This window comes from Cytobacillus sp. OWB-43, assembly GCF_034651445.1.
GTDB classification, from domain to species: domain Bacteria; phylum Bacillota; class Bacilli; order Bacillales; family Cytobacillaceae; genus Cytobacillus; species Cytobacillus kochii.
On sequence record NZ_JAYEFF010000007.1, the window covers coordinates 115,344 to 173,014 of the forward strand.

Annotated in this window: 56 protein-coding genes and 3 riboswitches (2 of these 59 cut by a window edge); of the genes, 12 read left to right on the top strand and 44 right to left on the bottom strand. The window is 37.0% G+C overall.

Annotated elements, in window-relative coordinates:
- The 3 genes from U9M49_RS19725 to U9M49_RS19735 form a co-directional block, all read left to right on the top strand.
- A protein-coding gene (locus U9M49_RS19725; protein WP_095372031.1) for an NAD(P)/FAD-dependent oxidoreductase crosses the window boundary here: on the top strand, window positions 1–853 show its 3' portion. The gene continues 215 nt to the left of window position 1, outside the view; 853 of the gene's 1,068 nt are visible here — the last part of the coding sequence; its start codon lies beyond the left edge, outside the window; it ends in the stop codon at window positions 851–853.
- A gap of 533 nt (window positions 854–1,386) precedes the next feature.
- On the top strand, window positions 1,387–2,130 hold the full coding sequence (locus U9M49_RS19730) for a GNAT family N-acetyltransferase (protein ID WP_322910423.1): 744 nt from the start codon (window positions 1,387–1,389) through the stop codon (window positions 2,128–2,130).
- 270 nt (window positions 2,131–2,400) lie between these two features.
- The gene (locus U9M49_RS19735; protein WP_322910424.1) at window positions 2,401–3,573 is read left to right on the top strand and encodes a hypothetical protein; all 1,173 of its coding nucleotides are present in this window, start codon (window positions 2,401–2,403) and stop codon (window positions 3,571–3,573) included.
- Between the two features lie 882 nt (window positions 3,574–4,455).
- Here U9M49_RS19735 and U9M49_RS19740 read toward each other — a convergent pair.
- Entirely contained in the window at window positions 4,456–5,064 is a 609-nt protein-coding gene (locus U9M49_RS19740; protein ID WP_095372027.1) for a DUF3221 domain-containing protein, read from the bottom strand.
- A gap of 356 nt (window positions 5,065–5,420) precedes the next feature.
- Between U9M49_RS19740 and U9M49_RS19745 the strand changes: the two genes are divergently transcribed.
- On the top strand, window positions 5,421–6,947 hold the full coding sequence (locus tag U9M49_RS19745) for an AbgT family transporter (RefSeq protein ID WP_307318358.1): 1,527 nt from the start codon (window positions 5,421–5,423) through the stop codon (window positions 6,945–6,947).
- 70 nt (window positions 6,948–7,017) lie between these two features.
- Here U9M49_RS19745 and U9M49_RS19750 read toward each other — a convergent pair whose 3' ends face one another.
- Window positions 7,018–7,341, bottom strand: coding sequence for a YuzD family protein (locus U9M49_RS19750; RefSeq protein ID WP_095372025.1), 324 nt, complete (start codon window positions 7,339–7,341; stop codon window positions 7,018–7,020).
- A 154-nt stretch (window positions 7,342–7,495) separates the two neighbouring features.
- Here U9M49_RS19750 and U9M49_RS19755 point away from each other — a divergent pair, with 154 nt between their 5' ends.
- Complete coding sequence (locus tag U9M49_RS19755; RefSeq protein ID WP_095372024.1) at window positions 7,496–7,735, top strand: NifU family protein; 240 nt, start codon at window positions 7,496–7,498, stop codon at window positions 7,733–7,735.
- A gap of 25 nt (window positions 7,736–7,760) precedes the next feature.
- On the opposite strand, the gene thrB is transcribed toward U9M49_RS19755, so the two are convergent.
- The 7 genes from thrB to yutH all read right to left on the bottom strand — a co-directional run bounded on the left by thrB (window position 7,761) and on the right by yutH (window position 15,696).
- A complete protein-coding gene (thrB, locus tag U9M49_RS19760) occupies window positions 7,761–8,693 on the bottom strand; it encodes a homoserine kinase (protein WP_322910425.1) in 933 nt (310 codons plus the stop codon).
- Window positions 8,690–9,754 carry a threonine synthase gene (gene thrC / locus U9M49_RS19765; RefSeq protein ID WP_322910426.1) on the bottom strand — a complete coding sequence of 355 codons (1,065 nt, stop codon included), beginning with the start codon at window positions 9,752–9,754 and terminating at the stop codon, window positions 8,690–8,692. The genes thrB and thrC overlap by 4 nt, the downstream gene beginning before the upstream one ends.
- A complete protein-coding gene (locus U9M49_RS19770) occupies window positions 9,751–11,049 on the bottom strand; it encodes a homoserine dehydrogenase (RefSeq protein ID WP_095372021.1) in 1,299 nt (432 codons plus the stop codon). Before U9M49_RS19770 ends, thrC begins: the two co-directional genes overlap by 4 nt.
- 207 nt (window positions 11,050–11,256) lie before the next feature.
- Window positions 11,257–12,588, bottom strand: coding sequence for a PepSY-associated TM helix domain-containing protein (locus tag U9M49_RS19775; protein ID WP_307318366.1), 1,332 nt, complete (start codon window positions 12,586–12,588; stop codon window positions 11,257–11,259).
- A gap of 30 nt (window positions 12,589–12,618) precedes the next feature.
- Entirely contained in the window at window positions 12,619–13,188 is a 570-nt protein-coding gene (locus U9M49_RS19780) for a DeoR family transcriptional regulator (RefSeq protein ID WP_095372019.1), read from the bottom strand.
- 294 nt (window positions 13,189–13,482) lie between these two features.
- Window positions 13,483–14,445, bottom strand: a complete 963-nt coding sequence (locus U9M49_RS19785; RefSeq protein ID WP_322910427.1) for a D-glycerate dehydrogenase — start codon at window positions 14,443–14,445, stop codon at window positions 13,483–13,485.
- A 231-nt stretch (window positions 14,446–14,676) separates the two neighbouring features.
- Window positions 14,677–15,696, bottom strand: coding sequence for a spore coat putative kinase YutH (yutH, locus tag U9M49_RS19790; protein WP_307318367.1), 1,020 nt, complete (start codon window positions 15,694–15,696; stop codon window positions 14,677–14,679).
- A 186-nt stretch (window positions 15,697–15,882) separates the two neighbouring features.
- On the opposite strand from yutH, the gene U9M49_RS19795 reads away from it, so the two are divergent.
- The gene (locus tag U9M49_RS19795) at window positions 15,883–16,383 is read left to right on the top strand and encodes a phosphatidylglycerophosphatase A (RefSeq protein WP_095373610.1); all 501 of its coding nucleotides are present in this window, start codon (window positions 15,883–15,885) and stop codon (window positions 16,381–16,383) included.
- 214 nt (window positions 16,384–16,597) lie between these two features.
- Here the strand turns inward: U9M49_RS19795 and U9M49_RS19800 are convergent, their stop codons facing one another.
- Together U9M49_RS19800 and U9M49_RS19805 are read right to left on the bottom strand one after the other, a co-directional pair.
- Entirely contained in the window at window positions 16,598–17,365 is a 768-nt protein-coding gene (locus U9M49_RS19800; RefSeq protein ID WP_095372017.1) for a TIGR01457 family HAD-type hydrolase, read from the bottom strand.
- An 11-nt stretch (window positions 17,366–17,376) separates the two neighbouring features.
- The gene (locus U9M49_RS19805) at window positions 17,377–17,814 is read right to left on the bottom strand and encodes a DUF86 domain-containing protein (protein WP_095373609.1); all 438 of its coding nucleotides are present in this window, start codon (window positions 17,812–17,814) and stop codon (window positions 17,377–17,379) included.
- 160 nt (window positions 17,815–17,974) lie between these two features.
- Here U9M49_RS19805 and U9M49_RS19810 point away from each other — a divergent pair, with 160 nt between their 5' ends.
- Both U9M49_RS19810 and U9M49_RS19815 read left to right on the top strand, forming a co-directional pair.
- On the top strand, window positions 17,975–18,241 hold the full coding sequence (locus tag U9M49_RS19810; RefSeq protein WP_095372016.1) for a DUF3055 domain-containing protein: 267 nt from the start codon (window positions 17,975–17,977) through the stop codon (window positions 18,239–18,241).
- Between the two features lie 93 nt (window positions 18,242–18,334).
- Window positions 18,335–18,592, top strand: a complete 258-nt coding sequence (locus U9M49_RS19815) for a hypothetical protein (RefSeq protein ID WP_251163570.1) — start codon at window positions 18,335–18,337, stop codon at window positions 18,590–18,592.
- A gap of 44 nt (window positions 18,593–18,636) precedes the next feature.
- Here U9M49_RS19815 and U9M49_RS19820 read toward each other — a convergent pair whose 3' ends face one another.
- Window positions 18,637–18,912: a YutD family protein gene (locus U9M49_RS19820; protein ID WP_095372014.1), complete on the bottom strand. Its 276-nt coding sequence runs from the start codon at window positions 18,910–18,912 to the stop codon at window positions 18,637–18,639.
- 158 nt (window positions 18,913–19,070) lie between these two features.
- Between U9M49_RS19820 and U9M49_RS19825 the strand changes: the two genes are divergently transcribed.
- Complete coding sequence (locus U9M49_RS19825) at window positions 19,071–19,655, top strand: YhcN/YlaJ family sporulation lipoprotein (protein WP_095372013.1); 585 nt, start codon at window positions 19,071–19,073, stop codon at window positions 19,653–19,655.
- Between the two features lie 55 nt (window positions 19,656–19,710).
- On the opposite strand, the gene lipA is transcribed toward U9M49_RS19825, so the two are convergent.
- Window positions 19,711–20,631 (bottom strand): lipoyl synthase, encoded by a 921-nt coding sequence (gene lipA, locus U9M49_RS19830; RefSeq protein WP_095372012.1) that lies wholly within the window; start codon window positions 20,629–20,631, stop codon window positions 19,711–19,713.
- Window positions 20,632–20,882: 251 nt separating this feature from the next.
- Between lipA and U9M49_RS19835 the strand changes: the two genes are divergently transcribed.
- A complete protein-coding gene (locus U9M49_RS19835; protein WP_095373608.1) occupies window positions 20,883–21,815 on the top strand; it encodes a M23 family metallopeptidase in 933 nt (310 codons plus the stop codon).
- Window positions 21,816–21,922: 107 nt separating this feature from the next.
- On the opposite strand, the gene U9M49_RS19840 is transcribed toward U9M49_RS19835, so the two are convergent.
- The 11 genes from U9M49_RS19840 to U9M49_RS19890 all read right to left on the bottom strand — a co-directional run bounded on the left by U9M49_RS19840 (window position 21,923) and on the right by U9M49_RS19890 (window position 34,184).
- Window positions 21,923–22,627: an ABC transporter ATP-binding protein gene (locus U9M49_RS19840; protein WP_322910428.1), complete on the bottom strand. Its 705-nt coding sequence runs from the start codon at window positions 22,625–22,627 to the stop codon at window positions 21,923–21,925.
- Complete coding sequence (locus U9M49_RS19845) at window positions 22,614–23,405, bottom strand: ABC transporter ATP-binding protein (protein WP_095372010.1); 792 nt, start codon at window positions 23,403–23,405, stop codon at window positions 22,614–22,616. Before U9M49_RS19845 ends, U9M49_RS19840 begins: the two co-directional genes overlap by 14 nt.
- Before the next feature lies 1 nt (window position 23,406).
- The gene (locus tag U9M49_RS19850; RefSeq protein ID WP_095372009.1) at window positions 23,407–24,348 is read right to left on the bottom strand and encodes a branched-chain amino acid ABC transporter permease; all 942 of its coding nucleotides are present in this window, start codon (window positions 24,346–24,348) and stop codon (window positions 23,407–23,409) included.
- 5 nt (window positions 24,349–24,353) lie between these two features.
- The gene (locus U9M49_RS19855) at window positions 24,354–25,229 is read right to left on the bottom strand and encodes a branched-chain amino acid ABC transporter permease (RefSeq protein ID WP_095372008.1); all 876 of its coding nucleotides are present in this window, start codon (window positions 25,227–25,229) and stop codon (window positions 24,354–24,356) included.
- 241 nt (window positions 25,230–25,470) lie between these two features.
- Window positions 25,471–26,658, bottom strand: a complete 1,188-nt coding sequence (locus tag U9M49_RS19860; protein WP_095373607.1) for an ABC transporter substrate-binding protein — start codon at window positions 26,656–26,658, stop codon at window positions 25,471–25,473.
- Window positions 26,659–27,137: 479 nt separating this feature from the next.
- Window positions 27,138–28,709 (bottom strand): Na+/H+ antiporter NhaC family protein, encoded by a 1,572-nt coding sequence (locus tag U9M49_RS19865; RefSeq protein WP_095372007.1) that lies wholly within the window; start codon window positions 28,707–28,709, stop codon window positions 27,138–27,140.
- A gap of 172 nt (window positions 28,710–28,881) precedes the next feature.
- Window positions 28,882–29,066: riboswitch (Lysine riboswitch) on the bottom strand.
- A 124-nt stretch (window positions 29,067–29,190) separates the two neighbouring features.
- Entirely contained in the window at window positions 29,191–29,493 is a 303-nt protein-coding gene (locus U9M49_RS19870) for a YunC family protein (protein ID WP_095372006.1), read from the bottom strand.
- A gap of 61 nt (window positions 29,494–29,554) precedes the next feature.
- Entirely contained in the window at window positions 29,555–30,400 is an 846-nt protein-coding gene (locus U9M49_RS19875; protein ID WP_095372005.1) for a DUF72 domain-containing protein, read from the bottom strand.
- A gap of 323 nt (window positions 30,401–30,723) precedes the next feature.
- Window positions 30,724–32,709 (bottom strand): iron ABC transporter permease, encoded by a 1,986-nt coding sequence (locus U9M49_RS19880; protein ID WP_322910429.1) that lies wholly within the window; start codon window positions 32,707–32,709, stop codon window positions 30,724–30,726.
- Window positions 32,710–32,713: 4 nt separating this feature from the next.
- A complete protein-coding gene (locus tag U9M49_RS19885) occupies window positions 32,714–33,682 on the bottom strand; it encodes an iron-siderophore ABC transporter substrate-binding protein (protein ID WP_322910430.1) in 969 nt (322 codons plus the stop codon).
- Window positions 33,683–34,037: 355 nt separating this feature from the next.
- Entirely contained in the window at window positions 34,038–34,184 is a 147-nt protein-coding gene (locus U9M49_RS19890) for a lmo0937 family membrane protein (protein WP_157733904.1), read from the bottom strand.
- 159 nt (window positions 34,185–34,343) lie between these two features.
- Here U9M49_RS19890 and U9M49_RS19895 point away from each other — a divergent pair, with 159 nt between their 5' ends.
- Window positions 34,344–35,648: a lysine N(6)-hydroxylase/L-ornithine N(5)-oxygenase family protein gene (locus U9M49_RS19895; RefSeq protein WP_307318387.1), complete on the top strand. Its 1,305-nt coding sequence runs from the start codon at window positions 34,344–34,346 to the stop codon at window positions 35,646–35,648.
- Between the two features lie 64 nt (window positions 35,649–35,712).
- On the opposite strand, the gene U9M49_RS19900 is transcribed toward U9M49_RS19895, so the two are convergent.
- Window positions 35,713–36,510: an SDR family oxidoreductase gene (locus U9M49_RS19900; protein ID WP_322910431.1), complete on the bottom strand. Its 798-nt coding sequence runs from the start codon at window positions 36,508–36,510 to the stop codon at window positions 35,713–35,715.
- A gap of 117 nt (window positions 36,511–36,627) precedes the next feature.
- Between U9M49_RS19900 and U9M49_RS19905 the strand changes: the two genes are divergently transcribed.
- Window positions 36,628–37,182, top strand: a complete 555-nt coding sequence (locus tag U9M49_RS19905; RefSeq protein ID WP_307318389.1) for a TetR/AcrR family transcriptional regulator — start codon at window positions 36,628–36,630, stop codon at window positions 37,180–37,182.
- 124 nt (window positions 37,183–37,306) lie between these two features.
- On the opposite strand, the gene U9M49_RS19910 is transcribed toward U9M49_RS19905, so the two are convergent.
- The 19 genes from U9M49_RS19910 to U9M49_RS20000 all read right to left on the bottom strand — a co-directional run.
- A complete protein-coding gene (locus U9M49_RS19910) occupies window positions 37,307–38,395 on the bottom strand; it encodes an N-acetylmuramoyl-L-alanine amidase (RefSeq protein WP_095371999.1) in 1,089 nt (362 codons plus the stop codon).
- A gap of 502 nt (window positions 38,396–38,897) precedes the next feature.
- Window positions 38,898–40,295 (bottom strand): Fe-S cluster assembly protein SufB, encoded by a 1,398-nt coding sequence (gene sufB, locus U9M49_RS19915; protein WP_095371998.1) that lies wholly within the window; start codon window positions 40,293–40,295, stop codon window positions 38,898–38,900.
- A gap of 71 nt (window positions 40,296–40,366) precedes the next feature.
- Window positions 40,367–40,810 carry a Fe-S cluster assembly sulfur transfer protein SufU gene (gene sufU / locus U9M49_RS19920; RefSeq protein ID WP_095371997.1) on the bottom strand — a complete coding sequence of 148 codons (444 nt, stop codon included), beginning with the start codon at window positions 40,808–40,810 and terminating at the stop codon, window positions 40,367–40,369.
- Window positions 40,800–42,029 carry a cysteine desulfurase gene (locus U9M49_RS19925; RefSeq protein WP_095371996.1) on the bottom strand — a complete coding sequence of 410 codons (1,230 nt, stop codon included), beginning with the start codon at window positions 42,027–42,029 and terminating at the stop codon, window positions 40,800–40,802. Before U9M49_RS19925 ends, sufU begins: the two co-directional genes overlap by 11 nt.
- A complete protein-coding gene (gene sufD, locus U9M49_RS19930; protein ID WP_095371995.1) occupies window positions 42,029–43,339 on the bottom strand; it encodes a Fe-S cluster assembly protein SufD in 1,311 nt (436 codons plus the stop codon). The genes U9M49_RS19925 and sufD overlap by 1 nt, the downstream gene beginning before the upstream one ends.
- A 17-nt stretch (window positions 43,340–43,356) precedes the next feature.
- The gene (gene sufC, locus U9M49_RS19935) at window positions 43,357–44,139 is read right to left on the bottom strand and encodes a Fe-S cluster assembly ATPase SufC (protein ID WP_095371994.1); all 783 of its coding nucleotides are present in this window, start codon (window positions 44,137–44,139) and stop codon (window positions 43,357–43,359) included.
- Window positions 44,140–44,573: 434 nt separating this feature from the next.
- Window positions 44,574–44,714 (bottom strand): hypothetical protein, encoded by a 141-nt coding sequence (locus tag U9M49_RS19940; RefSeq protein WP_180316907.1) that lies wholly within the window; start codon window positions 44,712–44,714, stop codon window positions 44,574–44,576.
- Between the two features lie 707 nt (window positions 44,715–45,421).
- Window positions 45,422–46,255 carry a MetQ/NlpA family ABC transporter substrate-binding protein gene (locus U9M49_RS19945; protein WP_095371993.1) on the bottom strand — a complete coding sequence of 278 codons (834 nt, stop codon included), beginning with the start codon at window positions 46,253–46,255 and terminating at the stop codon, window positions 45,422–45,424.
- Between the two features lie 13 nt (window positions 46,256–46,268).
- Window positions 46,269–46,937, bottom strand: a complete 669-nt coding sequence (locus U9M49_RS19950) for a methionine ABC transporter permease (protein WP_095371992.1) — start codon at window positions 46,935–46,937, stop codon at window positions 46,269–46,271.
- The gene (locus U9M49_RS19955; RefSeq protein WP_307318398.1) at window positions 46,930–47,955 is read right to left on the bottom strand and encodes a methionine ABC transporter ATP-binding protein; all 1,026 of its coding nucleotides are present in this window, start codon (window positions 47,953–47,955) and stop codon (window positions 46,930–46,932) included. Before U9M49_RS19955 ends, U9M49_RS19950 begins: the two co-directional genes overlap by 8 nt.
- A gap of 113 nt (window positions 47,956–48,068) precedes the next feature.
- Window positions 48,069–48,173: riboswitch (SAM riboswitch) on the bottom strand.
- Window positions 48,174–48,260: 87 nt separating this feature from the next.
- Window positions 48,261–49,577 carry an O-acetylhomoserine aminocarboxypropyltransferase/cysteine synthase family protein gene (locus U9M49_RS19960; RefSeq protein ID WP_095371990.1) on the bottom strand — a complete coding sequence of 439 codons (1,317 nt, stop codon included), beginning with the start codon at window positions 49,575–49,577 and terminating at the stop codon, window positions 48,261–48,263.
- 80 nt (window positions 49,578–49,657) lie between these two features.
- A riboswitch (SAM riboswitch) is annotated at window positions 49,658–49,763 on the bottom strand.
- 88 nt (window positions 49,764–49,851) lie between these two features.
- Window positions 49,852–50,187, bottom strand: coding sequence for a hypothetical protein (locus U9M49_RS19965; protein ID WP_095371989.1), 336 nt, complete (start codon window positions 50,185–50,187; stop codon window positions 49,852–49,854).
- A 271-nt stretch (window positions 50,188–50,458) separates the two neighbouring features.
- The gene (locus U9M49_RS19970; RefSeq protein ID WP_095371988.1) at window positions 50,459–50,782 is read right to left on the bottom strand and encodes a thioredoxin family protein; all 324 of its coding nucleotides are present in this window, start codon (window positions 50,780–50,782) and stop codon (window positions 50,459–50,461) included.
- 4 nt (window positions 50,783–50,786) lie between these two features.
- The gene (locus tag U9M49_RS19975; RefSeq protein WP_416337112.1) at window positions 50,787–51,149 is read right to left on the bottom strand and encodes a toprim domain-containing protein; all 363 of its coding nucleotides are present in this window, start codon (window positions 51,147–51,149) and stop codon (window positions 50,787–50,789) included.
- Window positions 51,150–51,294: 145 nt separating this feature from the next.
- Entirely contained in the window at window positions 51,295–51,678 is a 384-nt protein-coding gene (gene gcvH / locus U9M49_RS19980) for a glycine cleavage system protein GcvH (RefSeq protein ID WP_095371986.1), read from the bottom strand.
- 86 nt (window positions 51,679–51,764) lie between these two features.
- A complete protein-coding gene (locus U9M49_RS19985) occupies window positions 51,765–52,121 on the bottom strand; it encodes an arsenate reductase family protein (protein WP_095371985.1) in 357 nt (118 codons plus the stop codon).
- Between the two features lie 216 nt (window positions 52,122–52,337).
- Entirely contained in the window at window positions 52,338–54,122 is a 1,785-nt protein-coding gene (locus tag U9M49_RS19990) for an acyl-CoA dehydrogenase family protein (protein ID WP_322910433.1), read from the bottom strand.
- A gap of 208 nt (window positions 54,123–54,330) precedes the next feature.
- Window positions 54,331–55,506 carry an acetyl-CoA C-acetyltransferase gene (locus U9M49_RS19995; RefSeq protein ID WP_095371983.1) on the bottom strand — a complete coding sequence of 392 codons (1,176 nt, stop codon included), beginning with the start codon at window positions 55,504–55,506 and terminating at the stop codon, window positions 54,331–54,333.
- 57 nt (window positions 55,507–55,563) lie between these two features.
- Window positions 55,564–57,671 carry the 3' portion of a 3-hydroxyacyl-CoA dehydrogenase/enoyl-CoA hydratase family protein gene (locus U9M49_RS20000; protein ID WP_322910434.1) on the bottom strand. 277 nt of this gene lie beyond the right edge of the window, so only the last 2,108 of its 2,385 coding nucleotides appear in the window; its start codon lies beyond the right edge, outside the window; its stop codon occupies window positions 55,564–55,566.

Below are 57,671 nucleotides of genomic sequence, written 5' to 3' on the forward strand. Positions count from 1 at the left end.
ATATGGAGATATTACAAAAATTGACACAAAAGAAAAGATGGTTCATTTAAACGATCAACAACCAATTTCATATGACGATCTAATTGTTGGACTTGGTTGTGAAGATAAATACCATAATGTTCCTGGGGCAGATGTATATACTCACAGTATTCAATCTATTGCCAAGTCACGAAAAACATATGAAACGCTGAATAATTTGCCAGCCGGTGCCATTGTTTCGATTGTTGGTGCTGGTCTCAGTGGTATCGAGTTAGCATCTGAACTAAATGAAAGCAGACCTGATTTAACGGTCAAGTTGTTTGATCGGGGGAATCGCATCTTATCTGCCTTCCCAGAGAGACTAAGTAAATATGTACAAAACTGGTTTAACTCTCGAAGCGTACAAGTCATTAACAACTCTAATATCACTAAAGTCGAAGAAGGCGCTCTATACAACCATGATGAGCGGATTGAAAGTGATGTCGTTGTATGGACTGCAGGTATTCAGCCGACACATGTTGTACGTGCGATGGATGTTGAAAAAGACAAACAGGGTAGAGTCGTATTAACCAAGTATCACAATATCCCTGATGACGAGCATGTATATGTAGTAGGTGACTGCGCAAGCCTTCCTCACGCACCAAGTGCGCAACTAGCTGAAGGACAAGCAGAACAAATTGTACAAGTCCTTTTAAAACGTTGGAAAAATGAAGAACTACCCGAAACCCTTCCAGTAATAAAACTAAAAGGAATCATGGGTTCTTTAGGTAAAAAACACGGCTTTGGTTTAGTTGCCGAACGTCCAATTACAGGACGAGTAGCACGCCTTATTAAATCAGGCATTCTTTGGATGTACAAATATCATAACGGTTAATAAAACTCTTGATTATCTACAGTTTTATAATTTATTGATTTAAGAGGTTTTTTCAATCCTTTTAAATACAGGAAGTACAATTTCTTTTAGAGATTGTACTTTTTTTGTTGGGTTTTTATATTGCTCTTTCAATTGCCTTCAAAACTTTCAACAACATTGGCATAATTTGATAATCCATATCCAAGTGCTCCATACTGAATTCCAGTTCATGCTCTATCACTTTTCTCTAACATGAAAAAACATGAACCAACAACAACAACAACGGATGAAAGAGGAAAACTCGCAACTATCAAATCAACTAACGGGTTTAATGCCTAGGCCAATACCTTAGGTGATTCATCTCCAAGATACTCAGTGGCTCCCAACTGGGATTGCTTCTGGTGAAACAGCAAGCATAATCCGTAATGCATTGTTGTACCTATTCTTCTAATTCCTCTTTTGTTGCTCTTTTCCTCCCAAAAAGGATTGTTTTTAATCATTGAATATTAATTCAAAGTAATGTATTATTATTCAAAAGTTATCTGGAGGGAAAAATGAATTATAAAATTATTGAAGAACTATCTTTGAACAATTGGCAGCCATTATCTACGTTACTTTACGATGGGTGGGTACTACGATTTTCAAATGGTTATACGAAACGTGCTAATTCAATTAATCCTATCCATTATTCAACTTATGATTTAAATCAAAAAATTAGAGAATGCGAGAAAAACTACTCTAATAATGAACTAAGTACTACATTTAAAATTACGCCTTTTGTTAAACCAGAAAATTTAGATGAGATTTTGGAGGAAAAAGCTTATTCTTTAATTGATTGTACAAGTGTTCAAACCATGGCGCTAAATGGCATCATAGAACCAACCTACCATTCTGTAAAACTAGATAGAAATATTAATATTGAGTGGCTAGATAATTTTTGTAGACTGAATAATGTTGAAGAAAAAAACAAGGATACGATGGTACAAATGTTGTCCAATATTACAACTCAAAAGTGCTTTATATCACTATATTATAAAGCAGATGTGATTGCCTGTGGTCTTGGGGTTATAGAAAGGGACTACATAGGACTTTATGATATTGTCACTGACATTAAATATAGGAATCAAGGGTTTGGCGAACAGTTGATATTGAATTTACTAAAATGGGGGAAAGAAAATGGAGCTAAATACAGTTACCTAGCTGTTCTTTTGAATAATAAACCTGCATTAAGGCTTTATTCTAAAATTGGTTATTCGGAAATTTACAAGTATTGGTACAGAGTTAAAAAAAATGTTTGACCCAATCCTAATTCAACTATATCAGATAATTATAGATCCTCAACTACTCCATTATAGAGCGCTTTTGTTGAGCGAAATTTAGTCGTGGCAATTGTATAAACCATTTAATTAGATTGCCTTGATAAGATGAGAAAACGGAATATGAGAAGAATCAGATTGCACATGATTAGTCGAGTTTCTCTATATGTTTAGTAAGTAATAGGTATAAATACAATCTCTTTCCTCTTAATTTTAATAATATATGTAAAAGCAAAAAAAGGGGGGAAGATAATGCTGTTAGGATTTAACTATCATTCACATGAAAATTGTAATGAATGCAATATATATAAGTGTAAACCTTATTATATTAGAGGAGATACTGGTCCCACCGGTGTAACTGGTCCCATTGGTTTGACGGGAGATACTGGTCCCACCGGTGTGGCCGGACCCATTGGTTTAACTGGAGTTACTGGGCCCACCGGTATAACTGGACCCATTGGTTTAACTGGAGTTACTGGGCCTACCGGTATAACTGGACCCATTGGTTTAACTGGAGTTACTGGGCCCACCGGTATAACTGGACCCATTGGTTTAACTGGAGTTACTGGGCCCACCGGTGTGACTGGACCTATTGGTTTGACAGGAGTTACCGGACCCACCGGTATAACTGGACCTATTGGTTTGACAGGAGTTACTGGGCCCACCGGTATAACTGGACCTATTGGTTTGACAGGAGCTACTGGCCCCACCGGTGTAACTGGACCCATTGGTTTGACAGGGGTTACCGGACCCACCGGTATAACTGGACCCATTGGTTTGACAGGGGTTACCGGTCCCACCGGTATAACTGGACCCATTGGTTTGACAGGGGTTACCGGACCCACCGGTATAACTGGACCTATTGGTTTGACAGGGGTTACCGGACTCACCGGTGTGACTGGGCCTATTGGTTTAACGGGGGTTACTGGGTTAACTGGAATAACGGGAGTAACAGGTCCAACTGGTGAAGCCTTTGTACCGCAGTACTTTAATGCTGCAGGAATTGGAGGAAACCAAGTAGTTGCTACAAATGAAGATGTGATTTTCGATCTATCTAGTCCAGCGTCAACTTCTGGTTTCACATTCACACCAGTATCATCAAATATAGTAGTAAATGTATCTGGTGTTTATCGTATTGACTATGCCTTATCATTACGTTCTGAAACAGGGGGAGGCACAATTAATTCTGCGTTTGCAGTAACCATTAACGGTGCTGCCCAACCCCTTTCCTTCTTTGGTGAAGAATATGTCACTTTCCCAGATACTGATAGAAGTCAATTTAACGGTTTTACAATCGTTTCTATCCCTGCTGGAGGAATAGTAACCATTAGAAACTTTAGTGCAACTATCAATTTGCTAGCTGGAACAGGGGTAGACAATCAAGCCATAAATCGTTCAGCAATTATTATACAAAGGGTTGGATAGGGTTTCCACAGGAGTAAGTCAACAACGAACATTCCCACTTACTCGCCTTTTATAGAATCATTGATTTGGATTACAAATGAAAGTTTTCTGCTCCGATAAGGAGGGAAATAGTTAAACAGGGGTTCGGAATACATTTTTTTCACCCCCCTTGCCACTAGCTTTAAAGGTTTAAGCATTAAAGCGATTCGTTTATTTTATAATACACAGTAGTTGTGATACACATCTTAATATTAATAATTGAAATTAAAAATATAGTAGTTAATTTTATTTATGAAAACACAAGAAGGTTAGGTGAAGAGGTTCGGCATAGAAGAAGTTTAATTTTCGTGAACTTTATTATGACTGGAGAAAGGTGAAACAATCAATTTGAAGCAAAATAAATAGGTATGAATAAATGCTTATTTGTTATGCTCGAAATTGATATTTTGCTCTCCGGATGGATTCTTCTTTTTAGACCGTAGAGTAAAATCTCTACGGTTTTTTGTGTTTAAAATTAGAGAAGGAATTAATATATGATCGTAATGAAAATTACTTAAATATAACTGACGAAAATCAATATGACTTTGCGACACTTATATATACAGTGATTATGGCGCTCTTGCACCTATTGACCGAAAAAAATTATTACAACATATTTTTAGAAGTTTTAAAGAAAGGCGGAAGTTTCTTTTTAGATGTCTTTACTGAGCATAAATACAATGTTTTTACAGAAAGTAATAATTGGTACTTCAGAAATAATGGAGGTTTTTGGTCTCCAGAAGGATATATAGAATTGAACCAAAATTTAAACTATGATGGTTATACTTCGCTTGAACAAACGACTATCATAACTATAAAACACCCTCGGGTATTACCATTATTTCACTTATGAAACAAACGTACTTAATTCAATTTTTCTATACAGGTGACCAATGCTTTTGGTGGATAAGATTCAAGCATGCGACTATATCCGATAGCTACTTGATCACCACTAACAATCCCCTCTAGAAGAAGTGGTGACTCTATATGTAATAATACAATTTGGTATTTTGCTTGTAATTCATCCATATCTAAATGGATGTCTTTGGCATGGAGATTTCCATCTTCTATTAAGATTTTTTCTTCTATATAAATATGTCCTACCAGTACACTCTTTTTTTCACAAGATGATGTATACAGTTCCATAGCTTTTACAGCGATTTGAGGAATTTTTGTTTGAGATATCTTACTATAGCTTACTTTCACTTTATCGCCGTTCTTTATACCCTCTGGAAGCTGAGATGCTTTATATGATAGATAGTAGATAGTGTCGTACTTTTCTTTTAAACGATTTACATCAAGATGAAGGTCTGCCTGTTGAAAATCTTTATCACCAATTAACATATGCTTATCTAATAGAAGATACCCTATTTGTGATCTTTTTCCATATTCAGAAGAAGCGGAGGACAAATGCATATAAACGAAATAATTCAATCCCATAAGCAATAAAAACATGACAATAAAACCTTTCATTCCGTTTCTCCTTTTTTACTTTTTTTCTATCACTTTTAAAAATTAGACTCATTTAGCTTTCAAAAGTTTCAACTAATAAAGGGCATTTCATAAAATATCCTTTTATCAATACGTATTCTCTTCAGGACAAAATTAAGTATCACCACAGTATTCTCTTGCTATAATGGTTGTTTTTTTACATAAAAACCAAATTCCTTTATAATGATATGAATTTTTACAAAAATAACAGTTTTCTTACTTTCTCTCTTTCTATTTTCTTATAGAGACTTGCCCTTTATAATGGCAAAGAAGCGCTTACAAAATAGTTAGGTTATATTCAAAATATTTCCTAAATAGAAAGAAGGGAGAAAATATAAATGAAGAAAAAGAGAAAAGGTTACTTGCAGCGTTCATTAGATAGTGTTGAAACAATTGGTAACAAATTGCCTCATCCCGTCACTTTATTCGCAATATTGTCATTAATTGTTTTGCTATTATCTGCTGGTCTATCACAACTAGGAATTAGGGTAGAGCACCCGGGCGAAGAAGGCAAAATGGTTGAAATTACTAACCTTTTAAGTGCAGAAGGTATCCAATATATATTTTCTAGTATGACAGATAACTTTATTGGGTTTGCCCCTCTAGGTGTCGTTTTAGTGACGATGTTAGGGATAGGTATTGCTGAGCGCTCAGGACTTATTAGTGCCTTATTACGTGGGTTTGTCTTATCAGTACCTAAGCGATTTATTACACTAGGATTAGTGTTCGCAGGAATCATGTCTAGTGTCGCTTCCGATGCAGGATATGTTGTATTACCGCCACTTGGTGCACTTCTTTTTGCAGCAGTAGGTAGACATCCATTGGCAGGATTAGCTGCAGCCTTTGCCGGGGTATCAGGAGGATTTAGTGCAAACCTTTTACTTTCAGGTACAGATGCATTATTAGGGGAGCTAACCATTGCAGGTGCTGCAATTATAGATCCTGTTTATGCAGAAGGTATGAGCATTGCCATGAATTATTGGTTCATTATTGTTTCTGTGTTTTTATTGACAGTTATAGGAGCGTGGGTAACAGAAAAAATTGTTGAACCACGACTTGGGGAATATAAAGGCGACTACAGGGAAAAAGTTGAAAAGTTAACAGCTATCGAAAAGAAGGGGTTAATCTGGTCAAGTGTTTCAATTGTAGTAGGGGCTATTTTAGCAGCATTACTCGTTTTACCAGAAGGTGCTCCAATGCGTGGTACTGGTGATCAACCAATTATCTCCTCTCCATTCATGAGTTCTTTAGTACCAATTATTGCGATTCTTTTCTTTATTCCAGGTTTAGTCTATGGCATGGTTACTAGAGAGATTAAAAATGATAAAGATGTGGCAAATCAACTCTCTGATACAATGGCGTCAATGGGAATGTTTATTGTACTAGCTTTTACAGCGGGACAATTTGTCGCTTACTTTAATGAATCTAATATTGGATTAGTTCTAGGGGTTTATGGTGCTGAATTCTTACAAAACATTAACCTCACAGGCATTCCATTAATTATCGTCTTTATTCTTATTGCTGCATTTATTAACATATTTATCGGCAGTGCTTCTGCAAAGTGGGCAATGATGGCTCCGGTATTTGTTCCAATTATGATGCAATTAGGTTATTCACCTGAACTTACTCAGATGGCCTATCGAATTGCAGATTCATCAACAAATATCATTTCTCCGTTGATGACGTATTTTGCCATTATTATTGCTTTTGCACAGAAATATGATAAAAAGATGGGAATTGGTACGCTTGTATCAACAATGATTCCTTATTCAATGTTCTTCTTAGTCGGATGGACACTTATGTTGATTGTGTGGATGTTACTTGGTATAGAGCTTGGACCAGGTGCACCGATTATGTATGAATAAATGCTTTTTTAACAAAAAATGCAGCCTCTATCTCATTCATCTGAGGTCAGAGGTTGCATCTTTTTTTCATTCACACCGCTGTAAATCCGTATTTCTCCATCTCCGCATAAATCACTTTCAACCTAGGATTACCTTCTCCAACAATTTGATCTTTGATTTTAACTACGGGATAAAACATATCTTCTTCAATTACACGAGAGGCAAAAGCTTTTTTTTCTTCATCTAATGGTGGGTTGAATATATCGACATATGATACTTTAAATTTTTGGTTTTCAAACTTTCTTGCCAGTGCCGCTTCAAGCCATTCGTATGTCTCTTTAGATGACGGTAAATTCACACAGCTTGCACATAGAACATCTGCTCCATATACAATAATCTCTAATTGGTCAGCCATGAAATGCTTCCCCCTTTTTCAATAAAAAAAATAATTTCACTCTTCATTCTATTTTACAATATAGTATAATAACAGACATAAGTAAATGTTTCCTTATCATAGATTTTTATGGTTATCTTGATTATAATATAGATATGAAAGGAGTCGATTTTAAATGGCAGAACAAGCAGAAATGACAGGTCAAGTCCAAGAAGTACTAGATAAATTAAGACCGTTCCTTCTTCGTGATGGAGGAGATTGTGAATTAGTAGATGTAGAAGACGGGATTGTAAAATTACGTCTTTTAGGCGCATGTGGTAGTTGCCCAAGTTCTACAATTACTCTTAAAGCAGGTATTGAACGTGCTCTTTTAGAAGAAGTTCCTGGTGTTGTGGAAGTAGAACAAGTTTTCTAATGCCTACTTAATTAAAAAAGCGATGTCACATGACATCGCTTTTTATTTTTGAACTATTTTCTTTATAAATACGACTACCGATTAAATCCATTTGCAATGGAACTACTTTCATTCCATGTAAACCTGCACTCAAGAGCGTTGCCAGTTTTTGTCCTTCCCCATCACGAGCTAAGCATAATATAGTCGGTCCTGCGCCACTTAGTGCTACACCAAGTGCACCATTCGCCATTGCAACTTTTTCTACTCCTTCAAGCTCTGGTACAATTTCTTTACGATAAGGTTGATGATAAAGATCTTTCATCATCATTTTACCCGCTTGTTCATAATCCCCACTAATAAGTGAAGCAATAAATACATTGCCAATTGCCCCTGCGTGAACAGCCTGTTTATAAGAAAGTTCCGTTGGCAATACTTGGCGCGATTTCTTCGTTAATAATTCAGATGTTGGGATACAAACGACAAAATCAACTTGAAGGTGGTATAGTGATAAAGCGTTTACACCATCATCTGTTTGACTACCGATTAGCAATCCTCCAAGCAGGGAAGCACCGACATTATCGGGATGTCCTTCTATTTCAGTTGCCCATTCGAGCTTTTGTTGTTTTGTTAATCGTAAATCACATAATGTATCAGCAAGTTCGATTCCAGCAACAATCGCTGCCGCACTTGAACCTAACCCTCTAGCAATGGGGATATCACTGCTCACCGTTAATCGACAAGGTGGGCATTCCTGATTGTATTTCTTTGCTGTTTGCATAGCCACTTGAATAATGTAATTCCGCTCATCTGTTGGAAACGTCATCAATCCTTCCGAAAGAGGAATGACTTCCCATTGATCATGGGTTGTTACCTCAAGTCGCAAATACAAATTGAGAGCCAAACCAATGGAATCAAAGCCTGGCCCTAAATTTGCTGTACTAGCAGGTACTTCAATGACTAGCATTTCACCTGCCATCATACGTGGACAACTCCCTTTATATGCGCTGCCACAGCTTGCTCATCATTTGGCAATTTCACAGGTTGAACGGGACTCGCATCAATCGCCGTATTCGGATCTTTCAATCCATTTCCAGTTAAAACTGCTACTACTTTTGTTTGATGCTTAATTTCTCCATTACGTAATTGCTTATATACTCCTGCAAGAGAGGCACATGATGCCGGTTCAGCGAAAATCCCCTCTGATGAAGCTAATTTTCTATACATACAAAGAATCTCTTCGTCACTGACTTCATCAATTTTACCTTGCGATTCTTTCGCTGCATTCACAGCTAAATCCCAGCTTGCTGGATTACCGATACGGATAGCTGTAGCAACTGTTTCAGGGTTTTCAAAAACACGATTATGAACAATAGCTGCTGCACCCTCTGCTTCAAATCCATGCATTTTTGGTAGGCCTGTTTGTTTAGCTTGATGATATTCTTTAAACCCTTTCCAGTAAGCGCTAATATTGCCCGCGTTTCCAACTGGTAAGGCGAGAATATCTGGCGCCTTCCCACCTAACTGATCACAAATTTCAAATGCTGCTGTTTTTTGCCCCTCAAGACGATAAGGGTTTACAGAGTTTACCAATGTAACAGCTTCTGTTTCACTAATTTTTCTAACCATTGATAAAGCTTGATCAAAATTCCCTTCAATTGAAACCACTTCTGCCCCGTACATGACTGCCTGTGCTAATTTTCCCATAGCGATTTTTCCTTCAGGAATCACGACAATACATCTTAGACCAGATCTCGCTGCATAGGCTGCTGCCGCTGCTGAAGTATTACCTGTAGATGCACAAATAATTGCTTCACTTCCAGCTTCTTTCGCTTTAGCTACAGCCATAACCATACCGCGGTCTTTAAATGAACCTGTTGGGTTTGCTCCTTCTGTTTTCACATATAAATCAATGCCCCAATCTCTTGAAAGGTTATCTAACCGAATTAAAGGAGTGTTGCCTTCATTTAGTGTTAGCATCGGAGTATTTTCAGTTATTGGTAAAAAATCTTTATATGATTGTAATAAGCCTTCCCATCTCATCGTTTGGCTCCTCCTTCTACACGATACGAACTTTTAATCTCTTTTACTGCCTCTAAGTCTCTTAAATGAAGCATAATATTTTCATAGTCTTCTAACGATGCTTGGTGTGTAACCACTACAATTTCAGCTAGTTCTTTCTCTTTGACAGGTACTTGTAGAATCTTCTCGAAACTCACACCTCTTTGCGAGAAGATATTTGTGATATTAGCGAAAACACCGACTTCATCACTTACATGTAAGCGCAGGAAGTATTTGGCGAAAATTTCATTATCGTCTTTTAATTTCTTCTCAAACTGTGGAACTGCCGCACTTCTTCCATTAACTCCTAATCTCATATTCTTCATGACTGCAACCAAGTCTGAAACAACAGCTGTTGCTGTAGGTAAGCTTCCCGCTCCTGGACCATAAAACATTGTTTCACCCACTGCCTCACCATACACATATACGGCGTTATATTCATCCTGTACACCCGCAAGTGGATGGGTTTCTGCTAACATCGTCGGTTGTACACTCACTTCTACTTTTTCGCCTTCTCGGTGAGCGATCCCAATTAGTTTCATTGAATAGCCGAGTTGCTTCGCATATTGTAAATCTTCTTCCGTGATTTCCGTAATCCCGTTAACCTTCACATCATCTAAATCAATATTCATAGAGAAGCCTAATGTTGATAGAATGGCCATTTTTCTAGCTGCATCTAACCCTTCTACATCAGCAGTAGGGTCACTTTCTGCATAACCAAGTGCTTGTGCCTCTTTTAGAACCTCTTCGTAAGCACTGCCCTCTTTACTCATTTTTGTCAAAATAAAGTTTGTCGTGCCGTTAACAATGCCCATCATTTTCGTAATGCGGTCAGATGCTAAACCATCTACTAGCCCTCTTAAAATAGGAATACCACCAGCTACACTTGCTTCATAAAATAAGTCACATTGATTTTCCGAAGCAGATTGTAATAATTCCGGCCCATAAACCGCCATTAAATCCTTATTAGCTGTCACAATATGCTTATGGTGATTGATTGCTTCTTGGAGATATTCCTTCGTTTTCTCCAGTCCACCCATCACTTCGATGACTACATCTATATTATCGTTCTTTAAGATATCATCAGGGTTCGCTGTAAGTAGCTCTGGGTTTATTTCTACCTCTCGCTCTTTATCTAACTCTCTCACCAGAATTTTACTCACCTTTACCGGGCATCCAATTTGATGCATAAGCTTATCCTGGTTTCTTTCAATGATTTTTACTACACCTGAACCTACTGTGCCCAAACCTAATAAACCGATCGAGATTGCTTCCATTTCCGTTCCCCCTTAGATTGTTCTTATAGAAAGTACATTTGTATTTGTATAGTAGACATTATAGACCTGTTTCTTGTCTTTGACAATAGGAGAACGTAGTTTTTTCTATTTTTCTATTAACGCTTTATCTTATAAAAATTTATAGCATCCGACTCTTGAAAATAAAAAAAGACATTTTCATAAAAACTGAAAATGTCTTCATCCTGCTTATTCTTTATTTTTTTTCACAAAAATAACTATACATTCAATAAGTGCCACGATAATGAGGGATATACCAAATAAAGGCATCAGTATACCTAAAAGGACCATTAACACTATAAAACCAATGGATAGTCCTTTAAAATTTTTCGGTGGTGCAGAAAACTTGTCTTTTTTCTTCCGCGAAAGCCATGTTTTAAAACCCCAAAAAATAACAAAAAGAAAAGCAAGACAAACTACTAAGTTTAAAACCTTATTTGGCCAACCAAATAAATGACCTTCATGTAATGGAATCCCCCATGTAAACCATTTTTGCAAAAGATTATAATCCTCATAATTAACAGCGGCGATGTATTCACCGGAATATTGGTCAAAGTAAGTAGTCATTTCTTCTGACGGACTCACATCCAAACCCGTCACACCGGAATTGCTTCCTTTAGAAACGATATAAACACCGTCATCAGCAGAAGGATAAACAATAGAATAAGGTTTACTAATATTTTCACTTTCCACTTCATCTATTAATTGCCCTACTGAAATCATAAACTCATTATGTTCACTCTGAGAGGATCCTCCGTGATGATGGGCATGAGGATCATCAGATGCTGGGGTTTCCTCTTGCCTTGTCGCCCACGGGATCTCATTAATATCAGATGTTGGTGGATTTAATTCCAGTTCAGGTGCATTATTACTGGCAGTTGTATAGATTATATTCCCCATAACCGCAGACCACGGTAAGCCCGTGAAAATAATAACTACCATTGGAATGGTAATGATTACACCTATAAGTGCATGTAATTTTTTATTACGAAAGTTCTTAGAACCATTTGCTTTTCTCGTTAAGATCTTCCCTTTAAAAGTCATATACAACCCACTGATTAGTAGAAAGATGGCCCAACAGGCCGCTAGTTCAACTAAATAATTGACCGGTGTTCCTCCTACAAATAGGGAGCTATGTATGCTACGCATCACATTTGAGTATGTATTGGCTGCATTCTGACTCCCAACAATTTGGTTTTGTTCATCAAGGAAAACATACTTTTGCTCCCCAGCCTCATCTGTTAAAGTTAAACGAGTATTATATGGCTCCTCCATGATACTAATCTTTGTAACAGCAAACCCATGAAAGTCTTTTTCAACTTTCTCAATTCCTTCTTCTATCGTTAATTGTTCATTGCTTTCACTATCTCCAAAGAATAAATCATCATATAATTGATTTTCGACTTCTGGAAAAAACAAATAACCAATTCCTGAAAGAGTTAATGTAATAAGTAAGGGAGCAATAAAAATCCCCGCAAAAAAATGCCATCTCCAAAAACGATTATAAAATCCCTTTTTCATCTTGTATGCTCCTACTCTATAATCATAAAATTAGTTCGAATGACAACAGCCACCAGACATTTGCTTCACAATTTCTTTTATCGCTTCTTCAAACGGTAAGATTTCTCCGCCAAACCCTTGTTGGAATTGTTTGGCATGTTTATAAGAATTGAAACAAATCACTTGAGGGTGGCAGCAATTTAAATCAAGGTCAGCATTAATTAAATACAATGCTGCTTTTGCGCTCATCGTCGTATCTTTTAAGAAGTCTCTACAAATAATTTGTGTCACATCTTCCTTAATATCTTCATAACGTAATAATCCACAATGAGGACAACATGTTTGCTCAATCACATCATTCTCTCTGATGATTTGCACTGATAATCTTGCTTGCAATGGTTTCAAACAATAAGTACATTGGTTCTCTTTCGTTATATTTCTTGGAATGAGTGCAATCCCGTTAGATGTTTTAATGATTTTATCCTGTTTCAATAATGGTTTTATATCTCGATAAACTGTCATTTCTGATACGCCTAGTCTCTTACTAATTGTCGAAACTTTTAATGATCCTTCTTTCTCTAGCCAATCTATCATTTTTTCTCTTCTTTCAATTGGCAACATGAAATCCCTCCTCAAAAATATTTATGTTAGTAAAAGTGAATTCATAACGAATAATAACATAAAATCACATATTTTCATTAGTTACTCTAAACAATTACTAAAAGGTTTGCTATCTATACACACTCTCTTCATATATATTGGTTTTTTTTCACATTTCAAAAAACACCATGATGAAAAAGAAATGTACTTGTGGATTATTTTTTAGGAGCATAAAGATAAATGAAATGTCAAAAACCCGTGTGCTATAACGCCCACGGGTTTTAACCTACTCGTTTAATTTACAAAGATGGTTTATTATTTTACTGGTGTAAGTGGAGTCCTATCTGAAAATACTTGGTCAATGTTCTGTACGCATAATTCCATCATTTTATATCTTGTTTCAGTTGTTGCACTTCCAATATGAGGTAATGCGACTACTTGTTTTAATTGCAATAGAGGATGCTCTCCTGAGATTGGTTCTTCTGAGAACACATCTAATCCAGCTCCGGCAATTTCACCCTCTACTAAGGCAGAGTAGAGATCATCTTCATTGACTACTGGTCCACGTGAGGCATTCACAAAAATAGCTGAAGGTTTCATTTGCTGAAAGACTTCTTTTGTAAAAAGATTTTTTGTTTCAGTTGTTAAAGGCGTTAAACAGACGATAAAATCAGATTGACTGACAAGTTCTTCAAATGAAACATACTGAGCATGAAGTTCTTCTTCCGCTCTCTTTTTCCTCGAACGATTATAATAAAGGATATGCATATCAAATCCTTTTGCACGTTTAGCAACAACCTCACCAATACTCCCCATTCCAACAATTCCAATGGTTTTTCTATGGACGTCATGTCCAGCTAATAGCAGTGGACTCCAGCTTTTCCACTGATTATTTTTCACATATTCTGCCGCTTCAATCATTCTCCTTGCCGTAGCTAATAATAATGAAAAGGTCAGATCAGCCGTTGATTCTGTCAGGACATCAGGTGTATTAGTGATTATTACATTCGCGCGCTCTGCCGCTTGTATATCTATGTTGTCATAACCAACTGCCATATTGGCCACAACCTTTAATTTCGGGGCATGTTGAAATAATTCCTCATCTACTTTTTCTGATAACATTGTCATTAAGCCTTCTGCATCTTTCACCTTTTCGAGCAACACATGACGAGGGATTACTACATCCTCCTTGTCCCACATCTCAACATCGTATTTTGCTTGTAATGGCTCAATGACCTCATTTGGAAGTTTCCTTGTAATAAACAATTTCTTACCCATTCTCTCACCACTTCCCATTTTCTTTTCATTATAGGCAAATTTTTCATTTGGTGGAAGTAATTTCGCTTGGTAAGAAAGCACGATCCAGCTTGAATTAGGCTCGTGCTTATAGAATGATTGCTCTTTAGCTTAAGGTGAAGACTCATCTTAATTGGGAATGAAGGTGTGCTTATTTCAGATTTCTCCACACTTTCCAACTTTGTTGACTGATGAAGTGGAAATAAATATATTTTATTTCGATACCAACCATTCAGGCATAGGAATATACCATTGTTTAGATACTTCCTGATGGTTTACGATTTCAAAAAAACGCGATATGAATTGTTCATATTCTGGCGATTGGTGCAAATACTTTTCTAATTTTTCCTTCAGAATATTTCGTTCTTGTTCTGTTTGTGCACCGTAATAGCTTTCGACGCATTCAAAATAATGAAGTGGGAACATCATTCTCGCATAATATAAACGCCATGAAAAACTTGACAATGGACTGATCGATTCATATTCTTCAACAAACTTTCTTACATCTGGTTGATAGGTTTTTATATTCTTGAAGTACTTCTCTCTCGTCCATTCGGCTAAATCTCTTGTGGCATGGTCAAATACCCAATCAAAAGGGTTTTTCACATAATATTGTTCTCCCCATGTACGATTAGAAAATCTCTCATGGCAGACAGTGCCAGTATCAGTCATCATCGGTTCATCATCAAATTCCGTATCAACAATATATTGAATCGCATTTTCAGCCATTCCCATGTAATAAGGAAATGATTCTAAAAATAGGCGGTCAAATTCACTTTCTCCATCAAATTGAAATACCATATCATTCCATACCTTTTCCATTTGATCGAGTCTTGTTTCCCACAGTGTTTTCCATTGACCGATTCGACTTGTTTGTTCCACTGCAAAATTAACCGTTCTCCCTCGAAAGTGGAATTTTGCCAACTTCCTGCCGAAATGTCCTTCTTTTCTTGGCTGTAAACGTTGATTACTTAAAACTGCATATCTCGCTTCCTCCCACTCAGTATAAGGCTTTCCTTCTGTTGTTTTTTTAAATCCAGCAATATTCTTATCCCCACTCATTCTTAAATGCTCTGCAATTTGATCCAGTTCAGTTAGCGCCTCTTCTTTTAAATGATTCGCAGGGACTAATATATACACTTCATTTTGTGATTTACAAGCATTATAATGATCAAATCGAAACTCTTCTTCCGCCTGAATATTATATTTTTCCTTGAGTAAACGTCTTAACATTCGTCATAACCCCCTTTTAATCAAGCTAAATAGATGCATTTTATTCAAATATATGAAAAAATAGCTAAAACTTGTTGATTTATTTTTAGGGGATATGATGGTTTGAAAGTTCGCAAGCTATCATTACTATCATATATTAGTAAAGAGCAGCATAAAGCGAATAAAATTATAGAAAAAGGTGAACTCATGAGTGAAGAAAAAGCAATTACTTTAACAGAGAAAACAGCAAGAAAATGGCTCAAAGAACGAGGAGTAGAGATTGTTGATATTGCTGAGTTAGTGTATTTTCTTCAAGAGAAATATCATCAAAACTTGAAAATAGAAACATGTATCGACAATGTAGAAAGAGTATTATCCAAACGTGAAGTGCAAAACGCCATTCTCACCGGTATCCAATTAGATATGCTTGCAGAAGAAAAGAAATTAATGGAACCACTGCAATCCATTATTGAAACAGATGAAGGATTATATGGTGTTGACGAAGTTTTAGCGCTATCAATTGTAAATGTGTATGGTTCAATCGGAATGACCAATTTTGGTTATGTAGATAAATTAAAACCCGGTATCTTAGGTCCATTAAATGATAAAAACTCTGAAAGATGCCATACTTTTTTAGATGATATTGTTGGTGCCATTGCTGCTGCGGCTTCTAGTCGCCTTGCCCACCGTGCGCATCATGTGGAATAGATAGAAGAAAAATAGTAGGACATCACTTTATAGTGAGCCTGCTATTTTTATTTTACTCGCCTTTATATTACTGCAGAGTTTTAGATAAATTTGTTGTTATAAAAAGCGTTCATGTTCACTCGCATGACTGTCTATAATCGTCTTCTGCATCAACATCTATTCCAACAATATAAAAAACAGCAAGTACATCTTTCGTACTGCTGTTCTTCATTTCTTATAAGTATTCCCACTGATTTAGTGTATCCACAACAAAGGTTGGTTGCTTGTCGTAGCCTTTTAAAAGTTCCTTCGTTGTTACGCCTGTATGAACCAATAATGTGTCTAAACCAGCATTCATTCCTGCCTTGATATCTGTATCATAGTTATCTCCAACCATCAATGTATGAGCTTTATCTGTGCCTAATACTTTTAACGCTTGCTCCATAATAATCGCTTCTGGCTTGCCAATAAAAGTTGGAATAGTTTGCGTCGATACACTAATGACTGAGGTTAATGAGCCATTTCCAGGTAAAAGTCCTCTTTCAGTTGGAATGGCTATATCACCGTTTGTAGAGATAAAGGTAGCTCCATTTCTTACAGCCAAACAAGCCGTTGCAAGTTTCTCGTAGTTGATGTCACGATCGATTCCTGAAACAACATAATCGGCGTGCTCACCTGCAAAGTGAAAGCCCTTTTCTTCTAATGCCTGTCTAATCCCTTCTTCTCCGATCACAAATATAGACGCTTCGGGACTTCTTTGAAAAATATAATTCGCCGTTGCCATACTAGTTGTAAATACTTTATCTTCAGTCGCCTCAATGCCAAAATTTTGAAGTTTTTCAGCAACTTGTTTCGGTGTTCTAGATGAATTGTTTGTGACAAAAAGGTAGGGAATGCCTCTTTCTTTTAACCCTTGAATAAAGGAAACGGCTTCATGAATTAATTGTTTTCCTTTGTACATCGTCCCATCTAAATCAATTAAATAACCTTTATATTTTGTCATTTACTTTCCCCCTAATTTCTAAAAGCTGATACAGGACCAAGTTCTTTCATTAAATAGTCTCTAACAGCTGTAGGGAATTTTTTTAATTGAGCTAATTCTAATTGGAAGCTCTTGTTTAATTCATCATGTTGAATGCCTGTATAACTTTGCACTAATGGCTTACGGTAAGCAATAACCTTTTTATAGCTGATAGCCATTTCATGGTCAATGACTTTTTCATCTTCCAGAATATCAATAATATCTTCATAACTACCTGGGTCTCTCATAATAAAGCCATCAATCATTGCATTACCTACATCTAAGACCGCCTCAATAACCATATGGCTCAGTCTTTCAAGCGCAAGTTTCTCTATATCCGAATGAAGTGCTGTATGTTTCCCTAATAGTGATAGTTGTTTTTCCAAATAAACGAGGATTTCCTCAATTTTTTCTCGATCAACAAAATACATGTCCCTCACCTTTCTCATCCCATACTTCCTATCTATTGTATCTCATTCATAACAATGAAGAAAGTTCTCCCTTATGTGAGTATAAAATCAATTTCCTGTCTGCTAAGATTTTGTTATGATAAATGTAGCATGGATAGTTAGAAAGGGGTCTATACGTTAAATGACCGAAAGATTCTTTTTATATGATGATTTAGAAGATACAAAAACACGCTTTGTTAGTTTTATGGGTGAAAATCAACGCTTTGATTTAGCGCTTGTTCGTTCAGATCGGTATTATGGAAAACAACTTGTTCTTGATATTCAAGGAAGTCGTTTTGCTATTATTGGTACCGATGACCTTGAAGAAGAGGGTTATTTAGAACATGCTTTTCAATTGGAGAGCGAAGATGCAGAAGAGTTAAGAGCCTTTTTATATGAGGTCATTTAACCGATTGGATAATAATGATTGCTCCTGCAAATAGTATAAAATGAGAGCGTAGCAAGGCTCTCATTTTTTCTCATATTATTAGGAGTGATATCAATGGATCAAAAAAAGAATTACTCGGATTTTGACAATGTTGAATCACAAAAGGAAAACCTCGCAGTGGAAGATTTACCTGAGGGCCCGTATGGTGCACCAAGAGGGAAGCATACACCTGTTGAGAATAAAAGTTCAGAGTGGGAAGAAGGTCAACACCAATCTAGTGCATTTGTTTATGAAAATCGGGAACTTCATGCTGACATTCCTAGAGAAATGCCTGGAGCACACGATCCCCATTCAGAAGCTTCAGATGAGTAATTTTAACAGAAAAAAAGCTGGACGAATAATTCGTTCAGCTTTTTCTATTGCTTCACTCTTTTTACAACGAAATAAGGACAACCAAAATTACAATATTCGTATAAATACTCTGTCAAAGTGCTAATTTTCGTATCATACGTCGCTTTTTGATTCTGATCGTCAAAAAAACCTCTAAGTCTTAGTTGGCCGTATCCCCAGTCACCTACAATATAATCATAACGATTTAATATTTCACTATATCGACCCCGAAAAGCTTCTTCATTAAATCCGTCTCTAATATCTTCAATTACTTCATAACAAGCGTTTTGTATACAAACCAATTGATCTCACCTCTTTTTCATTGGCTCACTAATTAAATTATAAAGAAAGTTAACGTTTATGTACAATAGTCCTATTTTAAATTATAACTGATTCACCATCAATTACTAAGGAAAAAAACGAAAGAATCGGAAAAGATATTGTTAAGGGGGTGTTTCTGATGAAAAAAATGATAATGTTCATCGGGATATCCAGTATGGTTGCTCTCACTGGATGTCAAGCAGCCGATCATTCCGCTAAAGGAGATATTTATCCCGAAAGTGGCAATACGGTTAATGTGAATGATCAGCGAACAGATATTTACAATACTAGTCAGCAAAATAGTGAAGATTTCGGATACGTTCGTCATCAAAAAAGTCCTATTTATGGAGAAAAGGTATCCAATGAACATTATGCTGCCATTAATCGTGAAAAAGTGGCTGATATTATCGGAAAATATTGTACTGAACTTCCTAATGTGGATGATGTATCTACATTAGTGACTGACAATGAAGTGTTAATTGTTTACAATACGGATTCAGATAATCGTGAATCAACTGCTACACAAGTACAAAAAATGGCAGAATCAGTTGTTCCCGGATGGTTTGATATTTATACCACTGACAATACCAATCTCCGCAAAGAAATAGAAAGTTATTCTACGATGGATGCAGATAGTGAGCACACACATTATGGTATTGATCAATTAACGAGTCAAATGAAAAAAGCCGATATTAACAAGTCTGAAAAGATGTCAAATAAGTAACGCTGTGAAATATCAAAAGAGGATTAGCTCCTTTAGCTAATCCCCTTTCTTGTGTTTACGCTTCTTTCGCGTCTACTTCACCCATTTGTTGTCTTTGCTTAGCTGCTGCATTTACTTGTTCATCTGCATGATAGGAAGAACGAACCATTGGACCTGCTTCACAATGGCTAAACCCTTTGGACATTGCAATTTCCCTTAATTCATTAAACTCATCTGGGTGATAATATTTTACAACTTTTATATGTTTTTTAGATGGTTGTAGATATTGACCAATCGTCATAATATCTACGTCATGTGCTCGCAAATCATCCATCGTTTGAATGATTTCTTCTTTTGTTTCCCCTAACCCAACCATTAAACTTGATTTGGTTGGAATTTCAGGTTGCATTTCTTTAGAACGTTGTAAAAATTCAAGTGATCGTTTATATGTAGCACGCGCTCTTACTCTTGGCGTCAGTCTTTCTACTGTTTCAATATTATGGTTTAAGATATCTGGTTTTGCATCCATTACTGTTTTAAGATTATCATATACCCCGCCCATATCAGAAGGTAAAACCTCTACAGTTGTAAATGGACTTTTTCTTCTAATGGCACGAATCGTTTCCGCTAAAATAGCTGATCCACCATCTTTTAAATCATCTCGCGCAACCACTGTAATAACTGCATGTTTTAAATTCATTAAAGCAACTGAATCAGCTACGCGTTCCGGTTCTTCCCAATCTAGCTCAGTTGGCAGCCCTGTTTTGACCGCACAAAAACGACAGGCTCTTGTACAAACAGAACCTAAGATCATAAATGTTGCTGTCCTTCTTACCGCCCAACATTCATGAATATTTGGGCATTTTGCCTCTTCGCATACAGTATGAAGATTCTTTTCTCTCATCATTTTCTTTAATCCGGTGTAGTTTTTATTAGTGTTTAACTTTATTTTTAACCAATCCGGCTTACGTAAATGTTCATCTTTCTTAGTCGTCATTCTTCTTCACTCCATCCCAGAATTTCAAAAAGACGCTTTTTTTATCATCATTTTTATCTAGAGAGTCTTACAGAAGCAACTTTAACACATGGAAGTAGATAGAACAACCTCGTTCATCAAAAACCTTCCAATATTTTATATTTATCGTTTTTCTATTTTATCACAAACTATAACAGTAATTAGAAGAGAAGGGAGGTTTATTGGTGCGAGTTTTCACATTACTTATCACCTTAACAACGGTCTTATCCTTAATGCAACCAGAAACGGCAGTAGCCTCCGAAATAGATGATATTTACGCAAAAAGAATGGCGCTTTATGAAAGAATTGAAACAGTCACGACCATTCCTTGGTATTATCTTGCTGCCATCGATCAATATGAAAGAAATGTAAGACAATCAAGAAGAGACTTACCTAAAGCTGAAGGGATTACTGGCATTTACTTTAAACCGGAGGAATGGGTTGGTTTCACAAACCCAAACATAAATGACGAAGACCCAAAGACGATAGAGTTTTTTAATGGTATTGGCTTTGATGGTGATGGTGACGGAAAAGCAAGTTTAGATAGTGATGACGATGTATTGTACGCATTTGCTAACTTTCTACTTCGTTATGGTACGGATTATGAGAACATTAAAATTGGTATTTGGAACTATTATAAACGTGATAAATCGGTCAGAATTATTATGGGAAAAGCAAAGCTTTATCAAAACTATGGGAGACTTAATTTAGATGAACATGTTTTTCCTGTCCCAATTGGTACTCATTATAGCTATCGAAGTACATGGGGAAGTGCAAGAGGTTGGGGTGGTAGAAGAATCCATGAAGGAACAGATATTTTTGCTGATTACGGCTTACCAGTTAGAGCTACCAGTTATGGTATTGTCGAAATGAAAGGCTGGAATAAATATGGTGGTTGGCGAATTGGTATTCGCGATATCAACAATAACTATCACTATTACGCTCACCTAAGTGGATTTTCTGATGATTTAAAAGTTGGTCAAATTGTTGAACCTGGAAAAGTCATTGGTGGTGTCGGTAGTTCTGGCTATGGACCAAAAGGGACTTCGGGAAAATTCCCTCCCCACCTCCATTATGGTATGTATAAGGATAATGGCTATACTGAATGGTCGTACGACCCATATCCTCATTTAAACCTTTGGGAAAGACAAGAAAGAGCAAAGTAAACGAGGAAGAGATGGCGCCTTCTTGTTAGAAGCGGCATCTAACTCCTCGTTTTTTGAATTTCGCTTGAGCAATGATCCATTACCCAATATTTTGTTAGCGGTTCTTTTTATCCGCCCAAATAAGCCATACGGATTTCATCACTTTCTTGTAAATCTTTTGCTGATCCGGTGAGCACCACTTTTCCAGTTTCAAGGACATACCCTCTTTTCGCAATAGAGAGGGCCATATGCGCATTTTGTTCAACAAGTAAAATCGTTGTTCCATTTGTTTCATTAATTTCTTCTATAATACTGAAGATGGTCTTAACCATAATAGGGGCAAGGCCCATGGATGGTTCATCTAACAAAAGCAACTTAGGTCTAGCCATAATGGCTCTGCCCATCGCTAACATTTGTTGTTCTCCGCCTGATAAAGTTCCGGAAAGCTGTCCTTTCCTTTCGAATAATCGCGGGAAAAGTTCATATACTTTCTGAATATCTTTTTGTACTTCTTTATCTTTTCTTACAAAAGCGCCTAGTTCTATATTTTCTTCTACAGTCATATTCGAGAACACGCGTCTTCCCTCTGGTACATGCGATATCCCAGCCTTTACAATCGTTTGTGCTTGTTTACCAACAATCGATTGATTCTCATATTGAATCACGCCTTGCTTCGGCTTTAATAATCCTGATAACGTTTTTAATAGCGTGCTTTTCCCTGCTCCGTTTGCACCAATTAAAGTGACAATCTCTCCTTCTAATACCTCTAACGAGACGCCCTTTAATGCATGAATATTCCCATAGTAAACATCTATTCCATCAACCTTGAGCATCCGAAGAAACCTCCTCTCCGAGATAAGCCTCGATTACTTTTGGGTTGCTTCTAATTTCTTCTGGCAACCCTTCGGCAATTAATTGCCCATGGTCAAGCACATAAATTCTTTCACATATCCCCATAACTAAATTCATATCGTGCTCAATTAAGAGTATTGTTAAATCAAACTTCTCTCTAATAAAGCGAATGAGCTCCATAAGGTCATGTGTTTCTTGTGGGTTCATACCGGCAGCCGGCTCATCCAACAGCAAAAGCTTTGGTCCAGCTGCTAATGCTCTTGCGATTTCTAATCGCCTTTGTTGTCCATATGGCAAGTTTTTAGCCAATTCATCCTTAACATGTTCAAGCTGAAAAATACGTAATAGTTCTATTGATTTGTCTTCCATTTCTTTTTCTCCGTTAAAATGGGAAGGCAACCGGAGAATCGAGCTTAACATCGAATGTTTCGCACGCGAATGATTCGCTACTTTTACATTATCTAACACAGAAAGGTCATTGAATAAACGAATATTTTGAAACGTCCGACTGATCCCTTTCCTTGTCACTTGATAGGGAGGGAGTCCGTTTAAACGTACACCTTCTAAGAAAATATCTCCTTCAGTCGGCACGTAGACACCAGTTAATAGGTTGAAGCTGGTCGTTTTCCCTGCTCCGTTTGGACCAATTAAACCGATCAGTTCCCCTTGGTGAATTTCCAAATCGAATCCTGAAACAGCTTTTAAACCGCCAAAAGAAATACCAGCTTGATTGACTTTTAATAATGGTTGATTCTCCATTTTAGCTTCCTCCTTTCACGCTTTTACGTTTAAAGAGGTCCGTAATTTCCTTTGTCCCCAATAAACCTTGCGGACGGTAAAGCATAACTAGAATGAGCACGGCACTATAGATAATCATTCGTGTTTCAGGATAACTTTGTAAAAATGTGGAGACAATCGTTAACAAAATAGCCGAGATAACCGCCCCAGATAGACTGCCTAATCCCCCTAATACGACGAAAATGAGGATATCAAATGATTTCAAAAAACCAAATTGAACGGGTTGAATAATATAAAAATTATGAGCATATAACCCCCCTGCGATTCCTGCGAAAAAAGACCCAATGGCAAATGCCGCTACTTTATAGTAGGTCGTATTAATACCCATCGCATCGGCAGCAATTTCATTTTCTCTAATCGATATACATGCGCGACCATGCCTTGAATTTGTAAAATTCACAATCACTAATACGGTAATAAATAAGCAGATGAAGGCCGAAGTCCAAGTTGTCATCTTTGTGACCTGCATACCTGCTGCTCCACCTACTGCATCAATATTTAAGAAAATGATGCGGATAATCTCTGCAAATCCTAATGTTGCAATCGCTAAATAATCACCACGTAACCTTAAAGAAGGTATCCCAACAATTAAGCCAGTTAAAGCGGCAACAATCCCACCAATAATAAGTGCAATAGGAAATGGAAGTGAAAGTTTCATCGTTACAATTGCTGAAATGTAAGCCCCAACAGCTAAAAAACCAGCATGTCCGATTGAAAATTGTCCTGTAATACCAATAACTAAATGTAAACTGACGGCCAAAATAATATTAATACAAATATAAACAAGTGTATTCACATGATAATTATTAATCATTCCAGTATTTGCAGCCATCTGAACTGCAAAATAAACAATAATGGAGAGAATAACAAACAACCAGAAACCTTTGATCTTCTTCGTATTCATCCTTTTTACACCTTCTCTCTTGCATTTTTACCAAAGATACCTGATGGCTTGAATAAAAGGATTAAAATGAGAATGACAAATGCTGCCGCGTCTCTCCATAAAGAGTAACCAAGGCCACTAACAACCGTTTCAACTACGCCTAACACAAGGCCACCAACCATCGCTCCAGGAATAATACCGATGCCACCTAGTACAGCTGCAACAAAAGCCTTTAATCCTGGAATCACGCCCATTAACGGTTCTATTTTTGTATAATACACACCAAAGAAAACACCTGCTGCCCCGGCCAAGGAAGAGCCAATAGCAAATGTGGCGGAAATGGTTGTGTTTACATTAATCCCCATCAACCTTGCAGCATCCATATCATGTGACACAGCCCGCATTGCTTTACCGATTTTGGTTTTATGAACAATAAATTGTAGAACAATCATTAGCACAATCGAAGTGCCTAAAATCATAAGTGATTGACTACTGATTTGTGCACCCAAAATATTAAAGGTTTGATTGCTAATGACTTCAGGATAAGCTTCTGGTTGTGCACCTCTAAAGTAAATAAATAAGTACTGTATAAATAAAGAAATCCCTATCGCTGTAATGAGGGCAGCAATTCGCGTAGAACCTCTCAACCTTCGATATGCTACTCGCTCAATTAACATACCCATCCCTGCACAGACAGCCATTGCAATAATTAAGGCAGGAAAGAATCCTAACCCCCAACCAGCAATCGCGTAAAAACCAACAAACGCCCCAATCATAAATACTTCACCATGGGCAAAGTTGATCAATTTGATAATTCCATAAACCATTGTATAGCCTAAAGCAATCAGTGCATAAATACTTCCTAACGATATCCCATTTACTAACTGTTGAATCCAATCCATGAATCCCCACTCCTCTTCAAATAACCCGAATAGCTTCAGCTAGAGAGTGACAGCTAGCGAAAACGCTATGCTGAATATCTCCTCATAAGGTAATTTTTGACACGCTAATTTCAAAAAACTATTGCCCCTGAGCAATCTTGGACTATGAGATTATTAGCTATCACAACAGGAATTACCCTTTCATATCTGATAAAAAAAATGGAAGGCCCAATCGCTCCTCCCATTTTAATACAGCCTCATTTTAAGGATTTACTTTCGTTTTGAAGACTTGCTCCCCATCCTTATATTCCAATACAGTAGCTGATTTAATTGGGTTATGATCTTCATCAACTGAAATGATACCCGTTACAAGAGTTAAATCTTTCGTCTCAGATAAGGCATCTTTGATTTTCTTCGCATCACTTGTACTTTCAGCACGCTCCATGGCATCTTTCAACATATATACAGAGTCATAACCTAATGCATTAAAAGCATCCGGGGATGAGCCATTATATTTTTCACCAAACTTTGTTACAAAGGATTGAATTGTCTCGTCTGGATCACCCGAAGAATAATGGTTTGTTATAAATGTGTTATTTAAGGAATCCCCTCCGGCTAATTCAACTAGCTTTGGTGAATCCCAACCGTCAGCACCCATTAGCGGTACGTCAATACCCATTTCACGTCCTTGTTTGACAATAAGTCCTACTTCTTCATAATAACCAGGGATAAAAATAAATTCGGGATTAGCTGATTTAATTCTTGTAAGTGTGGACCTGAAATCAGTATCCTTCGCCACATAAGATTCTTCGGCAACTATTTTCCCACCTGCTGCTTCGAAAGTTTCTTTAAAGGAAGCTGCTAAACCTTTTGCGTAATCACTTGCATTATCAGCATAGATAGCTACATTTTTAACTCCTAATTCATTGGCAGCAAAATTAGCTGCCACTGTTCCTTGGAAAGGATCAATAAACGATGTACGGAATACAAAATCATTTAAGCTTCCATCATCATTCACTGTTACATTCGGACTCGTACCTGAAGGAGAAAGCAATACCGTCTCTGAATTATTAGCCACTTGTGCTTGAGCAACTGTATTTCCACTTGTAGCAGACCCAATAATAGCTACGACATCATCATTTTCCGTTAATTTAATAGCTGCATTGGTTGCTTCTGCTGCATCCGATTTATTATCTACTTTTACAATTTCTATCTCTTTACCGTCGATTCCACCATCTTTATTAATTTCATCCACAGCCAATTCGATTCCTTCAGCAATTCCTTCACCATATGAGGCAACTGCACCAGAAAGTTCTAGGTTGGCACCTATCTTGACAGTATCACCAGACTCACCACCACCTGCACTATCACTACCACAGCCAGCAAGGAAACCTGCAGCTCCTATGGTAGAAGCTAAAAGAACAGCGGTCATTCTCTTTTTAAATAACATAATGATCCCCCTTTTTTTGATTATTCCAACAACTAAGAGCATGGTTCAAATCCCCCATATAAACCCCACAAGAAAAGATACCACACAAAAAAAGTAGACTAAAATAACCAAAATGTAATATTTTTCTGATAATTGCTATAAATCTAAAAATAGTATAGTATCATTTTATTCATCTGTCAAAACAATCTTTGTGAATAATATTAATATTTAGAAATCTATTAATAGTTTAGAGCGTTAAAGGGTTTCTCTTTACTATGTTTTGTTTGTAAAACTCTATCATTATATTCATAAAATAATTAATAGTAGATAGGTATAATGTAGTTCAGTTAATTGTTAATAATTAGCAATTAAAAATAACTAGCTACTTTTATATAAAGTAAAATAACTTTGCTTATGTAGTGATTTTAGACTTGTAGGATAGAAAAAGAGGAATGAACCGACGAGTTCATTCCTCCTTCCTATATTGTTCAAAAGAATTATTATATCATCTTCTCGGTTTTTGTACCGAACATTTTAACAACAAGGAAAATCCCCGCCATCATAACAATCAAAGCAGCTAATGCAATGATTACACTTCCACTTACACCCAAAATGATATAAGAGATGGCCGCAGCAACAGCTGCTGTAAAGGCATAAGGAAACTGTGTAATGACATGGTCAATCAAATTACTCCCTGCACCTGTGGCGGATAAAATAGAAGTATCAGAAATCGGTGAAGCATGATCTCCGAATACTGCACCTCCAAGTACAGCTGCCATTGCAGGAATCAGCAAGGATATATCTGTAGCTACAGCAATATCACCAGCTATTGGAAGAAGAATGCCAAATGATCCCCAAGATGTACCTGTACTAAATGCCATAAGTGCCGCAATAATAAATAGGATAACAGGGATAAAATCATGACTCAGATTCGATTGATTAATAACGCTAGCCAAGTACTCCCCTGTACCTAGTTGACTAATCAAATCTCCGAGTAACCAGGCAAAAATTAAGATCAATACTGATCCAAACATAGATTTCATCCCAACCCATGTAGCTTTCAAATAAAAATTACTCGTTAGTTTATCATCTTTCTTTAATACTTGAGCAAATTGTACGTAAGCAACAGCTAAACTCAATAATCCTCCGACAATTAATGATAAGGCCACATCTGTGTTTTCTAATAAGGATACTAACGACACATTCCCCTCTGCACCATTAATGCCTGTCCAAGCCATCATACTCACTGTTCCAATAAATAAAACAATGATTGGCCAAACAAGATGACCAACAGTCCCTTTCGTACTAATAGGTAATTCTTCTTGAACTTCGTCTTTCAACTGTTTCTTCTTATCAAATAGAATTCCTTGTTCAATAGCTTGTTTCTCATGTTTCTTCATCGGACCAAAGTCAATTTGCCCAACAACTATGATAAACACCATTATGATTGCCGCCCACACATAAAAATTTAACGGAATGATTTGCATGAAAGCAGAGAAAGCACTATAATCAGTTATTTTATGAGACACTAAAATCGAGCCAATTAAGGCGATAATTGATGCTCCCCAACTTGATATAGGCGAAATAACACATAAAGGTGCGGATGTTGAATCAATTAAATATGCAAGCTTTACACGTGATACTTTTTGTCGATCGGTAACAGGTCGAGATACCTGTCCAACTGTTAGCGCATTAAAATAATCATCTATAAACAAAATCATACCTAAAACTACGGTTAATAACTGTGCACCCACTCTCGTTTTCACACGCTTCATTGCCCATTCACCAAAGGCACGACTACCACCCGATAGTGAAATAAATGCAGTAATGCTACCAAGAATAAGTAAGAATAATAGAATGAATATATTCCAAGTATTTAACCCTTCATCTGTTATAAAAAGTGCTATAAACGACGAGAAAAATATTTGTAGCGTATCTAGCGGTTGATATCCTCCAATTATGATAGCTGCTGTTAACGCCCCTAAACCAAGGGAGAGAATCACCCTTTTTGTTAGTATAACCAAAAGCATCGCTACCAAAGGTGGCAGCACAGAAATAAATGTACCTGTCATAAAAAGACCTCCTATTAGTATAGGAGCTATAGACATGAACGAATGCGTCTCATATCAATTAACGATCAGAGAAAGGTATCCTCCACTTTTCTTTGATCCTTAATTGATAATAAAAAAAGAGTAACGATAGAGATTCTATCATTACCCTTCAAGAAGTAACGTTATTCTCCATCACGACTGTAGCTCCCCATTATGGTTAATATACCTCCATAATGACAGTGTTACTCCTATTAAGAGCAACCCCAACAAATAAATATTGACGTACCTATTTGCTTCGGCAAATCTCCCTTTTATCAAAGTTCACTGTTGTCATCCTCACATTGATTACTAATGATGATTTGCGCCTCTACCCCATCGGATTGATAAGGCATTATTCAATTGTTATACATTATATCAAAATATAATTATTTATGCAAAACTCTATCAAAACCTAAAATATTCATAAATTTATTATTTTTAAGATATAGTAGGATACTATAACCTATACCATTCTTAATAGCGCTTCTCTACCGATCATCCCTTTTTTAATGCCTAATTCCTCTGCAGCAAAAGTGACTGATTCAAGTGGTGCATCTATTAGCTGTTGAATCGTTTTTACCCCTACTGCTCTACCAGCAATGACATGGCGATCTTTTAATTTTTCATTTAATAACGCAACGTCTAATGCACCACACATGATATATCCTTTATCATTTGATACGACTAACAAATTAGTTTTTGGCAGCTCAACGGATACAGTCATAAACGTATGACCATCCAAAATAACAGGCTTTAATTCAACCATGACCGTCCCCCCTTCCCTTTAACAATTTATGTTATAGGTAGAGATTCGGTGTACTCATTAGTTAAAATAAACCGAGTTGTTTTGGAGCTAATCCCTCATATTCAATTCCTAATATTTCTAGAATTTCCTTCGCATTATCCGCTGCGTCACCACCAGAATTATTATTAAATAGTACATAGACCTCCTTCGCCTCTTTTTGTAATTGCTTTAATCGCTCTGCCCACTCCAATAATTCCTGGTGATTATAACGGTATAGATAGCGAACTTCACGCCAATTTGGTTGTTTTTTATTTTGCCATCCATGAACATTACGACCGTGCAAGCGGACTAGTACAATTGGATTACCGCAAGTATGCATCACAATTGGAACAGACCCCTCCCCTGCTTGTGGTTCATCACAAACGGTATGTATCCATTTCTCTTCCTTGATAAAATTTAAAGTACCTTCTATAAACGCATCTTGATACCAAGACTGATGACGAAATTCAACAGCACATGGTATTTCTCCCATTTGCTGTTTACACCAGCGTAAATATTGCACGTTTTCCTTTTTACAATTAAACCACGGTGGAAATTGAAATAGGACCATCGCTAACTTATTTTCTCTTATATAAGGGGCAAGCGACGCTTTAAAAGCAGCAAACATTTCTTCCTTTGTCTCAAAAGGAATCTCCCCCCTTTGATGCCCCGTCATCCCCTGATAAGCTTTCACAACAAATTTAAATGAAGCAGGCGTTTCCCTCACCCACTTTTCCCCGTTCCTTTCTGGCTGTACGGCATAAAAGGAAGCGTCTACCTCAACTGTTGGAAAATGAGCGCCATATTCTAATAGTTTATCTCGGTTAGATATACGCTCCGTATATAGGCTGTCATGATCTCCCCATCCAGTTAAACCAATCCTAATCATTCCATCACCTCATCTACCAATAATCTTCATACTGATTATTTTACCTAAAGGATATAACCATAAACAAGAAGGGCAATGAAATAAGTGAAAAAGAATCAGTCAAAACAGAAAAGAAGATTCTTAGAACATTTCATTGGCCCATTTTCTTATTTTGTGATTGTTCATCGGTATCGAAAAAGGAACCCTTACACAGTAATAAGGATAAGCATATAGAAAAAGTAACTTATGGAAATGGTATAAATCAAATATTCGTTTTTTACTATGAGTTAAAAAGAAAAAAAAATAACCCGAACCATTGATCAGATTATTTTTTATTAAACAGGTTAACTCGCTTTGATTTTGTTCGTTTTTTTCAATAAATAAAGTAAGTATGGTGCACCAATTAAAGAAACAATTATTCCAGCAGGTATTTCTTTCGGAGCTAAAACGACTCTTCCAAGAAAATCAGCTGAAATAAGTAAAATCCCGCCAATTACTATGGTTAATGGCAGTAATTGTAGTAGCTTCGGACCGACCAGTTGTCTAGCAATATGTGGAGCTAGTAAACCGATAAACCCAATTGCCCCAACCACTGATACACTGATGCTTGACAACATAACAGCTAGTATAATCATAAACATACGCATTTTACTTGTTTTCACACCTAAACCAATGGATAGTTCATCACTCAATGATAAGATCTCGAATGTATTGGCCATATAGAGAATAACCGGAAATAGTAGTAACGATGTTATCATCACAATTACTAGATCACTCCAGCTTGTCCCATAGGTGCTACCAGCAAGCCATGTTAAAGCTTGTGATGCATGAAGGTTCGCACGTACTAATAAAATCTGTATAATAGCAGAACCTACCGCGGATACAGCAACACCCATTAATAATAGAATCATCGGTTGATAACCGCTCCGCGCACTAATAAACAATACAATTCCCATTGTGATAAGTGCACCAATTAATGCACCAATTGGAATAAGGACAAAGGGGGCTTGTGGAAAAACAATGAGAACCAACATCGCCACTACACTTGCACCTGAAGTCACACCTAAAACAGAAGCGTCAGCAAGTGGGTTTCGTAAAACAGTCTGCATCATTAAACCGCTAGCCGCCATCATCATACCAATTCCGAAGCTGACAACCACTCGAGGCAAGCGAAAATCCCAAACGAAGGTATTATACATCAATTCTCTTGGCAATTCTAAAAGACTAGTGAAACTTGTTCCCCCAAACGAAAGGCTAAACCCTACTAATCCAAGAACGGCGAGAGATATGAGGACATAAAATCTTTTAACATGCTTAATTCGCACTTTCCCCTCTAATGCTCCTCCAGCAGTTCTCGTTTTCCTACTTATCTTTAAGGCTAAATAGACTAACCAAGGTGCTCCTATAATGGCCGTCATTGCTCCTACAGGTAACTCAGACATACTAGATATCATACGAACAAAGATGTCAGCACATATGAGTAAGCCTGCACCGACCACTATATTTCCTATTAGCATGGATCGATGCTTTCTAAATCCCATTAAACGAACAATATGTGGAGCCATAATACCAACAAAGCCAATTGGGCCTACTACTGTAACAGAGACAGCAGCTAATATAATTGCAATGCCCCAACCTATTAATTTACTTATCATCACATTTTGTCCTAATCCTACAGCTACATCTTCCCCCAACAGTAAAGCGTCAAAACGATGACCTATTATAAAGGCAAAAAGAAGAGTGAAGAGAACCCATGGCAAAGCAAATTGAACGCCACTCCAATCAAGCTGTAACAATGTTCCCGCTCCCCATAAAAATAACCCGGACACTTCATTTTCATATAAAAGCTGCAGGGCACTAGTAAATGAAGAAAACAACATTGTTACTATCAATCCAGTTAATGCGATTCTAATAGGATCCAATGCTCTACCTACTAAAAAACTAACAATTAAAGCTGCTATGATTCCTCCAAGCATCGTCACCAAAAATGGAAAGGCACCCTTTATAGAAGGAAAGAAAATGGAAAAAAGAACAACAAAGAAAAATGCTCCTGCATGAATGCCTAGTGTACTTGCACTTGCGAGTGGGTTTCTTGTCATTGTTTGTAATAACATCCCTGCTACGGCAAGTGCAGCTCCAACTAAACAACCAATTAAAAACCTCGGCATTCTACTATAAAGGAGAAAATTCAGTTCCTGCTCATTATCCCATACTTCCATCCAAAAGCTGAGTAAGCCTGTTGAAGCTTGTCCTTGGCTCAAGTGGATGAGACCAAGAATAATAAACAAGAGCACACATACCGCAAATAATAGAAAGGGTTTAACTCTCATAACATTACTTCACTAATGTCTCTTCAACATGATCAACTAAAGTTTCCATAGAAAGAACACTACCAAACGTCCACACACCTGCGCCTACATCGTACATCAAATCATTTTCTACAAAGTATAAAGAATTCCAAGCTTTGTTTCCTTCTAAATTATTAAATAACGGATCATCTTTTTGTACAGTATGAAGAAATATAGCTTCTTCGTACTTAGATACACCCTCTACATTTGTTGTAATAAAACCACTCGGCTGAGGATCTTGGTCCTGTATTTTATTCGTCAATCCTATACCTTCAAGTGTATGGCTCACCGTTGAGTTTTCTGTAAATAATCGAAAGGTCGGGGCTTGATTCGCAGAATAAGCTTGTGTAAAAACAAATTCATTTGTCTTTAATTGAGCTGCAGATATATTCTCTTTCGCTTCTGCCATTTTTTCCTCTAAATGAGCAACTGCCTCGTCAGCCTCTTGTTCTTTACCTACTAGCTTACCTGTCTGCTTTAATGTATGTAACATGTAAGCATATAAGTCTTTTTGAGCTTCCTCTGTAGAACTATCAAAAATCACTACAGGAGCTATTTTTTCAAGGTCCGCTTTAAACTGTTCTTGATATTCCATACCAATAATCACATCGGGCTCTAACTTTGCTATTTCTTCAATATTTGGTTCTGTTCTTAAACCAATATCCACAACACTATCATCTAATTTAGCGTCAATTGTTACCCACTTATTAAACCCCTCTACATCAGCTACTGCAGCTGGTTGTACACCAACAGCTAATAACTCTTCAGCCACGCTCCATTCAAGAGCAACTACTTTCTCCTGAACTCCTTCAAAGCTGCGTTCACCTGACGCATCTTCAATGACAATCGTTTGATTGTTATTATTCTCTTCTCCACTATTACTCTCTTCTTCCTTTTGCATACAACCAGCTAAAATGAGTACAAATAAAAGCATAATAAAATATAATTTCTTCATTAATCAAAGCTCCATTTCCAAAAAAATTAATTATCATAGCAAACTCATTCAAAGTGAAGAAAATTCCGAAATATTAAAAGCTAATCATTTGAGAATTTAATTTGATTTTAACCTTTCAACAATGATAATCATTCTCATTTTAATGTAAAAAATAGCGTTTGGCAATACACTATTTTTATTGCTCACACTACTATTCATTCTTTAATCATTTTAAATGCTCTTATCTTTAATAAAATCGTATATAATCGATATCATATCTTGAATGAACATTTCTTCAATCAAATGACACAATGAAAACGCCCACCTTCATTAAGGTGGGCGTTCGTTCTTATATTATTTACCCTCAGATGTCCCGTTAAGGTCTACGTCTTCCAGTAATTAATTGGAATAATAAAACGACGAGTGCAATAACTAATAATAGGTGGACAAGTCCTCCTGCGACATCAAAGCTAAATCCCAAAATCCATAAAATAATTAAAATACCGATAATCGTCCAGAGCATTTTACATTGTCCTTTCTGTTGTGTATTTGTTCGATACTCTTACATACCCCAGAAAAAAAACACTTAAACCTACAGAACATTTCTCTATGTTTAGAATATATGAGAGGAAGGGAAAATACAGAATAGATATTTCACCTATTAACGGAAGAAGGGATACTATTGGGCACACCTGTCGTTTATGACTTTATTGGCATTGGCTTAGGGCCTTTTAATTTAAGTCTTGCAGCTTTAACTGATCAAGTCAAAGAGATAGATGGATTATTTTTTGAACAAGAAGAGGAGTTTGTATGGCATCCAGGTATGCTTATAGAGGGCACAGATTTACAGACACCCTTTTTAGCTGATTTAGTAACATTTGCCGACCCAACTAGTCCATATACATTTATCAATTATTTACATACTCATGAGCGCTTATATGCGTTCTACTTTTTCAACCAATTCAACATTCCGCGCAAAGAATATAGTGACTATTGTAGTTGGGTAGCCCATCAATTATCACATTGTTATTTCAGCCATCGTGTAACAAATGTGATAGAAACAAAAGATCATCTTTATCAAGTAACTGTAGAGAATCTACTAAAAAAAGAAGTATCCAACTATTTAACAAAGAATCTCATTATCGGAACTGGCAGTATACCAATGGTTCCAAAGGGATTAGATGGAGATTGGCCAAACAATGATATTAGTCACTCAAGTGAGTATTTGTTTCATGAGAAGCAATTGAAAAGTGCGCATTCAGTCACTGTAATCGGTTCTGGTCAAAGTGCATCTGAGATTTTTTACGACTTATTGTTAGATCAGAAAAACCACGATTATGAACTAACATGGTTTACAAGATCTTCAGGCCTTTTTCAAAAAGAAGATGCCAAATTAGGGAAAGAATTTTTCTCGCCTGAATATATTCATTATTTCCATCAACTTGATTTTGACCATCGTCTAGAAGCATTAGATTCTTTAAATCAACTACGGAATGGCATTGACCCCGAAACTTTAAAGAAAATTTATAATCTGCTTTACCATCGTTCTATTAGTGGAGAAAAACTCAATGTAACTATCCAACCCTTAACAGAAGCGAAGAAAATAGAGAAAATAGAGAAGACGTACCATCTACATTGTCAACAATGGCAGCAGGAGAAAAAATTTACTCATCAAACGGAAAAGGTCGTCTTAGCAACTGGTTATAAACCCGCCCTACCGAATTGGTTATCACAATTTGCCGATGAAATTATTTGGGAAGACAATAAACGATTCAAAGTAACGGAAAATTATCAAATTGACTTTAAGAAAAAGAAAACAAATCATATCTATACCTTAACCAATATCGAGCATTCTCACGGGGCTAGTGCAACAAATCTAGGCCTATCTGTTCTAAGAAATCAAAAAATCATCAATTCAATTGTTGGAAAAGAAATATACCCTGAACCAACAAAAACGGTTTTTCAGCAATTTTCACCGAAACACTAGTCAATGTTGAGACAGTCAATAAAGAAACCCTGCAGATGAAAGTCTATTCAGCAGGGTTTCTTTTTTATTTTAGGTTAGCGACAGTGCCACCATCGACTCTTAAATCAGTTCCAGTAATATAACTTGCAGCATCACTCACTAGAAACGCAACGGCTGAAGCAATTTCAGTTGATTCTCCTTCACGCTGCAAAGGTGTTTTTTCTAGTAACATCTTCATTTGCTCAGATTGACTAGCTTCCTGTCTACCCATTGGTGTATTTATCGTACCTGGAGAAACAGAAACAATTCGCGCCCCTTTCTGTCCCCACTTCCATGCTTGGTCTTCTACAATTAATAAAACACCTAATTTCGAAAAGCTATAGGCAGCACCAGAATTCGTTTGATAGAAAGGCTCCATCTTCTTGTGTAAATCTTCAGCTAACGGCGCCTTTAGTATTTCGCTATACGGCCCTTCCTTTGGCACCATATGTCCACTCATTGAGGAAATACAGACGGCAACTGTCCCTTTTTGTGCGATTTCATAGAAGGCATCTAAAATGATACTTGTTCCTTTTAAATTAACATCAACAATTCTTTTCGCATCAGCCATCGTCGGTGATAATCCAGCTGTATTGATGATGGACTTTAACTCACCTAATGAATCAGCCTTTTGCACCAATGCTCGAACATTTTCTTGATCTGTTATATCTACTGTTTGATAATGTACTTGAGCGATTCCTTTGTCATTTAACTCTTGTTGGGTCTGTTTTAATCTCTCTTCATTCACATCGGCGAGCAAATAGATATCTTCCTTGTTTAACGCTTCTGCAATCGCTTTTCCCATGCCACCTGTACCACCAGTTATTACATGAACATTTGTCACTTATGTTCCCCTCCGTTATACTTCAATTTACTATCACTTATAATTGTAAAAAAACAAGCCAATACAAACAAACGACATTTTCACACTAAATGTCCAATTTAAGGAGATGAGGAAGCAATGCTACAAAATACATCTGCGAAAGCTTATATCATCACAGCACTACTAGAGCTATTACATCAAAAGACATTCTCTTCTATAACAGTAAAAGAGATTGTAAAAAGAGCAGGCATTAGTCGCTCTACCTTCTATGTCTATTACTATGATAAATATGATTTGCTTGAGCAACTCTCAAAGGACATTATCAACGAATTTTTAGCCTTTTATCCTCAAGCTAAAAAAATGCACCATCCCCATTTAAAGGTTGAAGAAACAACCAAGGATATATGTAATCATGTCTTTTCTTATCAATCTTTTTATAAAGAACAGTTAAAAAACCCACAATTCATTCACCAATTATCACGAGAACTATCTGCAGCATTAATGCATGTCTATAACCATAAAAGTTACGCCTCCTTTTCTAGCTATGGCACAGTTGGCTTTCTGGCTGAATGGGTATATGACTCTTTTCAAATGACACCTGAGGAAGCTGCTATTGAATTAAGAAAAATAGGGACGACAGATTGGTCAGCTTCACATACAAACATGAAAACGGCGAACTCTAAGGAAAAATGATTATTCCATTAAGGATCTTTATTCTTTGGATATACAAGTCAATTGAATTTCTCTATGCAATAATATAAAAAAAGCAAGGTGAATACTTCCATTAAAGTAACCTTGCTTTTTATTTTATCTTCATTTATTTAACAAAAGTTCCTGCATTTAGTCGTCGTTGCATTTCTTTTACAACGAGGGATGGACGACTTAGTACACCATCAACAACCGTCCCCAAATATATTTGTAACGCTCTTACTGTATGAGGACCCATAAAACCATCAGGATTTGCACCAATCATTCGTTGTAATGCTTTTACCATCGGACTTCCTTGTTTTCCACTAGCAAAGTGAATCGTTCCATCATAGAAGGCATTCGTTACACTATTTTTCGGCTGATTACTGATGATACCATCAACAGGAGTACCAAGTGCTTTTTGTAGTGCTCTCGTTGTTGATTTTCCCCATTTTCCGTCCACATTCAGATTCGCTTTCGGGGCTATTTGTGGCTTCTTCGGCACTCCTTTTTTGATTTTTTCTAATAAAGCAATGTTTTGCGCCGCCGTACCTTGATAATTATTCATCCCATATTGCTTTGCTAATATTGCTCGATTCTTGAAAGATGAGTCGATCCCTTGTGCGTTAAGATAGTCGACAATACTATTTCCATTCTCAACCGGTTTTGGTTTTGGTTTCGGCTGATTAGGACCGGGGGAAGGGGATCCGAAATTTTCCTCTTCCTGCACCCCATCTACTTTATTCAAAAAATCCTCCCATGTAATGCCCTTATAACCCGCGCGCAATTGTGCGGGGCAGTTTTTCCCTGACCAATCGTGATGTTGTTTAATTCTACTCCGATCCAACCCATACTTGTCCATCAACATTTTGACTAATGCTGCTCCATTATTGATTGTCTGTTCATAATCTCCATCGGCATTGATGCACATTTCAATATGAATCGACGCCGTATTCCCCGGACCTCGCCCATCTCCTGCTGCCCAGCACATCACATCATCTTCAAATGACTGAATTACCATGCGATCATCCACTTGGTAGTGCCAACTAGCTTGTCTTGAATTTAAGTTCGACTGTAAATTAGCATGCATCTGTGCATTTGCTCCGATTCCCATATTTCCTGTTTGATGTGGTGTTATATATTGAATTTTGTTCCCTTTACCATAAGAGCGTTGATTAACCACTTCCTGAGATACCAGCTGCTTTATCACATTAACCATATAAAAACACTCTCCTTTCTATAATATATAAGTAAAAAGGACTGCCCGTGTGGACAGCCCTTCATAAAAAATACATATAGAAAGCCTATTTTCTCTATAGAATGGAGGAGTGAAAAGATATAATGATCAATTTACTGATTTGAGTATAAAAGACGCATTTGCTACTCTATTGTTTCAACCGTGTTGTTAATGCAAATGCATTTGGCTTCCCAAAATAGCGTAGTAACCTAAAAACATAATCGACATTCAAAAATTATGACAAAAAACGAACGAGTGGAGAAATTACTTGCATGCATCTCACTTCTGTAGACAATTATGAAAAAGTAGCATGACTGATTAAACCATAAATAACCTCTGACTTAAACTCAAAAAAAGAAGACGAACTAAAAAAGTTCGCCTCATATACTAAAAATAAACGAGAAAATAATCTGAATCGGCACGAACGTATTTTTCCTCTATTACTCCAAACAAAAAACCCTTATATAATAAGGGTTTTAAGCATTTATCCAATTGAACCTTCCATCTCGAACTTGATAAGACGGTTCATTTCAACAGCATATTCCATTGGAAGTTCTTTTGTAAATGGTTCGATGAAGCCCATAACAATCATTTCTGTTGCCTCTTCTTCAGAAATACCTCTGCTCATTAGATAAAATAGTTGTTCTTCAGATACTTTAGATACCTTTGCTTCGTGCTCTAATGAAATATTGTCATTCATGATTTCATTATAAGGGATCGTATCAGAAGTTGACTGATTATCCATAATTAATGTATCACATTCAATATTTGAACGTGCGCCAGTTGCTTTACGTCCAAATTGAACAATTCCACGGTAAGTTACTTTACCACCTTGTTTAGCAATTGATTTAGAGACAATTGTCGAAGATGTATTAGGTGCTAAGTGTAGCATTTTCGCACCTGCATCTTGGTGTTGTCCTTTACCTGCTAATGCGATGGACAATGTCATACCACGAGCGCCTTCACCTTTAAGAATAACGGCTGGATATTTCATCGTTAGTTTGGATCCGATGTTACCATCAATCCATTCCATTGTTGCATTTTCTTCACAAACTGCACGTTTTGTAACGAGGTTAAACACGTTATTTGCCCAGTTTTGAATTGTTGTATAACGGCAATATGCGCCTTTTTTGATGATAATTTCAACTACGGCACTATGCAGTGAATTTGTTGTATAAACAGGTGCTGTACAACCTTCAACATAGTGTACATGTGCGCCTTCATCTACAATGATTAACGTACGCTCGAACTGACCCATATTCTCAGAGTTAATACGGAAGTAAGCTTGTAATGGTGTGTCTACTTTAATTCCTTTAGGAACGTAGATGAATGAACCACCAGACCATACCGCTGAGTTTAATGCAGCGAATTTATTATCTGTCGGTGGGATTACCTTTGCCCAGTGCTCACGGAAAATATCTTCGTTTTCACGTAGGGCAGAATCTGTATCTTTAAAGACAATTCCTTTTGACTCAAGATCCTCTTGCATATTATGGTAAACAACCTCAGATTCGTATTGAGCTGAAACCCCAGCAAGATATTTTTGCTCCGCTTCTGGAATACCTAACTTATCAAAAGTTTGTTTGATTTCTTCAGGTACCTCATCCCAAGAACGCTCTGTTTTCTCAGATGGTTTTACATAATACGTAATCTCATCAAAGTTTAGTGCTGATAGATCGCCACCCCATTGAGGCATTGGCATATTGTAGAAGTGCTCTAAAGATTTTAATCGGAAGTCAAGCATCCATTGAGGCTCTTCCTTCATTTTAGAAATCTCTTGCACGATTTCTTTAGTTAAACCGCGTTTTGACCGGAAAATGGAAATGTCCTTATCGGCAAATCCATACTTGTAATCGCCGATTTCAGGTGCTTTTTTTGCCATTTCGTATTCCTCCATTCTTATGGTTAGAAAAATCCTTCACCATGATTTATTTTAACGTCACAACTCTATGACTACTTAGCTGTATCTTCCTCGTTCATTCCCTTTTCCATCGCCTTCCACGCTAGTGTCGCACACTTAATACGTGCCGGAAATTGGGAAACACCTTGAAGTGCTTCAATATCACCCAAATCGATATCGTCGTCATAATCTTTCCCAAGCATCATATCAGAAAAAATATGAGATAGCTTTACTGCTTCTTCCTTTGTTTTTCCCTTAATCGCCTGTGTCATCATAGATGCCGATGACATTGAGATAGAACAGCCTTCACCTTCAAATTTGGCATCAGCGACTTTCCCATCTTCGAGCTTTAAGGTTAACTGAATTCTATCTCCACAAGTCGGATTATTCATATTAACTGTTAAGCTATCATCTTCAAGCACGCCTTTGTTTCGAGGGTTCTTGTAGTGATCCATAATCACTTGGCGATAGAGGGTATCTAAGTTATTAAAAGACATCGCTGAAATACTCCTTCGTTTTAATAAGCCCTGCTGTAAGCTTATCAATATCTTCTTCTGTGTTATATAAATAGAAGCTTGCTCTAGCTGTTGCTGATTGCTTCAACCATTTCATTAACGGCTGTGCACAATGATGTCCCGCTCTAATAGCGATTCCTTCAGCGTCTAATACCGTTGCCACATCATGCGGGTGAACATCATCTAAATTAAATGTAACAATCCCTGCACGATTTGCTGCTGTTTTTGGACCGAAAATTTTCATGCCTTCTACTTCAGAAAGTCTCTCTAAAGCATAAGCAGCAAGCTTATGTTCATGAGCCTCAATTTGGTCTAAACCAATTTCTTCCAAGAAATCAATCGCTGCACCTAGTCCAATCGCTCCAGCAATGATTGGTGTGCCACCTTCAAACTTCCACGGAAGTTCTTTCCATGTAGACTCATATAAGCCGACAAAATCAATCATTTCGCCACCAAATTCAACTGGCTCCATATTTTCTAAAAGTTGTTTCTTTCCATAAAGAACACCAATACCAGTAGGTCCACACATTTTATGTCCTGAAAAAGCAAGAAAATCACAATCTAGATCTTGCACATCAATTTTTAAATGCGGTGCCCCTTGTGCAGCATCAACAACCATTACAGCTCCATGCTGATGAGCAATTTTGGCAATATCTTTAATAGGATTGATTACACCCAATACGTTAGATACCAGTGTAACAGAAACAATTTTCGTTTGGTCTGTAATTGTAGCGGAAACATCACTCAGAGCAATTGTTCCATCTTCTTGTAATGGTAAATATTTTAATGTTGCACCAGTTTCCTTAGCCACTTGTTGCCAAGGAATAATATTACTATGGTGCTCCATATAGGAGATAACAATCTCATCCCCTTCTGAAAGATTCGCTCTCGCATAGCTTGCAGCCACTTTATTTATACTAGTCGTTGTTCCTCTAGTAAAGATAATTTCTTCAGTGGATTTTGCCCTGATAAACTTGCGGACTTTTTCTCTGGCGCCTTCATAGCCGTCAGTAGCCCTTGTACCTAAAGTGTGTACACCTCTATGAACATTTGAATTATCGTTATGATAATATTTTTGTACCGCTTCAATCACTTGAATTGGTTTTTGTGATGTAGCACCGCTATCTAAATACACTAATGGATGGCCATTGACTTCTTGATTTAGTATTGGAAATAGCTCGCGAATCTCTTTTGCATTCATTATTGAACTTTCCCTTCGATCACAGCTGTTAATTGCTTTTTAACCCCTTCGATAGGAAGAGCATTAACTACTGGAGCAAGGAAGCCATGAATAACAAGGCGTTCTGCTTCTTTTTGTGAAATACCACGACTCATCAAATAATATAATTGTAACGGGTCGACACGACCAACAGAAGCTGCGTGACCAGCTGTTACATCATCTTCATCAATCAATAGAATTGGATTCGCATCTCCACGTGCTTTTTCGCTTAGCATTAATACACGAGATTCTTGTTCTGCATTTGCCTTTGTCGCTCCGTGCTCAATTTTACCAATTCCATTAAAGATGGAAGTAGCTGCATCCTTCATTACACCATGTTTTAAGATGTAACCTTCAGATGCTTTACCAAAGTGTACGATGTTTGTTGTAAAGTTTTGCGTTTGTTTCCCGCGACCTACAACGACTGTTTTCATATCTCCATATGAACCATCGCCGATTAAATTCGTTTTATTATCAGATACTGTATCGCCATCATTCATTAAGCCTAATGCCCATTCAATACGTGCATCTCGGCCAGCAACTCCGCGACGATTCACATATACAGTAGTTCCAGCAGATAAAGTGTCTACCGCTCCATAAGTTACTTTTGCATTTGTATTAGCAACAACTTCGGAAATGATGTTAAAAATGCCTTTGCTTTCTTCCATTGTTGAAATGTAGTTTTCTACATAAGTAACAGAACTATTATCTTCAGCAACCAATAATACATGATTGAACAGGTTTGCTTCTTGATCGTCGTGAATAAATACAGAGTGTAGTGGCTCTTTGATTTCTACATTTTTAGGAATATAGACAAATACGCCACCATTCATCAGTGCAGCATGTAAAGCTGTTAACTTATGTTCGTCAACCTTTACCCCATCTGTCATATAATATTTTTGTAACAGATCTCCGTGCTCTCTAGCAGCAGTAAAGATGTCGGTGAAAATAACACCTTGATCTAGAACTGTCTTTGATAAAGAGATATATGCCGGACGATTATTACGCTGAATATATAAATTTTGGTCAGCTGATTCTAAATTGATTAAGCTTCTTACTTCTTCTGGCAAGTCAGTTAATGAAGAGTAATCTTCACTTCCCACGATATGCTTATCAAATTGAGTGAAATTCCATTTTGAAATATTTGTTTTATCAGGCTTAGGCATTGGAAGATCTTCAGCTTTCTCCAGTGCGTTTACACGGAGATCTGTCATCCATGCAGGCTCGCCCATATCTTTTGAAAAAGAATGTACGTATTCTTTATCAAATGGTAACTTTATTTCTGTTGACATAGTGATCCTCCTAACTCTTACGCTTCTTGCTCAACTGATTCGTCTTCAATACCTAATTCTTTTTTAATCCAGTCATAACCTTCAGCTTCTAGTCTTTGTGCTAATTCTGGTCCACCAGACTTAACGACACGACCTTGCATCATTACATGCACGTGATCAGGCGTGATGTAGTTTAATAGACGTTGGTAGTGAGTAATAATTAAGCAACCAAATTCCTCACCGCGCATTTCGTTAATCCCTTTAGAAACGACTTTCAATGCATCGATATCTAATCCAGAATCAATTTCATCAAGAATCGCAATTTTAGGCTCAATCATCATCATCTGTAGGATTTCATTACGTTTTTTCTCCCCACCAGAGAAGCCTTCGTTTAAGTAACGTTGGGCCATATCTGTATCCATTTCAAGATACTCCATGTTTTTATCCATTTTACGAATGAATTTCATTAGAGAAATCTCTTCGCCTTCTTCTCGACGGCTATTAATTGCGGAACGTAAAAAATCTGCATTTGTTACGCCACTGATTTCACTTGGGTACTGCATTGCTAGGAATAGACCTGCGCGCGCGCGCTCATCTACTTCCATTTCAAGTACATCTTCACCATCTAAAATAATACTTCCTTTTGTTACTTCATATTTCGGATGTCCCATAATTGCGGAAGATAATGTTGATTTACCTGTTCCGTTAGGACCCATAATTGCGTGGATTTCTCCACCCTTTATCTCAAGGTTAACACCTTTTAAAATCTCTTTTCCTTCAATTTCAACATGAAGGTCTTTAATTGTTAATGTAGATGCCATGTTTATACCTCCGTAATAAAAAAGATTTGCACTGTTAAGTCAAATCTCATTTCTAGTTTAATTCTCACTTTATTCTCATTACAATCTTATAACAAATTAAATGTGATATCAACTCTTTGCACATATTAGACGATATTTCCACTATGTATATGTTGTAAACCTATCACCATCCATTATTCTACACTAAATTTAGCGAAAATAACTCATTTTTCTTCTATTTATATATGACTTATTGTTAAGTTCTTTTCTACTTGCATTTATGTCCAAATTAAAATCGGCATAATCATCTTGTTCATAAGCAATTATATAAACAAAAGAAACCAGATTTTTACACAATATATGGTTTCACGCCACCTTAACATTGACGTAATTAAATCTCATTTTCATTTATTATATACAAAAAGAGCCGTCTAACTGACAGCTCTCCTCTTTATTTAAGCATGTGCTTTACGTTCGATATCGGCAACAATTCTTTGACTCTTTAAGTAATCTTTTTCACGCTGTTTTTCTACGCGCATCCTTACATCCTGTCTTTGGCAATACGTTTCATAACCTACTCCATATGCTCCGTGCATGGCCTTTTCCATTTCGCTTGTGTAATTCAGCTGTAGCTGACTAATAATGAATCAATCCTTTCAAATTTTCGCCGTTTAAAGCGTTATAATGATTACAATAAAAATACTACACTATAAACTTACCCGACTCAAACACGATAAAACACGAAAATACGCTTTTTTACTGAATTTATCGTGATTGGTTTTATCCACCTCTTTTATTCATAAATTCATGGGTCAATACTTACAAATATTCACCTTTACTCATACAAAAGTTAGGAATGACTAGTTTGTCTGTGCAAAACACCTCTAATCAACAGTTAAGGTCACCTTTGTAAGATTAAGCAATATACAGAGAATTATTATTTGTTTTTTATTAAGATTTCTATTTTCACTTCTGATATACGATCTAATCGGTTTTTGTTCTGCTATCTTTGCAATTTTCTCTCTCGTGCGCAAGCCGCTTTTATTAGCAATTTTTCGTATCCTTAACCTTAATGAACGCGGAAATCCGATCATGGGGGAAAAGCTTGTACACTTCATTTATTATTTTCTTTCTTAATAATACGAATTTCCCTCACTACTTGTTTCTATCAAACCGAATTTAGGATTCTCCAAAAGCCGTCTAATCTACCTTTATTTGCATCAATTGTACTAGTTAGCCCCTATACATCGCCTTACCAAAAAAAGAAGCCTACAACTAAGTAGACTTCTTTAATAAATTTCTATTATTCAGTAACAGGTACAACTGCACCTTCATATTGTTCTTCAATGAAACTTTGGATTTCTTCAGAGTGTAATACTTCTAGTAGTGCTTTTATTTCTTCTTTGTCTTCATCCCCAGCTCTAACTGCGATTACATTCACATATGGAGAATCACTTTCTTCAAGTGCAATTGCATCTTCCACTGGATTTAAGCCAGCATCAATTGCATAGTTAGAGTTAATTAGAACTGCGTCACCTTCTCCATTATTATATATTTGTGGAAGAAGTGCTGCTTCATACTCCGTATCAAACTTTAGATTTTTCGTATTTTCCTCAATATCATCAATTGTCGCTGTCGTTTTATCGACATCAGCTTTTAGTGTAATCAAACCTTCCTTTTCTAACATTGTCAAAATACGACCATGGTCAGGTACAGAGCTACTCATAATAACTGTTGCTCCTTCTGGAAGATCATCTAAGCTATCATATTCTTGTGAATAAACACCAATTGGCTCGATATGAACACCACCAGCATTAACAAAATCATAATCATTTTCAGCCATTTGAGATTCTAAATAAGGGATATGTTGGAAATAGTTCGCATCAATATCGCCACCCTCTAACGCTTGGTTCGGTACAATATAATCTTGGAACGTTGTGATATCCAGCTCAATTCCTTTTTCTTCTAATAAAGGTTTTGCTTCATTAAGGATTTCAGCATGCGGTACGTTAGATGCCCCAATTTTTAATGTTTTTGTTCCTTCATCAGATCCTTCGCTACCTTCATCTGAAGATCCACAGGCAGCAATAAATAATGCAACAGCTGCAATCATTAAAACAGATAACCATTTTTTCATTTTTTTAGCTCTCCTATCGTTTGTCTAGTTTGGAAGTAATCAAATCACCAATCATTTGGATGATAAACACGATAATTAAGATAATAATCGTTGCAATCCATACAACGTCATATCTACTTCTTTGGAAACCTTCTAAGTAGGCAAGGTTCCCTAATCCTCCTGCACCTATGACACCTGCCATTGCCGTATATCCGACTAGCGCAATCGCTGTAACGGTAATACCCGAAACAAGCGCTGGCATAGATTCAGGGATGAGTACTTTCCATATAATTGTACTTGTTTTTGCACCCATCGATTTAGAGGCTTCAATGACACCTTTATCAATCTCACGTAAGCCAATTTCCACCATTCTTGCATAGAAAGGTGCTGCACCAATAATGAGTGCTGGTAATGCTGCATTTTCACCAATCATTGTCCCTAAAATCATTTTTGTGAAAGGGATTAATAACACAATCAAGATTAAAAACGGAATGGATCGAAAGACATTGACGAATGCCGCAATGATCTTATTAACTAGCTGATTTTGCCATATATTACCTTTAGAGGTTAAGAACAAAAGTAATCCAAGAATAATTCCTAAAATAAACGTGGCTATAACAGAAATACTTGTCATATATAAAGTTTCTTTTGTTGCTTCCCACATTCTTTCCCAATCCACATTTGGTAGCCATTCATTAAGCATGGGAAATCACCTCCACGCCAACCTTCTGCGAATGAATATATTCAATCGCGCGGGTAACCTCATCCGTCTCTCCATCTATATGAATAAATAAGGTACCGTAAGAGCCACTTTGTGTTTGGGATATCTTTCCTTGTAATACATTCACTGTTACATTGTAGTGGCGAATTAAGTTTGTGATTAATGGTTGTTCCGCTGAACCACCTACAAATCCAAGTTGAACAATTTGGCCATTTGGATAAGCACTCAGTAAATGTGTAATCGTTTCCTTCGTTTCTTCCGGTTCGGTCACTTGTTGAACAAATCGCTTCGTAATAGGTTCTTTTGGCTTTTGGAACACATCTAGCACTTCGCCAATTTCAACAATTCTTCCACCTTCCATGACAGCCACACGGTGGCAAATCTTGCGAATGACATGCATTTCATGCGTAATTAACACAATAGTTAACCCTAAACGTTCATTAATATCAACAAGTAAGTCGAGAATACTATCAGTTGTTTGCGGATCTAGAGCACTTGTCGCCTCATCACATAACAGTACTTTAGGATTATTGGCAAGTGCTCTAGCAATACCTACTCGCTGTTTTTGTCCACCGCTTAATTGCGAGGGATAGGCATCCTCTCGACCATCTAGTCCAACCAATTTAATTAATTCATTAACTCTCTCTAGTCGCGCTTTCTTAGGTACACCAGCAATTTCTAATGGAAACGCAATGTTTTCTCGTACTGTTCGAGACCACAATAAATTAAAATGTTGGAAAATCATGCTTATTTCTTGTCTAGCCTTTCTTAAGCTAGCACCTTTTATGCGAGAAACTTCATTCCCAGCTACAGATACAACGCCTTCAGTCGGGATTTCAAGTCCATTTAACATACGAATCAATGTACTTTTACCCGCACCACTGTACCCGATTACACCGAATATTTCACCCTCGTTAATTTCGAGGTTAACATTGTCTACTGCATTTACTTTCCCGTTTTTCGTTGAGAAAATCTTTTTTACATCTTTTATTGAAATCATTTTATACTTCACCTCTTCAATCCAGAAAAACCAACACATTTATAGCATATCCATTGTTTATAAAAAAAGCCTTCCTGCTTATGAGCAGAAAGGCTTGTTATGAAAATTCCTTTCTCTCATCTTTCAAAGCTAATGCTTTGAGTGAATTGGCACCATTTCAATTAAATGACGGTTGCCGGGCTTCAAAGGGCACTTCCCTCCACCTCTCTAAATAAGAGCAAACTATGAATATATTGAATTTTTTTGTGTACCTGTGTAATAGTATCATGTCATTGAAGTAGGTGTCAAATCTGAAATAATAGTTGTTAGACCCTTATATTTAATGAAGCAATACCGGTTGCCGCTTCAATAGCAGATTCAAGATCATCGATCAAATCTTCTACATTTTCAATTCCAATTGATAATCGGATTAAGTCTTCAGGTACACCTGCTTGTTTTAACCCATCCTGATTAAGTTGTTGATGCGTTGTGCTTGCTGGATGTATAATAAGACTTTTTGCATCACCTACATTCGCTACATGTGCGAACAGCTCAACCGAATTAATAACCTTCGCACCTGCTTCACGCCCACCAGATATGCCAAAAACGACAACTGCCCCTGCACCTTTAGATAAATATTTGTCTGCTAATTCTTTATTAGGATGGTTGTCATCGCCCGGATAAAGTACCCAATTAACAGCAGGATGATTATTTAAATATTGCACAATTTTTTTCGTATTAGCAATATGTTCTTTCATTCGAACCGTTAACGTTTCTAAACCTAACGTAAATTGGAAGGCGCTTTGTGCACTTAGTGCTGGACCTAAATCTCTTAGAAGCTGCACTCTCGCTTTAGTAATATATGCTACAGGGCCCAGTGCCTCACTATATACTATATCGTTATAGCTTGTATCCGGCTGACTTAATCCTGGATACTTCTCTGAGTTCCAATCAAATTTACCACCGTCAACAATGATCCCCCCCATTGTCGTCCCATTCCCAAGTAACCATTTCGTTGCAGAGTGAACAACAATGTCTGCGCCATGCTCAATTGGCCGACATAGATAAGGAGTTGCAAATGTGTTATCAACCACTAACGGCACACCATGTTCATGGGCGATATTTGAAACTGTTTCAATATCTAGTACTTGTAAACTCGGGTTACCAATGGTTTCGGCAAATACAGCTCGTGTCTTCTCATTGATTGCTGCTCGTAGTTCCTCTTCATTATTAATATCGATAAGCCTAACGTTGATGCCGTACTTTGGTAAAGTGACTGTAAATAAATTATATGTACCTCCATATAAATTAGAGGCAGCTACAATTTCATCACCCGCTTGAACAATATTAAGAAGAGCTAAGTAAATGGCTGCTTGCCCGCTTGCTAATGCTAATGCGCCTGTTCCCCCTTCTAACAATGCAACTCTTTCCTCAAACACAGTAACCGTTGGATTATGAATACGAGAATAAATATATCCTGTTTCTTTTAAGCCAAATAAGTCTTGCGCATGCTCTGTATTCTGGAATTGATAAGCATTATTTTGATAGATTGGGACCGCTCTTGCCCCTGTTACTGGATCAGGTTTTAGCCCACCGTGAACACCAATTGTTTCAAATCGAAGTTGCTTTTCTTTTTCTGCCATTTTACATCTCTCCTCTTTTTTAAATTGGAAAGAAAAGACGACCAAAAACCCTCTTCACAAAGAAGAGGGTTTATCATCTCTTCTTATCTACCAGAGCTTTTATGCTCTGCTGGAATTAGCACCGTGTATCAAACAACCGGTTGCCGGGTTTCATAGGGCCAGTCCCTCCACCACTCTCGATAAGAATATTTAATTTTCTAATTATTCTAAGGATAGAATAACAACCTTTTTTTGGGAAGTCAATCTTTTTTTAGGACATTTGATGTATTTATGATTATTTTTGATTTAATACGAAAATGGCATCTAATTTTAATAATTGTCTAAAAGTCGACTTAAGGATGATATGCTTTTCATCCACTTGTTTCTTTAGACTCGTACGCCCTTGAAGCAAAGAATGAAAGTGGTCAGCAGTAGTTTGAATGTTTATATGATAATTTTTCAATGGGCGAGTATGTTTAATTAGCAGCCTTTTACGGTCTAATGTCAAATACATTAGATTTTGTTCTAATTCTACTCGAATCCTTATAGGTTCCTTTAACATCATTAAAATATGATCATTTACTCTTAAAGATTGATTGAAATGATAAATGAGTTCCTCTATTGAAACCACCCCCAGCCCGCGTCTTATATTCTATAATTCTGTTCCAAGAAATGATTTCCTTCTCCTAACTATCGACTTTAACTGACAGAACATTTATTTCCAACAATGTTCACAACCTATTTCCCGAGAAATATGTCAAAAGCTAGACTTATCGACAGAAAAAAGAAATATCCCATCGATTCATCTGCCTAGAATGAGTGAGGGGTGTATTTAAACATTTACGCAACCCCCCTTGATTAAAAGCATAAGAAAACCACTTATTCCTAAACAATAAGTGGTTTTAAAATTGAGACTGTAATTCATATGATTGAATTTGTTCAAGTAAATAAGGTACTGAATGGAAAGCATAAAGCTTATCAACTAACTCTCCTTTTTTAAACACAAGTAAACACGGTACACTTTCAATTTCATACTTTTCTGCCACTGCTGGCAAAAAATTCAGGTCGGCTTTACCTATAGGAAGGTTCTGCAACAGTTGCTCAGTAATTGTTAGCATTTTCCCGGCAACTTGACATGTCCCACACATAGGAGTGAATAAATAAAATAAGCCGGATTGCTTCCTTGCGATCAAATCATTTAAGTCATTGTTTGACCAGTCAATCATGTTATCATCCTTTATCTAAATACTCGGTATATATATCTATATTTGCACTTATTAAGGCTGTAGCTAAATGATGCGCAGGTGCCGCCTCGACTTCACGATACATTTTATCAATATAGATATGCTCTGCCTCTGGTAACTCTCTCTTAAATTGTTTACGAAGTTTTTCTCCTGATGTGTCAGCATCGACTAATATATAGACTTCCTTCCCAATTAAATAATCAATTAATTCATCCAACTTCGAAGTGCCAATCGTTCCATTTGTACATAAGATCTCTACAGGTTCTCTGATTAGTCCTTTCACTTTTCGTTTGTCAGATTTACCTTCAACAATAATCACTTTATTGCCATGTTCTATATGCATGCTCATCACCTAATATATATCATTTATATATTTTATAATAGTAAGCCTTTTTACATTTGAAAACTTTTCAGCACTCATCTGGTATGTCTATATAGAAATTTAGAAAAAGGTCAAACCATTTAATGATTTGACCTTCTTTATTTAACTACAATTAATCTTCTTTTGTCATTTCTTCATATTGTTCAGCTGTCATTAGCTTGTCAATTTCACTTGCATCGGATGGCTCAACAACAATCATCCATGCTTTCTCGTAAGGAGATTCATTCACAAATTCTGGACTATCGCTAAGTTCTTCGTTAATCTCAACGATTTTACCACTAATTGGTGCATATAACTCAGAAACTGTTTTAACAGATTCTACGCTACCAAACGGTTCATCAGCAGTTACTTCATCTCCTACTTCTGGAAGCTCAACAAATACGATATCTCCAAGTTCTGATTGAGCAAAGTATGTAATACCAATACGAACTTTATCTCCTTCTGTTTTTACCCACTCGTGTTCTTCTGAATAACGTAATTCTTTAGGTGTGCTCATGTTTCATACCTCCATTAATTTAGGAAATTGTTTATTTTAATGACCGAATAAACGATCGTTTAAAACGTATAAAGCGCATCCACCATTTACAGCCAATTTTGTTCAAATTCTAGCTCTTTAAATCCGACTGTTACTTTCGTACCATCCGTTGTTAATGGACGTTTAATTAACATTCCATCCGATGCTAATAAATCTAACAGTTCCGACTCTGAGGCCGTTTTCACTCGGTCTTTTAATCCTAACTCACGATACTTTTGACCGCTTGTGTTGAAAAATTTTTTTAGCTCTAACCCACTCTTTTTGTAAAGATCTTCTAATTCCTTGCGGGATGGAGGATTTTCCACTATATGTATTGCATCATAGGCTATTTCATGTTCATCTAGCCATTTTTTCGCTTTTCGGCAAGTACCACATTTTGGATACCAATAGAAAGTAAGTGCCATGTTTTCACCACCTATTTTATCATACCTATATTCATGAATACTATCGTTTCATTAGCATAACATATTTCTTTTTATTTTCATAACGAAGAATTGTAATTATTATCATATTAAAAACAAAACAAAGAGGCCCAAATTTGTTCTTGAGCCTCAAGTCATAAACTTCGCAAATGGAGGAAGTAAATAGGTTACTTTCCTTCACTTTATTCAAGATAAATATTATACTACAAACCTTTCAGCTTCAATAATTTTCTCAGCCGCTTGACGTTTTTTCGCAATTACATTTGTTGGAGTATGTCTCGTAAACTTCTTAAGCGCTGAAAGCATCATTCGTAATGTATCGCCTTCTTCCACACCTACTAAAGTTTCTTTCGCAATCAACTCAATTTGATTAAATGCTTCTTGGCAGAAAATTTGTGTGTATAATAGCTTTTGCTCAGCTTTTGCTACTCCGTCTTTTACAATGGCTTTTTCAGTACGAAGAACAGTAGATTCCATAGAATAGGCGTAAGAAACCAGATCAGCAATATTCACAAGAACTTCTTGCTCTTTATCCAAAGCTTTTCCGTATTTTTGTGCACATAAACCTGCTGCAAGTAATGCGATTTTCTTAGCGTTCTTTACAAGATATTTCTCTTGCTCTAATGCTTCAGAACCTGGCTCTTCTGGCATCATCATCATCAATTCCTCTTGAAGTGCCATTGCTTTTTCGAATAAAGGCAGTTCACCTTTCATTGCTTTTCTAACATACGTTCCTGGTACTAAAAGACGGTTGATTTCGTTTGTTCCTTCAAAGATTCGATTGATTCTAGAATCACGGTAAGCTCTTTCTACTTCATATTCTGCCATAAAGCCATAACCACCATGTAATTGAACTGCCTCATCAACTACATAATCTAGAACTTCGGTAGAGAAGAACTTATTAAGTGAGCATTCTATTGCATATTCAGCAATAGACTTCGCTACTTCTTTACCGTCTTTGACTTCTTCATCACTCAATTGACTCATTCTGTCATCAAATAGACCCACTGTACGGTAAACGGAGCTTTCAGCTGCATAAATTTTACTTGCCATTGTTCCGAATTTTTCCTTCGTTAAATTAAAAGAAGAAATAGGAGTACTGAATTGTTGACGTTGGTTAGCGTAAGTTACCCCTAATTTAAAGGCATGCTTAGAACCACCTACTGCACCTACACCAAGTTTGTAACGACCAATATTCAAAATGTTAAAGGCAATGACATGACCACGACCAATTTCACCTAGTACATTTTCAACTGGTACTTGTGCATCTTCTAAAATAAGTGTTCTTGTAGAAGAGCTCTTAATACCCATTTTCTTTTCTTCAGCACCTGTTGATACACCCGGATATTCTCTTTCAACAATAAAAGCTGTGAATTGGTCACCGTTTATTTTGGCATAAACAACGAACACATCGGCAAACCCAGCATTCGTAATCCATTGTTTTTCCCCATTTAATACATAATGTGTGCCTTCTGCGTTTAATTTAGCAGTTGTTTTTGCTCCTAATGCATCAGATCCTGAACTTGGTTCTGTTAGTGCATAAGCAGCTAATTTTTCACCTGTCGCAAGCACCGGTAAGTATTTTTGCTTTTGCTCTTCATTTCCGAACAATACAATTGGAAGAGAACCAATACCTACATGGGCACCGTGTGAGATAGAGAAACCACCGACACGTGACATTTTTTCAGCGATAAGTGCTGAACTTACCTTATCTAAACCGAGTCCACCGTATTCCTCTGGCACATCTGTACCAAGTAAGCCCAAGTCACCAGCTTTTTTCAATAGTTTTACAGAGCGATCGAATTCATGCTGTTCTAAATAATCCACTTGAGGGACCACTTCATTTGTCACATAATCTTCTGTTGTTTTCGCAATCATGATTTGTTCTTCGCTAAAATCCTCTGGTGTGTACATATTTTCATAAGAAATATCTTCAATTAAAAAGCTTCCACCTTTAATAAATTTTTCAGTTTGATTTGACACGTTCATCATCCTCCATCTTCATTCTTTATGCTTTTTGCAGTTTTGTTAACATTGTTTTTTCAAAGGTAGTTAAATAGAACTTTCACTTCGGTTCATTGCGGCACACACTCACTTTTTGCGGGGCTCAAATTTCTTTGATCTTTAACCGCAGGAATCGAGTGTCTTCCGCTCTATAACACTATTGGTTTTAAAACAAATATAGTCGTTTTTAAAGAAGTTCAAACACACCTGCGGCACCCATTCCGCCACCAATGCACATCGTTACAACACCAAATTGCTCGTTTCTACGCTTCATTTCATGAATTAATGATAGTGTTAGCTTAGCCCCAGTACACCCAAGTGGATGCCCTAAAGCAATAGCTCCCCCGTTAACATTCACTTTTTCTTCATCCAACCCTAATTCTCTAATGACTTGAATGGATTGAGAAGCAAAAGCTTCATTTAGTTCGAATAATCCGACATCTGATAGCTCTAACCCCGCTAGTTTTAAAGCTTTAGGAATTGCTACAATTGGCCCAATCCCCATAACCTCTGGCGGCACGCCTCCGACAGCAAAAGAACGAAACTTCACTAAAGGCTGCAGTCCTTGTGCATCTGCTTTCTCTCTGTCCATAATCATTACAGCTGCTGCACCATCACTTGTTTGTGATGAATTCCCCGCTGTGACTGAGCCTTTCACATTAAAAGCTGGTCTCAGTTTCCCTAAAGTTGCAACTGTTGAATCGCTCCGTACACCTTCATCTTGTAAAAACTGGAAGGTGCGTTCTTTCACTTTATTATCCGATCCAATTTGACGGAGTGTTACATCAACCGGAGTAATTTCATCAGCAAATTTACCTTCACTTATTGCTTTCGCTGCTTTTTGATGACTACGCACAGCGAATGCATCTTGTTCTTCTCTTGAAATGCCGTATTTCCCAGCAACTTGCTCTGCTGTATGCCCCATACTCATATAATATTCAGGAGCTGTCTCGGCTAAAGTTAAATTAGGACGGACAACATGACCCATCATAGGTACAAGACTCATGGATTCAGCTCCACCGGCGATCACTGTATCTGCGTGACCAAGCATGATTTTTTCGGCACCATAAGCGATTGATTGCAACCCTGATGAGCAATAGCGATTGACTGTGATTGCTGGTACCGAGTCTGGAAGCCCAGCTAATGCACCGATATTTCTGGCCATATTCAAACCTTGCTCTGCTTCTGGCATGGCACAACCAATAATTAAATCATCTATACTACCTTCATAATTTCCAGCTCGTTTCAACGTTTCTTTTACAACAAGTGCACCTAAATCATCTGGCCGTACAGTGGCAAGTGAGCCTTTTTTTGCTTTACCGACAGGTGTTCTAGCACCTGCAACAATTACAGCTTCTTTCATTGCTTTTTCCCTCTCCTTCTACTCTCGGTATCTTTTATTCTCTCTAGCAATCTATAATTAGTTACGGAGTGGTTTACCCTTTAAGAGCATGTGTTGCATTCGTTGTTGAGATTTTGGCTCTGCAATAAGTTTTAAAAATGCTTCTCTTTCAAGGTCTAACATATATTGCTCATCCACTTCTGTACCAAAAGGCACTTTGCCCCCAGCAATGACATATGCCAGTGCTTTGGCGATTTTCAAATCATGTTCTGAAATATAACCAGATAAATGCATAGAATTAGCACCTAAAAGTAATGCGGCATACCCTGTTTCACCAACTACTGGGAATTTCACTTTTGCTGGTGGAAGGTAACCTGCATTTGCCAATGCTAATACCGCTTGTTTAGCATCATAAATGAGGTGATCTCCATTCACACTAATTGCATCCGAAGCATTCAAAAAGTTATTTTCTCTCGCCTCTTCTCCTGATGTAGATACCTTTGCCATCGCAATTGTTTCAAAGACTTTATTGGCCACGTTCTGTAGATCAAACTGAACTCCTTTAGGCATGCTTGCTAAATGTTTCAAATATAGTGACTTGTTCCCTGCACCACCTGGAATTAATCCAACTCCTGCTTCCACCAAGCCCATATAAGTTTCACTTGATGCTTGAACATGTGCCGCACTTAAAGCTACTTCCGCTCCTCCGCCAAGTGTCATACCGAATGGGGCCACTACGACTGGTTTTGCACTATACTTGATTTTCGTCATCGCATTTTGGAATTGTTTGATAACCATATCTAATTCGAAGTAATTATCATCTTGAGCTTCCATTAACATCATTCCGATATTTGCACCGACACAGAAGTTCTTTCCTTGATTGGAGATAACAAGACCTTTATAATTTTTCTCTACTTCATCAATAGCGAAATTAATCATTTGAATAATGTCTAAACCAATCGCATTACTCTTTGAATGGAACTCTAAGATAGCGACGCCATCGCCTAAGTCGATTAAGCTTGCTCCAGTATTTTTCTTAATCACACCTTGTTTTTGTTTTAATTGCTTTAAGTTTATTACTTTTGCATTTAACTTAATCGGCTGATACTCACCATTTTCATACACATAAGTTGTCGCGTTCTCTTCCTTATAGAACTGTGTATGCCCATCAGCGATCATTTTCTCAACCCATTCTGGAATGTCTAATCCTTCCGCTTTCATTTTGTTAACTGATTGTTCCAAACCAATGGCATCCCATGTTTCAAATGGGCCCATATTCCAACCAAATCCCCATTTCATTGCATCATCAATGGATTGAATATCATCGGCAATTTCCCCTAGGAGTTGCGCAGAATAAACTAATGCTGGTGATAACACCTTCCATAATAATTCTCCAGCGCGATCATCTGCGTATACAAGCGCTTTCATTTTGTTTGCTGTCCCTTTTTGTTGTTTAGCTATTTCTACCGCTGCCGTTTTCAACTTTTTACGAGGACCGTATTCCAAGGTTTTAGGATTTAACTCTAAAATTTCTTTCCCCTGTTTTAAGAAAAAACCTTGTCCTGTCTTACTGCCTAACCAGCCTTTGTCTAACATCTTATTAATAAAATCTGGTACATCGAATACTTGTTTTTCTTCACCTTCTACTTGGTCATAAACATTTTTAGCTACATGGGCAAACGTATCTAAACCGACAACGTCCAATGTACGGAAAGTCGCACTTTTCGGTCTACCAATAAGTGGTCCCGTAATTGAATCTACTTCACCAACAGTAAATCCACCCTTTAACATTTCTTGTACTGTTACAAGGAGACCATATGTGCCGATTCTATTGGCAATAAAATTCGGCGTATCTTTTGCGATAACAACACCTTTTCCTAAAACATCCTCACCAAAAGTTTGCATAAAAGAAAGTACTTCAGGAGATGTTTCCTTAGTTGGAATCACTTCCAATAGTTTTAAGTAACGTGGTGGATTGAAGAAATGAGTGCCTAGGAAATGCTTCTTAAAGTCTTCAGAACGTTCTTCAGCCATTGCTTCGATGGAAATACCAGATGTATTAGAACTGACAATTGTTCCAGGACGACGATATTTGTCTACTTGGGCAAACACGTCTTTTTTCACACTGAGATTTTCTACCACCACCTCAATAATCCAATCCACTTCTTTCAAGCGCTCCATATCAT

Coding starts and splice junctions, on each gene's coding strand:
- U9M49_RS19730 (WP_322910423.1), top strand. CDS start 1,387: ATGAATTATAAAATTATTGAAGAACTATCTTTGAACAATTGGCAGCCA.
- U9M49_RS19735 (WP_322910424.1), top strand. CDS start 2,401: ATGCTGTTAGGATTTAACTATCATTCACATGAAAATTGTAATGAATGC.
- U9M49_RS19740 (WP_095372027.1), bottom strand. CDS start 5,064: ATGAAAGGTTTTATTGTCATGTTTTTATTGCTTATGGGATTGAATTAT.
- U9M49_RS19745 (WP_307318358.1), top strand. CDS start 5,421: ATGAAGAAAAAGAGAAAAGGTTACTTGCAGCGTTCATTAGATAGTGTT.
- U9M49_RS19750 (WP_095372025.1), bottom strand. CDS start 7,341: ATGGCTGACCAATTAGAGATTATTGTATATGGAGCAGATGTTCTATGT.
- U9M49_RS19755 (WP_095372024.1), top strand. CDS start 7,496: ATGGCAGAACAAGCAGAAATGACAGGTCAAGTCCAAGAAGTACTAGAT.
- thrB (WP_322910425.1), bottom strand. CDS start 8,693: ATGATGGCAGGTGAAATGCTAGTCATTGAAGTACCTGCTAGTACAGCA.
- thrC (WP_322910426.1), bottom strand. CDS start 9,754: ATGAGATGGGAAGGCTTATTACAATCATATAAAGATTTTTTACCAATA.
- U9M49_RS19770 (WP_095372021.1), bottom strand. CDS start 11,049: ATGGAAGCAATCTCGATCGGTTTATTAGGTTTGGGCACAGTAGGTTCA.
- U9M49_RS19775 (WP_307318366.1), bottom strand. CDS start 12,588: ATGAAAAAGGGATTTTATAATCGTTTTTGGAGATGGCATTTTTTTGCG.
- U9M49_RS19780 (WP_095372019.1), bottom strand. CDS start 13,188: ATGTTGCCAATTGAAAGAAGAGAAAAAATGATAGATTGGCTAGAGAAA.
- U9M49_RS19785 (WP_322910427.1), bottom strand. CDS start 14,445: ATGGGTAAGAAATTGTTTATTACAAGGAAACTTCCAAATGAGGTCATT.
- yutH (WP_307318367.1), bottom strand. CDS start 15,696: ATGTTAAGACGTTTACTCAAGGAAAAATATAATATTCAGGCGGAAGAA.
- U9M49_RS19795 (WP_095373610.1), top strand. CDS start 15,883: ATGAGTGAAGAAAAAGCAATTACTTTAACAGAGAAAACAGCAAGAAAA.
- U9M49_RS19800 (WP_095372017.1), bottom strand. CDS start 17,365: ATGACAAAATATAAAGGTTATTTAATTGATTTAGATGGGACGATGTAC.
- U9M49_RS19805 (WP_095373609.1), bottom strand. CDS start 17,814: ATGTATTTTGTTGATCGAGAAAAAATTGAGGAAATCCTCGTTTATTTG.
- U9M49_RS19810 (WP_095372016.1), top strand. CDS start 17,975: ATGACCGAAAGATTCTTTTTATATGATGATTTAGAAGATACAAAAACA.
- U9M49_RS19815 (WP_251163570.1), top strand. CDS start 18,335: ATGGATCAAAAAAAGAATTACTCGGATTTTGACAATGTTGAATCACAA.
- U9M49_RS19825 (WP_095372013.1), top strand. CDS start 19,071: ATGAAAAAAATGATAATGTTCATCGGGATATCCAGTATGGTTGCTCTC.
- lipA (WP_095372012.1), bottom strand. CDS start 20,631: ATGACGACTAAGAAAGATGAACATTTACGTAAGCCGGATTGGTTAAAA.
- U9M49_RS19835 (WP_095373608.1), top strand. CDS start 20,883: ATGCAACCAGAAACGGCAGTAGCCTCCGAAATAGATGATATTTACGCA.
- U9M49_RS19840 (WP_322910428.1), bottom strand. CDS start 22,627: ATGCTCAAGGTTGATGGAATAGATGTTTACTATGGGAATATTCATGCA.
- U9M49_RS19845 (WP_095372010.1), bottom strand. CDS start 23,405: ATGGAGAATCAACCATTATTAAAAGTCAATCAAGCTGGTATTTCTTTT.
- U9M49_RS19850 (WP_095372009.1), bottom strand. CDS start 24,348: ATGAATACGAAGAAGATCAAAGGTTTCTGGTTGTTTGTTATTCTCTCC.
- U9M49_RS19855 (WP_095372008.1), bottom strand. CDS start 25,229: ATGGATTGGATTCAACAGTTAGTAAATGGGATATCGTTAGGAAGTATT.
- U9M49_RS19860 (WP_095373607.1), bottom strand. CDS start 26,658: ATGTTATTTAAAAAGAGAATGACCGCTGTTCTTTTAGCTTCTACCATA.
- U9M49_RS19865 (WP_095372007.1), bottom strand. CDS start 28,709: ATGACAGGTACATTTATTTCTGTGCTGCCACCTTTGGTAGCGATGCTT.
- U9M49_RS19870 (WP_095372006.1), bottom strand. CDS start 29,493: ATGGTTGAATTAAAGCCTGTTATTTTGGATGGTCATACGTTTATGACT.
- U9M49_RS19875 (WP_095372005.1), bottom strand. CDS start 30,400: ATGATTAGGATTGGTTTAACTGGATGGGGAGATCATGACAGCCTATAT.
- U9M49_RS19880 (WP_322910429.1), bottom strand. CDS start 32,709: ATGAGAGTTAAACCCTTTCTATTATTTGCGGTATGTGTGCTCTTGTTT.
- U9M49_RS19885 (WP_322910430.1), bottom strand. CDS start 33,682: ATGAAGAAATTATATTTTATTATGCTTTTATTTGTACTCATTTTAGCT.
- U9M49_RS19890 (WP_157733904.1), bottom strand. CDS start 34,184: ATGCTCTGGACGATTATCGGTATTTTAATTATTTTATGGATTTTGGGA.
- U9M49_RS19905 (WP_307318389.1), top strand. CDS start 36,628: ATGCTACAAAATACATCTGCGAAAGCTTATATCATCACAGCACTACTA.
- U9M49_RS19910 (WP_095371999.1), bottom strand. CDS start 38,395: ATGGTTAATGTGATAAAGCAGCTGGTATCTCAGGAAGTGGTTAATCAA.
- sufB (WP_095371998.1), bottom strand. CDS start 40,295: ATGGCAAAAAAAGCACCTGAAATCGGCGATTACAAGTATGGATTTGCC.
- sufU (WP_095371997.1), bottom strand. CDS start 40,810: ATGTCTTTTAATAACTTAGATACCCTCTATCGCCAAGTGATTATGGAT.
- U9M49_RS19925 (WP_095371996.1), bottom strand. CDS start 42,029: ATGAATGCAAAAGAGATTCGCGAGCTATTTCCAATACTAAATCAAGAA.
- sufD (WP_095371995.1), bottom strand. CDS start 43,339: ATGTCAACAGAAATAAAGTTACCATTTGATAAAGAATACGTACATTCT.
- sufC (WP_095371994.1), bottom strand. CDS start 44,139: ATGGCATCTACATTAACAATTAAAGACCTTCATGTTGAAATTGAAGGA.
- U9M49_RS19940 (WP_180316907.1), bottom strand. CDS start 44,714: ATGCACGGAGCATATGGAGTAGGTTATGAAACGTATTGCCAAAGACAG.
- U9M49_RS19945 (WP_095371993.1), bottom strand. CDS start 46,255: ATGAAAAAATGGTTATCTGTTTTAATGATTGCAGCTGTTGCATTATTT.
- U9M49_RS19950 (WP_095371992.1), bottom strand. CDS start 46,937: ATGCTTAATGAATGGCTACCAAATGTGGATTGGGAAAGAATGTGGGAA.
- U9M49_RS19955 (WP_307318398.1), bottom strand. CDS start 47,955: ATGATTTCAATAAAAGATGTAAAAAAGATTTTCTCAACGAAAAACGGG.
- U9M49_RS19960 (WP_095371990.1), bottom strand. CDS start 49,577: ATGGCAGAAAAAGAAAAGCAACTTCGATTTGAAACAATTGGTGTTCAC.
- U9M49_RS19970 (WP_095371988.1), bottom strand. CDS start 50,782: ATGATTGACTGGTCAAACAATGACTTAAATGATTTGATCGCAAGGAAG.
- U9M49_RS19975 (WP_416337112.1), bottom strand. CDS start 51,149: ATGAGCATGCATATAGAACATGGCAATAAAGTGATTATTGTTGAAGGT.
- gcvH (WP_095371986.1), bottom strand. CDS start 51,678: ATGAGCACACCTAAAGAATTACGTTATTCAGAAGAACACGAGTGGGTA.
- U9M49_RS19985 (WP_095371985.1), bottom strand. CDS start 52,121: ATGGCACTTACTTTCTATTGGTATCCAAAATGTGGTACTTGCCGAAAA.
- U9M49_RS19995 (WP_095371983.1), bottom strand. CDS start 55,506: ATGAAAGAAGCTGTAATTGTTGCAGGTGCTAGAACACCTGTCGGTAAA.